This is a genomic window from Bordetella genomosp. 5, from assembly GCF_002261475.1.
Taxonomy (GTDB): domain Bacteria; phylum Pseudomonadota; class Gammaproteobacteria; order Burkholderiales; family Burkholderiaceae_B; genus Bordetella.
The window spans coordinates 453,293-510,478 of record NZ_NEVN01000013.1 but is presented as its reverse complement, the minus strand read 5'-3'; the positions used below and the strand labels follow the sequence as shown (position 1 = coordinate 510,478).

The following is a 57,186-nucleotide window of genomic DNA, read 5'->3' as shown; positions in this document are numbered from 1 at the left end:
CCGTCAGCCCGAATGCGCCGAGACCTTCTACAACTCGGTGTCGTGCCGCGTGCTGCATCGCGATTACTTTCACAACACCTTCCTGTTCGTGCGGCCGGCCGTCGCGACCGACTATCTCGACAGCCGGCTGCCGGCCTGGCGCGTGTACTACCCGCTCGCCGACGGCCTGCGGCCCAGCCTGACACGCCTGGTGGCCGACTTCGGGCTGGCCTTGCCTTTCGCCGATCTGCCGCGCGACGTGCGCCAGCTCGCGCGGGCGGCGATAGGCAAGTTGCGCGCGCAACTGCCCCGGCTCGGGCCGAACCGGCTCTCGGCCGACTGCCAAATCCAGGTGCTGTCCACGCTGTTCTTTCGCAACACGGCCGCCTACGTGGTGGGCCGGCTGGTGAATCAGGGCATGGTGTATCCGTTCGCGCTGGCGCTGGTGCGCAACGCGGCCGGTCAGGCCGAGATCGACGCGCTGCTCGCCGGGCCGGACGATCTTTCGGCGCTGTTTTCTTTCACGCGCGCCTATTTTCTGGTCGACACCGAGACCCCGTCGGCGGTGGTGGCGTTTCTGGCGAGCCTGGTGCCGCGCAAGCCACCCGCCGAGCTCTACACCATGATCGGCCTGCAGAAACAGGGCAAAACGCTGTTCTATCGCGACTTCCTGCAGCATCTGGCGCACTCGCACGATGTCTTCGATGTCGCGCCGGGCATCCGCGGCATGGTGATGTGCGTGTTCACCTTGCCGTCGTATCCCTATGTCTTCAAGCTGATCCGCGACCGCAGCGAAAAAGACGGCATGACGCCCGCCACCGTGCGGCGCAAATACCAGATGGTGAAGCTGCACGACCGCGTCGGACGGCTCGCGGACACCTGGGAGTACTCTCAGGTGGCGCTGCCGCGCGCGCGTTTCGCGCCGCGCCTGCTGGCCGAGCTGCGGGCCGCGGCACCCAGCCTGCTCGAAGAAACCGACGACACGCTGATCATCAGGCACGTCTACATCGAGCGCCGCATGACGCCGCTCAATCTGTACCTGCGCCATGCCAGCGATACGCACGTGGACCGCGCCGTGCGCGATTACGGCGACGCGATCCGGCAGCTGGCCAGCGCCAATATTTTTCCGGGCGACATGCTGTACAAGAACTTCGGCATGACCCGGCTGGGCCGCGTCGTTTTCTATGATTACGATGAAATCCAGCGCCTGACCGAGATGCAGTTTCGTGCCATTCCGCCCGCGCCGGACGAAGAAGCCGAGATGTCGGGCGAAGCCTGGTACCCGGTCGGCGCCAACGATGTCTTCCCGGAGGAGTTCGAGTCCTTCTTGCTGGGCGATCCGCGGGTGCGGCGCGCCTTCATGCGTCACCATGCCGAGCTGTTGCAGCCCGACTGGTGGCAGGCCTGCCAGGCGCGTGTCGCGCGTGGCCGGATCGACGATTTTTTCCCTTACGATACCGACAGGCGTCTGCGGTCCGTCGCGGCGCACGCCGCCTGATCCGCATCATCTGTCCACGTTTTCATGGAGCACGTCATGTCCGATCCCATTGTCATTGTTTCCGTTGCCCGTACCCCGATGGGCGGCATGCTGGGCAGCCTGTCCGGCCTGGCCGCGCACGAACTCGGCGCCATCGCCATCAAGGCCGCGGTCGAGCGCGCCGGCATCAAGCCCGAGCAGGTCGATGAAGTCATCATGGGCAACGTCCTGCAGGCCGGCCAGGGCCAGGCGCCGGCACGTCAGGCCGCGCTGGGCGCGGGCCTGCCGCGCGGCGTGTCGTGCACCACCATCCACAAGGTGTGCGGCTCCGGCCTGAAGGCCGCCATGTTCGGCGCCGACCTGCTCACCGCGGGTTCGGTCGATATCGTCGTGGCCGGTGGCCAGGAAAGCATGAGCAACGCGCCTTACCTGCTGCTCAAGGGCCGCCAGGGCTACCGCTACGGTCACAACACCGTGTACGACCACATGGCCCTCGACGGCCTCGAAGATGCCTACGATCGCGGCAAGGCCATGGGCGTGTTCGCCGAAGACTGCGCCGGCAAGTACAGCTTCACGCGCGAGCAGCAGGACGCCTTCTCGCTCGAGTCGCTGCGCCGTGCGCGTGCCGCCACCGAAGACGGCAGCTTCAAGTGGGAGATCGCCCCCGTCACGGTGGCCGGCCGCAAGGGCGACACCGTGATCGATACCGACGAGGCGCCCCAAAAAGCCATGCCGGAGAAGATCCCCACGCTCAAGCCCGCCTTCAAGAAAGACGGCACCGTCACCGCCGCCAATTCCTCGTCGATCTCCGACGGCGCCGCCGCGATGGTGCTGATGCGCGCCTCGACGGCCGAGAAGCTCGGCGTCAAGCCGCTGGCCCGCATCGTCGGCAAGACGCAGTTCTCGCACGATCCGCAATGGTTCACCACCGCACCGGTCGGCGCGCTCAAGAAGCTGTTCGAGCAGACCGGCTGGTCGGCGTCCGACGTGGATCTGTACGAGATCAACGAAGCCTTCGCGGTAGTCACGATGGCCGCCATGAAGGAATTCGATCTGCCGGCCGACAAGGTCAACGTGCACGGCGGCGCGACGGCGCTGGGCCATCCCATCGGCGCGTCGGGTGCCCGCCTGGTCGCCACGCTGGTCGGCGCGCTGCGCCAGAAGCAGGCCAAGCGCGGCGTCGCCACGCTGTGCATCGGCGGCGGCGAAGCGGTCGCGCTGGCCATCGAGATGGTGTAAGCGCCGGGCCGGCGCGGGCGCCTCGCCCGCGCCGGCGGTGTTCCAAGAATCCGCGCGGCGGCAGGCCCGCCAGCGCGGCAACGAGACAAGCCCGCCGGCAGGCCATTGCCGGCGCGGCACCGCAGTTCCACTACGCAGAAACGGCAGGCTCCATGCCCATCATCGAATCCCGCATCGACCCGAGATCGGCCGACTACGCCGACAACGCGCGCGCCATGCAGAGCGCGCTCGACGACCTCGACCGCCAGCTCGCGCAGACCGCGCAGGGCGGCAACGAGGCCGCGCGCGCCAAGCACGTGGCCCGCGGCAAATTGCTGCCGCGCGATCGCGTCGAGCAGCTGATCGACCCCGGCAGCCCGTTTCTGGAGCTTTCCCCGCTGGCCGCGCACGGCATGTACGACGGCGAGGCCCCGGGCGCCGGCATCATCACCGGCATCGGCCGCGTGTCGGGCACCGAATGCGTGATCGTCTGCAACGACGCGACGGTCAAGGGCGGCACCTACTACCCGGTAACGGTGAAAAAGCATCTGCGCGCGCAGGAGATCGCCGCCCAGAACAACCTGCCGTGCGTCTATCTCGTCGATTCGGGCGGCGCCAACCTGCCGCGCCAGGACGAAGTTTTTCCCGATCGCGATCACTTCGGCCGCATCTTCTATAACCAGGCGGTGATGTCCTCACGCGGCATCGCGCAGATCGCCGTGGTGATGGGCTCGTGCACGGCGGGCGGCGCCTACGTGCCCGCCATGAGCGACGAGTCCATCATCGTGAAGGACCAGGGCACGATCTTCCTGGGCGGTCCGCCGCTCGTGAAGGCGGCCACCGGCGAAGAAGTGAGTGCCGAAGACCTGGGCGGCGGCGACGTGCACACGCGCCTGTCCGGCGTGGCCGACCATCTGGCCGCCAACGACCTGCATGCGCTGCAGCTGGCACGCAACGCCGTGGCGCGGCTCAACCGCGTCAAGCCCGCGCAGCTGGCGCTGGCGCCGGTGCGCGAACCGCGCTACGACCCCGCGGAGCTCAACGGCGTGATCCCGGCCGATACCCGCAAGCCCTACGACGTGCGCGAGGTCATCGCCCGCATCGTCGACGGCTCCGAGTTCGACGAGTTCAAGGCCCGCTACGGCACCACGCTGGTCACGGGTTTCGCGCACATCCACGGCATGCCGGTCGGCATCGTCGCCAACAACGGCATCCTGTTTTCCGAGTCGGCCCAGAAGGGCGCACACTTCATCGAGCTCTGCGCGCAACGCAAGATCCCGCTGGTGTTCCTGCAGAACATCACCGGCTTCATGGTGGGCCGCAAGTACGAAAACGAAGGCATCGCGCGCCACGGCGCCAAGATGGTGACCGCCGTGGCCACCGCCAATGTGCCCAAGTTCACCGTGCTGATCGGCGGCTCGTTCGGCGCCGGCAACTACGGCATGTGCGGGCGCGCCTACTCGCCGCGCATGCTCTTCATGTGGCCCAACGCGCGCATTTCGGTGATGGGCGGCGAACAGGCCGCCAGCGTGCTCGCCACCGTGCGCCGCGATGGCATCGAATCTCGCGGCGGGCAATGGAGCAGCGAGGAAGAAGAAGGCTTCAAGGCGCCGATCCGCGAGCAGTACGAGCGCGAAGGGCATCCGTACTACGCGACCGCCAGGCTCTGGGACGACGGCATCATCGCGCCCGCACAGACCCGCCGCGTGCTCGCGCTGGCGCTGTCGGCCGCGCTGAACGCGCCCATCGAGGACACGCGATTCGGCGTGTTCCGCATGTAATTCCGCATTCCGTATCCCGCATCCCGAGCTTGTCGCGCGCGGCGCCCGAAGCGCCGCGCAGAAGGAGTCAATGTGTTCTCCACCCTGCTGATTGCCAATCGCGGCGAAATCGCCTGCCGCGTCGCCGCCACCGCCCACCGCCTCGGTCTGCGCACCGTGGCCGTGTATTCCGACGCCGACGCGCATGCGCGCCACGTCAGCGCCTGCGATACCGCCGTGCACATCGGCGGCCCGGAGCCGCGCGCGAGCTATCTGCGTGCCGACGTGATCCTGGCCGCCGCGCGCGCCACGGGCGCGCAGGCCATTCACCCCGGCTACGGATTCCTGTCCGAGAACGAGGCCTTTGCCCGCGCCGCCGCCGACGCCGGCATCGTGTTCGTGGGCCCGCCCGCCAGCGCGATTGCGGCCATGGGCAGCAAGTCGGCGGCCAAGGCGCTGATGGAAACCGCCGGCGTGCCGCTGGTGCCGGGTTACCACGGCGACAACCAGGACCCGGCCTTCCTCAAGGATCAGGCCGACGCCATCGGCTATCCTGTTCTGATCAAGGCCAGCGCCGGCGGCGGTGGCAAGGGCATGCGCGTGGTGGAATCCGGTGCGGCCTTTCTGGACGCGCTGACCTCCTGCCAGCGCGAGGCCGCCGCCAGCTTTGGCGATGACCGCGTGCTGATCGAACGCTATCTGCAGAAGCCGCGCCACATCGAGATCCAGGTGTTCGCCGACACCCACGGCAACTGCGTGTACCTGTTCGAGCGCGACTGCTCGGTACAGCGCCGCCACCAGAAGGTGATCGAAGAAGCGCCCGCCCCCGGCATGACCGAGGAGCGCCGCCGCGCGATGGGCGAGGCCGCCTGCGCCGCCGCACGGGCCGTGGGCTACGTGGGCGCGGGGACGGTGGAATTCATCGCCGAGCCCGATGGCCGCTTCTACTTCATGGAAATGAACACGCGGCTGCAGGTCGAGCACCCGGTGACCGAAATGATCACCGGCCACGACCTGGTCGAATGGCAGTTGCGCGTGGCGGCGGGCGAACCGCTGCCGGCGCGCCAGGAAGACCTGCGCATCCAGGGTCACGCCATCGAGGCGCGCATCTATGCCGAGAACCCCGAAAAGGGCTTTTTGCCCTCGATCGGCACGCTGAGCTACCTGGGCCTGCCCCCGCACACGGCGTTCGCCCGCGGCGACATCCGGGTCGACGGCGGCGTGCGCATGGGTGACACCATCACGCCGTACTACGATCCGATGATCGCCAAGCTCATCGTGCATGGCGCCGACCGCGATCAGGCGCGCGCCCGCATGATTCAGGCGCTGGCGCAGACGCAGGCGGTCGGCGTGCAGACCAACGTGGCGTTTCTCACGCGCCTCATGCGCGATGAGGCCTTCGCCGCGGCCGATCTCGACACCGGTCTCATCGAGCGCCGTCGCGCCACGCTGCTGCCCGAACCGCAACCCGTCGACGATGCCACGCTCGCCCTGGCGAGCGCGGCCGCGCTGGTGCGCCAGGGTCTGGCCGCGCCCGGCGATCGCGCGCCGCGCGATCAGGCCACCGATCCCTGGGGCGCGCGCGACGGCTGGCGGCTCGGCGACCACTATCGCCAGACGCTGCGCTGGATCGATCAGGGCGAAGCGCGCGACGTCGTGCTGACGCGCCACGGCACCACCTGGACACTGTCCATCGGCGAGCGCAGCCACACCCTGCGCTGGCAGGCCGTGCGCGGCGCCAATCCCGAGCTGTGCCATGGTCTGCGCGTGTCGCTCGACGAGCGCGAGATCACGGGCGACGTGGTGCTGCACGCGGATCGCGCGCATGTGTTCCGCGATGGCGCCACGTACGTGCTCGAACGCTACGATGCGCTGGCGCACGCCGACGACGCCGCGGACGGCCACGCGGGCGGCCTGACGGCGCCGATGCCGGGCAAGATCATTGCGGTGTCGGTGGCCGTGGGCGACACGGTCGAGAAGGGCCAGGCGCTGCTCGTGATGGAGGCCATGAAGATGGAGCACACCATCACGGCGCCGGCCGCCGGCCGCGTCGAGACGGTGCATTACGGCATCGGCGATCAGGTGGCCGAGGGCGCCGCGCTGATCGCGGTGAGCCCTCTCGAAAACTAGAAAGGCTGGGAGCCCCCACGCCGCAGGGGCGCGCCCCTCGGCGGGCGGGGGCCACGCTGCGCCATCCCGGCGTTTGTTCAGTGCGCCGGATCGAGCTTCAGGTCGGCGAACAGGTCGGCCAGGGTCGGTACCGAGCGGGCCGGCCAGATGGCGCTCAGGTCGAACGAGGGCAGGGCGGCGCCGTCGCTCACTTCGCAGAAACGCACCCCACGAAAATCCAGCGCGCGGATCCAGCTTGGCAGTAGCGCCACGCCGCAGCCGCCCGCCACGCACGACAGCACCGTCAGCGTGCGGTTGGCTTCCTGCGCCACCACCGGCTCCAGGCCGGCCTTGCGCATGGTGTCGAGAATGCCGGCATTGAGCACCGGCAGTTGGACCTGCGGAAACAGCACCAGTCCCGCCCGCGCGATCTGCGCCAGCGTCACGCTGCCGTCGGGCCCCACCGGGAAATCATCGGGCACCGCCGCCACCAGGTAATCGCGCTGCAACTGGCGTTCGCGCATGCGCCCGCCCATGGCGACCGGCGTGTGCATCAAGGCCAGATCGATCGACCCGCTGACCAGCGCCTCGGCGAGCTCTTCGTTGCTCATCTCGCGCAGCACCACGCGCACGCCCGGCGCCTCGCGTCGCAAGGCCCGCAACGCGCGCGGCAGGATATCGAACAGCGCCGACGACACCAGCCCGATGGTGAGCTGGCCGGCGCTGCCGCGCGCGATCTCCTGCGCGCGGCGCTGCGCCGCGTCGATGCGGGTCATGCTCACGCGCACATCTTCGAGGATCGCCAGCGCCGCGGTCGTGGGCTCGGCGCCCCGTCGGCTGCGCTCGAACAGTTTCACGCCGAGTTCGCGCTCCATGCGGGCCAGGGATTGCGACAAGGCAGGCTGGGCGATGCCCAGGCCATCGGCCGCGGCGCTGATGCTGCCGTAGTCGATCACGGCCAGGAAATGGCGCAGGTGGCGGGTTTGCATATCAAAACGATATATAAAAAGCGTTTTATCTGGATAGATCAATATACATTGGGTGCCTAGAATCCGGCCATCAAAAGAACCCCCGCCGCCGCGCGACGCGCCCCTCGAGGCCCCGCGGCAGGCATCGCCGGAGACATCGGTTTGGCTCAGCCCCGCCCGCACACCCTCGCCATCGACACCCACGCGCATATTTTTGTCCGCGGGCTGCCGCTGGCCGGCGTGCGCCGCTACACCCCCGATTACGACGCGACGCTGGCCGATTACCTGGCGCTGCTCGACGCCCATGGCCTGAGCCACGGCGTGCTGGTGCAGACCAGCTTTCTGGGCACGGACAACAGCTTCATGCTGGCCGCGCTTGCACAGGCCCGCGGCCGGTTGCGCGGCGTGGCCGTGATCGACACGGACACGACGCCCGCCGAGCTCTCGGACATGAATCTGGCCGGGGTGCGCGGCATCCGGCTGAACCTCATGGGCCGCGAGACGCCGGCGCTCGACAGCGCGCCGTGGCAGACGCTGCTGGAGGCGATCAACGCCCTGGGCTGGCATGTCGAGGTGTACATGCCGGCATCGCGCCTCCCCGAGGCCGTGACGCCGCTGCTGGCCGCGGGTTGCCGCGTGGTGGTGGATCACTTCGGCCGGCCCGATCCGGCACTGGGCATCGCCGACCCGGGTTTCACGTACCTGCTGGACCAGGCCGATACCCAACGCGTGTGGGTCAAGCTGTCCGCTCCCTATCGGATCTGGCAGCCGGCCGACTGCGCGCCCCTGGGCCGCCAGGCAACGCATAAACTGCTGACCGCATTCCCGGCCGAGCGCCTGCTCTGGGGCAGCGATTGGCCACATACCGAGAACCGAGACCGCGCCGACTACCGTCTGGCGTGCGACTGGCTGCGCGCCTGGATCGATGACGACGCCACGCGCCACATCATATTGGCCGACACGCCGTCGGCACTATTTGGCATAACAGGAGACCACCCATGACCATTCTGAACGCGTTCGCGCGTCGCGCCGCCGTTGCCCTCGGCGCGACCCTGCTCGCTTCGGCCAGCGCGATGGCCGCCTACCCCGACCGTCCCGTGACGCTGGTCGTCACCTATCCTCCCGGCGGTACCGTCGACGTGGTGGCCCGCCTCATCGGTCCCAAGCTGGCCGAGAAGCTCGGCAAGCCGGTCGTGATCGAGAACCGCGGTGGCGCGGGCGGGATGATCGGCGGCGCCGCCGTCGCGAAGGCCAAGCCCGACGGCTACACGCTGATGCTGGACGCCTCGAACCACGCCCAGAATCCCGCGATCCACAGCAAGATGCAGTTCGACACGCTGGCCGATTTCGCGCCGGTGTCGCTGCTGCTGCGCGTGCCGAACGTGCTGGTGGTCACGCCGAATTCGCCGATCAACAGCGTGGCCGACCTGATCAAGGCCGGTCAGGACAAGGACAAGCCGATCTACTTCGCCTCGGCCGGCCCCGGCTCGGCGCAGCATCTCGGCGGCGAGCTGTTCAACCTGCTGGCTCAGACGCATCTCGAACACGTGGCCTACAAGGGCGGCGGCCCCGCCATGATCGACGTGATGGCCGGCCAGGTGCCGGTGATGTTCGCCAGCATGGGCTCGGCCTGGCAGCACGTGAAGAACGGCAAGCTGCGCGCCGTGGCTGTCGGCGGCAGCCAGCGTTCGGCGACCGCGCCCGACCTGCCCACGCTCGCCGAAGCGGGCGTGCCGGGCTACGAATCGTATGAATGGAACGCCGTGTTCGCGCCGGCCGGCACGCCGCCCGAGATCATCGACCAGGTGTCGCAGGCCCTGGCCGAAGTGCTCAAGGACCCGGCCGTCGCCAACACGCTCGCCGGCATCGGCGCCGAGACCATCGGCTCGACCCCGGCCGACCTCGACACCTTCCGCCGCGCCGAGATCGACAAGTGGAAGAAGGTCGTGACCGAAGCGAACCTCAAGCTCGACTGATTAGTGCCGCCTCACCTGCATCACACGCCCGGTTCGCCGGGCGTTTTTTTGGTCCGCGCCGCCGACGCGCGGCGTACGGCGTACGGCGGGCGCGCGGACGCGTGGCGCGGCGCCGCCGCGGCGGCTCACGCCGGGCTCTGCGGGCCCACGTAGGCGAAGCGCGGCACGACGCCCGCATCCGTCTCCACCGTTTCGTTCCAGATGCGCAGCAGGCGCGTGTTCATCGGCATGCCGTCGCGCGGATAGAGCCGCACATAGACCACCACGGTCTCGTCGGTCTCGTCGGCGCGGGCCAGGCCCAGGGCCAGATATTGTTGGCCCTTGTAGTGGCGATAGACGCCGGGGCGGAAGCTGTCGATGGGATCGTTCGTCATAGGATTCTGCAAAAAGGTTGTGCGCGCAACCGGTGCGGCCGGGAATGCGCGGGTGAAAACGACAACGGCCGCTCGCGCGGCCGTTGTCTCGTGCCGTGCAGGCTTACTTGCGCACAGCCACGATCAGCGCGTCGAGCTGTTCCAGCATGCTGCTGATTTCGCCTTCGGAAACATTGAGCGCGGGCATGAAGCGCAGCAGGTTGCCGCGCGGGGCGTTGAGCAGCAGGCCCTGCGGCGATTGCTTGCGGGCGGCGTCGACGATGGCGGGGCCGTCGTCGCGGTCGAGCACGAGCGCGCGCAGCAGACCCAGGCCGCGTTCGCCGCCCATGCCATGCTTGGCCGACAGTGCCAGCAGGCCTTCGGAGAGCTGGCGGCCACGCGCCTGCACCGATTCCAGGAAGCCCGGCTTGGCCAGCGCGTCGAACACCGCCACGCCGACGGCCGTGCACAGCGGGTTGCCGTTGTAGGTGCCGCCTTGCTCGCCCGGCGAGAAGACGCTGACCGATTCGCGCGCCAGCAGGGCGGCCAGCGGCACGCCGCCGCCAATGCCCTTGCCCAGCGTCATGATGTCGGGGGTCACGTCGAACTGCTGGTAGGCGAACATCGTGCCGGTGCGGCCCATGCCGGTCTGCACTTCGTCGACGATGAACAGAATGCCGTGCTCGTCGGCCAGCTTGCGCAGGCCCTGCATGAACTCGCGCGTGGCGGGGATGACGCCGGCCTCGCCCTGCACCGGCTCGAGCATGATGGCGACGGTCTGCGCGTCGATCAGCGCGCGCACCGAATCCAGATCATTGATTTCGGCCTTCGGGAAACCCTCGACCTGCGGCGCGAACATCGTGTCCCAGCCCGGCTTACCCGATGCCGACATCGTGGCCAGGGTGCGGCCGTGGAAGCCGTGGTTCATCGTGATGATCTTGTAGGCGCCATTGCGATTCACGCGGCCCCACTTGCGCGCCAGCTTGATCGCGCCTTCGTTGGCTTCGGCGCCGCTGTTGGCGAAGAACACGCGATCGAACACCGAGGCGTCGGTCAGACGCTGCGCGAGCTCGAGCGAGGGCACGTTGTAGAAGGCGGGCGACGGATTCATCAGCTTGCCGGCCTGCTCCTGCAGGGCGCGCACCATCTCGGGCGCGCTGTGGCCCAGCGAATTGACCGCCCAGCCCTGCACGAAGTCGAGATATCGCTTGCCCGACTGATCCTCCAGCCAGGATCCCTCGCCGCGCACGAACACGAGGTCCGGACGGGAGGTGATCTCCATGAGGGTGTTGACGTTGAACTGGCTGAATTCCATGGCGGTTCCTGCGAGGGAAAGAAACAGGGGAGGGGAAACCTGAAATTTAGCACCCTCGGGGCAATGCTATCGTGACGGCATCCCTTCCTGCATTCCCGCAAGCGGCCCACAAGGCGCGTCACGGATCGCAAAGGCGGCCTCCTATCCCGGCGTGGCCGCGCTTTTTCCTTGCCATCATTCCATCCTACGCACCATGAACCGTCTTCTTCCCAGCCTTCTGGCCGGCGTCGCCCTGACCCTCGCCGCCACCGCCCACGCCGATTTTCCGGAGCGCCCGCTGCGCCTGATCGTGCCGTTCCCGCCGGGACAGGCCACCGACATCTTCGCGCGCGCGCTGGCTGAAAAGCTAGGCGCCGACACCGGCCAGCCCGTGATCGTCGAGAACCGCGCCGGCGCCGGCAGCAACATCGGCATGGAGCAGGCCGCGCGCGCCACGCCCGACGGCTACACGCTCGTGGTGGCCGGCAGCGCCGCCGCCGTCAACCAGACGCTCTACAAAAACATCAACTACAGCCTGACGAAGGACTTCGCGCCGGTCTCGGGCGTGTTCTCCGTGCCGCTGGTGTTTCTCGCCACGCCCACCTCCGGCATCGACAGCCTCGACAAGCTGGTCAAGCAGGCCCGCGCCAAGCCCGGCGACCTCGCGTATGCCAGCGCGGGCATCGGCGGCACCCAGCACCTCTCGGCCGAGATGTTCCGCGCGGCCGCCAACATCGACATCCGCCACATCCCCTACAAGGGCAGCGGCCCCGCCCAGGCCGACTTCTTGGGCCACCAGGTGCCGCTGATGGTCGACTCGGTGACGGCCGCGCTGCCGCACATCCAGACGGGCAAGGCCGTGCCGCTCGCGGTCACGACCTCGAAGCGCCTGACCCAGCTGCCCAAGGTGCCGACCGTCGCCGAGTCCGGCTACCCCGGCTTCGAGGCCATCGGCTGGGCCGCCGTGATGGCGCCGCGCGACACGCCGGCCGATCGCATCACCTACTGGAGCGAGCACATCGGCCGCGTGCTGCGCAACCCGGATATGGCGCGCTTCCTGCGTGACCGCGGCGCCGAGCCGATGCCCACCACGCCCGAAGCCACGGCCACGTTCGTCGCCAGCGAAGTGACCAAGTGGGGTGACACGGTCCGCCGCTCGGGCGCGCAGGTCGACTGATACCCGACCGGCCCAGGATGGTGCGGCACGCCTTCTCGTGGGGCGCGCCGCACCGCCACGGCGCACAAACTAAGGCCGCTCCGGCAAGTGTGCCGGGGCAACGCGATTGGCATGGATGTTGCTTTGCTCTGTTTTGTATACCGATCTGGTGTGCAACATCGCGCCGCTCAGGCGCCGGAGACCTCCATGAATCGCAGACATGTGTTGTTGACCCTGATCGCCGGCGCGCTGACGCTGTCGGCGGGCGCAAGCCACGCCGACGCCCTGGCCGACATCCAGAAGCGCGGCGTCCTCAAGGTGGCGGTGCCGCAGGACTTTCCCCCGTTCGGATCGGTCGGCGCCGACATGAAGCCGCTCGGCTATGACGTCGATACCGCCGCCCTGATCGCCAAGAAAATGGGCGTCAAGCTCGAGCTCGTGCCGGTCACGAGCGCCAATCGCGTGCCTTACCTGCAAACGGGCAAGGTGGACCTCGTGATCTCCAGCCTGGGCAAGAATCCCGAGCGCGAGAAGGCGATCGACTTCTCGGTGGCCTACGCGCCGTTCTTCAACGGCGTGTTCGGCCCGGCCGATCAGGCGGTGAAGGCGGCGGCGGATCTGTCCGGCAAGACCGTGGGCGTCACGCGCGGCGCCGTCGAAGACATCGAACTCTCGAAGATCGCGCCGGCCGACGCCACCATCAAACGCTACGAAGACAACAACGGCACCATCACCGCCTTCCTGTCGGGTCAGGTGCAGCTGGTGGCGACCGGCAACGTCGTCGCCGCGGCCATCCTGGCCAGGAATCCGCCCAAGAAGCCGGAGACCAAGTTCCTCATCAAGGACTCACCGTGCTTCATCGGCCTGGCCAAGAACGAGCCGGCGCTGCTCGCCAAGGTCAACGAGATCATCACGCAGTCCAAGCAGGATGGCTCGCTGAACGCCGTCGCGCAGCGCTGGCTGGGCGCGCCGTTGCCCGCCGGTCTCTGAGCCAGCGCACGTCATGGGCTACGCGTTCGAATTCGGCGCGCTCGCCGGCTACACCCCCGTGCTCATAAAGGGCGTGGGGGTGACGTGCACGCTGATCGGCGTGGGCGGGGTGGCGGGGGTGGCCCTGGGCATCGCCTGCGCCTGGGTGCGCACGCAGGGGCCGCGCTGGGCGCGCCTGCCGGTGGTGGCGTACATCGAGACGATGCGCAACACCCCCTTCCTGATCCAGCTGTTCTTCATCTTCTTCGGCCTGCCGTCGCTGGGCGTGCAGATGGGCGAAATGACCGCGGCCTGCCTCGCCATGGCACTCAACCTGGGCGCCTACAGCGCCGAGATCGTGCGGGCCGGCGTGGCCACCACGCCGCGAGGGCAGTTCGAAGCCGGCGCCAGCCTGGCGCTCACACGCCTGCAGGTGTTCCGTCACATCGTGCTGGCACCGGCGCTCAAGCGCGTCTGGCCTGCGTTGTCGTCGCAGATCGTGGTGGTGATGCTGGGCTCGGCGGTGTGTTCGCAGATCGCCGTCGAAGACCTGAGCTTCGCCGCCAACTTCATCCAGTCGCGCAACTTCCGCGCCTTCGAGGTGTACTTCGTGACGACGGCGATCTACCTGGCGCTGGCCATCGTGTTGCGCCAGCTGCTGCGGCTGGCCGGCGCGCGGCTGTTCCGGAGCCCGGGATCATGATCGAGTTCAGCCTCTGGGACATCGTTCGCAATCTGCTGCTCGCCACGCGCTGGACCGTGGTGATGTCGCTCGCGGCCTTCATCGGCGGTGCGCTGCTGGGCCTGGCGCTGCTCTTCGCGCGCACCTCCCGCGCCCCCTTGCTGCGCCGCGCGAGCTGGGCCTACATCGAGCTGTTCCAGGGCACACCGTTGCTGATGCAACTGTTTCTCGCGTTCTTCGGGCTTTCGCTGGTGGGCATCGAGGTGCCGGCCTGGGTCGCGGCGGGCGCGGCGCTGGTGCTGTGGTCGGCCGCCTACCTGGCCGAGATCTGGCGCGGCTGCGTGGAGTCGATCGCGCGCGGTCAGTGGGAAGCCTCGGCCAGCCTGGCGCTCGACCGCATGCAGCAGATGCGTTACGTCATCCTGCCGCAGGCCGCGCGCGTGGCGGTCGCGCCCACCGTGGGCTTCGCGGTGCAGATCGTCAAGAGCACCGCGCTCACCTCCATCATCGGCTTCACCGAGCTGTCCAAGGCCAGCACGATCATCACCAATGCCACCTTCAGTCCCTTCACCGTCTATGCCTGCACCGCGCTGATCTATTTCGCGCTGTGCTGGCCCCTGTCACGTCTCAGCCTGCGGCTGGAAAGGAAGTTGCATGCCTCTCATCGCTCTTGAAGACGTACGCAAAAGCTACGGCGCGAATACGGTTCTCAAAGGGGTGACCCTGCGGGTCGAGCCCGGCGAAGTGATCGCGATCATCGGCAAGAGCGGCTCGGGCAAGAGCACGCTGCTGCGGTGTATCAACGGGCTGGAAGACATCGACAGCGGCGCGGTCATGGTGGCCGACGCCAAGCTCGTGCCCGACGATCTGCACCTGCGCGCGCTGCGGCTGAAGGTGGGCATGGTGTTCCAGCAGTTCAACCTCTTCCCGCATCTGAGCGCGGGGCGCAACGTCATGCTCGCGCCCATCGTGGCGCGCAGGATGCCTGAGGCCGAGGCCGCCAGCCTGGCGCGCGACATGCTCGAGCGGGTGGGCCTGGCCCATCGCTTCGATGCCTGGCCCAGCGAGCTCTCGGGCGGCCAGCAGCAACGCGTGGCGATCGCCCGCGCGCTCGCGATGCAGCCGCTGGCGTTGCTGTGCGACGAGATCACGTCGGCGCTCGATCCCGAACTCGTCAACGAGGTGCTGGGCGTGGTGCGCAAGCTTGCCGCCGACGGCATGACGCTCTTGATGGTGACGCACGAAATGCGGTTCGCGCGCGAGGTGTGCGACCGCGTGGTGTTCATGCACGAAGGCCGCATCCACGAGCAGGGCGCGCCCGAACGCGTGTTCGGCGCACCGGTCACGCCCGAACTGCGGCAGTTCCTGGGCGTGACCGGCGCCTGACGCCGCGGCGCCCGTGCGGTCGGACCGGCGGCCCGGCGACCCGGCGACCCGGCGACCCGGTCGTGCGCGTGCGCGTCAGCGGCTCAGGCCGCGCGCGGCCACCGGCCAGATGGCCTCGACCACGCCGTCGCGCACGGCCACGAGCCTGTCGTGCAGATTGAAGGTGGGATCCACGTGCGAGGCCACCAGCTTGACCACCTCGCCCAACGCCGGCGCACGCGCGCCGGCATCCACCTTGACCACGCCGTGCTCGTCGTTGGTGGCCACGTACGTGAGGCCGTCGCGTTGCCACACGCGCGGCGGGCCGCATTCGATGGTGGTGGACTTCAGGCCGGCGTCGAGCACCACGCGCTCGGGCGTGGGCGTGCTCATGACGGTGGAAAGCAGGAACAGGCTGTTGTCGAAGCGCAGCGTGTCGGACCACTGATTGGCGCCGTAGTCGCCGTCCATGAAGGCGTACGAGCCGGCCTGCAGCTCGGTGTAGACGCCGCTGGCCGCGTCGAACTCCGCGCTGCCCGTTCCGGCGCCGGTGATGCGATCCACGGCGATGCCGTGGCCGCGCAGCAGCTCCGCGTAACCGGCCGCGGTGGCCGCGGCCGATGCGCAGATGCGGGCGCGGGCTTCGCGCGTGCGCTCGTGCTGCACCGAGCCGTGGTAAGCCTGCAGACCGCCGAAGCGCAGATGCGGATCGGCCTGGGCGGCTCGCGCCAGGGCCACGACGGTCTCGGCATCGCTCGCGCCGCAGCGGCCCTGGCCCACGTCCACCTCGACCAGCACGGTGATGTGCGCGCCGGCCTGCGCCATGGCGCGCGCGATCGCGGCCAGGTTGTCGGGATGGTCGACGCACACGCTCAGCTCGGCCCGCAGCGCCAGTTGCGCCAGCAGGGCCAGCTTGGCCGGGCCCACCACTTCGTTGCTGATGTGGATGTCGCGAATGCCGGCCTGCAGGAACGGCAGAGCCTCGCTGACCTTCTGGCAGCAGATGCCGCGCGCGCCCAACGCGATCTGCCGCAGCGCGACCTCGGGGCACTTGTGCGCCTTGGCGTGTGGCCGCAGCGCCACACCGTGCGCATCGGCCCAGCGTTGCATCGCGGCCAGATTGCGCTCGAATGCGGCCAGATCGAGCATCAGCGACGGCGTATCGATGGTGTCCCAGGCATCGCCCGGCCGCGCGGGCGGCGGCAGCGGCATGTCATCGGCGGAAGAAACAGAGGCGTGCACGGAAAACTCCTAGAACAGAAGGGGGGCGATGACCATAACCAGGACGGGGGCAACCATAACTTTGCGGGGTAGGTAGCCTCGCGTAAACGATAGCTTCGCACGAGCGGCCATCATGACAAAATTTTGCGCGTTGAAAGGCCTCCTATGGGGAGAGCCTTTGTCCCCTCCTGGAGAAGCCCTCATGCACCTCAAGACCTGGATCAAAAGCCTGACCCTCGCCGTCGCCCTCGCTGGCGCCGCCACCTCGGTACAAGCCCAGCAATTCTTCCGCATCGGCACCGGCGGCACGGCCGGCACCTATTACCCGGTGGGCGGCATGATCGCCAACGCCGTGTCCCAGCCGGGCAAGCTGATCGCCACCGCCGTCGCCTCGAACGGCTCCGTGGCCAACATCAACGGCATCGTGGGCGGCTCGCTCGAAGCGGGCTTCACGCAATCCGACGTGGCCTACTGGGCCTATACCGGCACGGGCACCTTCGAGGGCAAGCCCAAGGCTCAGGACCTGCGCCTGATCGCCACGCTGTATCCCGAAAGCATCCACCTGGTCACGCGCAAGGGCGCCGGCATCAAGTCGGTGGCCGACCTGAAGGGCAAGCGCGTGTCGATGGACGAACCCGGCTCGGGCACCCTGGTCGACGTGCGCCTGATCCTCGGCGCCTATGGCATGTCCGACAAGGACGTGAAGGCCGAATACCTCAAGCCGAACCAGGCCGGCGAAAAGCTCAAGGACGGCGGCCTGGACGCGTTCTTCTTCGTGGGCGGCGCACCGGCCGGCGCGATCTCCGAGCTCGCCTCGGGCGGCGCGGGTATCGAGCTGGTGCCGCTGGTGGGTGCCGAGATCGACGCGCTGCGCGCCAAGCAGGATTTCTTCACGCCCGACACGATTGCCGCCAACACCTATCAGGGCGTGGGCGAGATCAAGACGATCTCGGTCAATGCGCAGATGGTGACCTCGGCCAAGCAGACCGAACAGACCATCTACGACATCACCAAGGCCCTGTATAGCGACGCCACCCGCAAGACGCTCGACAGCGGTCACGCCAAGGGCAAGCTCATCACCAAGGAAAACGCGGTGAAGGGCGCCGGCATCCCGTTCCATCCGGGCGCCGAGAAGTTCTACAAGGAAATCGGCCTGCTGAAGTAAGCCGCGCGGGCGCTCGATCGCCCCCACGGTAGTCGCGCGGCTCGCCCGCGCCCCCGACGTCCGCTGCCTGGCAGCGGACGTCGCATTGCGCGGCCCCGCCGCGCGAACGGCGCAAGCTGTTCTCCTGAAGATTCCGCCATGGAAATTGATCACGAAAAGACCCAGCGGCTCGCCGAGAAATACGACGCCGAGATCCGCTTTCGCCCGCTCGACAAGACCGCGACCTGGATCATCTCGATCCTGCTCGTCACGCTGTCGATCTTCCATTACTACACCGCGGGCTTCGGCCTGCTGCGCGAGTCCACGCATCGCGGCGTGCACCTCGCCTTCGTGCTCTCGCTGATCTTCCTGGTCTTCGGCTTCTCCAAGGCGCACTACCAGCGCGAGCCGCGGTCGACCTGGTATGCGCCCGGCGGCGTGCCGCTCTACGACTGGATCATCGCCGTCGCGCTCGCGCTGAGCGTGTTGTACATCCCCTACATCTTCGATGACCTGGCGTTCCGCGTCGGCAACCCCATGCCGATGGACGTGGCGATGGGCACGATCCTGATCGTCGGCCTGCTCGAGGCCACGCGCCGTGCGATGGGCTGGCCGCTGCCCATCATCGCGCTGGTGTTCGTGGCCTACGCGGCGTTCGGCCCCTGGTTCCCCGGTTTGCTGCAGCACGCGGGCAACAGCTGGCCGCAGATCGTCAACCACATGTACCTCACCAGCCAGGGCATCTACGGCGTGGCGGTGGGTGTGGTGGCGACCTACGTGTTCCACTTCGTGCTGTTCGGCGTGCTGGCCACCCGCATCGGCCTGGGCCAGCTGTTCCTCGACGTGGCGTCCACGGTCGCGGGGCGCTATGCCGGCGGCCCGGCCAAGGTGTCGGTGTTCGGCTCGGCCATGTTCGGCATGCTGTCGGGCTCGTCGGTGGCCAACGCCGTGACCGTGGGCTCGCTGACCATCCCCGCGATGATCCGCATCGGCTACCCGCGCCACTTCGCGGCGGGCGTCGAGGCGGCCTCGAGCACGGGCGGTCAGATCACGCCGCCCATCATGGGCGCGGCCGCGTTCCTGATGATCGAGTTCCTGGGCATCCCGTATCAGCAGATCGCGATCGCCGGCATCTTCCCGGCCTTCCTGTACTTCTTCGGCATGTTCGTGCAGGTGCACTTCGAGGCCAAGCGCGAGGGCCTGCGCGGCCTGACCGAAGCCGAAATGCCGCGACTGAAGGAATCGTTCAAGAAGCGCTGGCCGACGCTGATTCCGCTCGTGTTGCTGGTCGGCGTGCTGGCCAGCGGCCGCACGCCGTATCTCGCGGCGTTCGCCGGCATCACGGGCTGCATCGTGGTGGGCCTGCTCAATCCGTTCCAGCGCCTGAAATGGCGTGACCTCTACGAAGCCTTCGAAACCGGCGCGAAGTACGCGCTGGCGGTCGGTGCGGCGGCCGGCACGGTGGGGTTGGTCATCGGCGTCGTCACGCTCACCGGGGTGGGCTTCAAGATCTCGTTCATCGTGATCAGCGCGGCCCAGGCGATCTCCGGTGGCCTCGGGGCCGTCATCCCGGATGTCGTGGCCAACGCGCAGACGCTCACGCTCATCGCCGCGCTGGTCATGACCGGCATCGTTTGCGTGCTGATGGGCTGCGGTGTGCCCACGACCGCCAACTACCTGATCATGGTGACGGTGGCCGCGCCGATCCTCGTGCAGCTCGGCGTACAGCCCATCGCCGCGCACTTCTTCGTGTTCTATTTCGGCATCCTGGCCGACATCACGCCTCCGGTGGCGCTTGCCGCCTATGCGGCGGCGGGCATGGCCGGCAGCGACCCGTTCAAGACCGGCAACACCGCGTTCAGGCTGGGTATCACCAAGCTGATCGTGCCGTTTGTGTTCGTGTTCTCGCCGTCGCTCCTGATCTCCGTGCAGGGCTTCACCTGGTACGACTTCTTCGTGACGTTGTTCGGCTGCATGGTGGGCCTGGTGTTGCTGTCGGCGGCCTTCTCGCGCTACTTCCTGGTGCTGATGAAATCGTGGGAACGCTGGGTGTTCACGCTGGGCGCGTTGCTCACCATCATGCCCGGGGTGACCAGCGGGTTGGTGGGGCTGCTCATCAGCACGCCGGTGTTCATCAACCAGTATCGCCAGCTGCGCCTGGCGCGCGTCGCGCCCGCCTGACGCCCGCGCCGGCCCCGCCCCGGCCGCCGGGCTGCCGCGCGATTGAGCGGTGGGCCGTGGCCGGTGGACGGTTGGGCGACAGGCGGCCACGGACCGGCCCTCCGCAGCGCAGCCCGGCAATCGGGGCCGCAGCCCAAAAGCTGCGGCCCTTTTTATCGCGGGGAGGGGTCGCGCATGACCAATAACACCGTGCCGCGGGCGCAACGTTCAGGGGAAATCCCCTCGGGGGACGCGGTTGCCGCGGTCCGGGTTTCGGCGTACAGTAAAATCACGTTTGCTGGTCTGCCGATATGCGGGCCGACTGTGCAAACAGGCACCCTGAAGCGCCATATGTTCGATATCCTGGTTTATCTGTTCGAGAATTACTACACGCCGCAAGCCTGTCCTGCGGCCGACGTGCTGGCAAAGCGCCTCGCCGCTGCCGGCTTCGAGCACGAAGACATCGACGACGCGCTGGGCTGGCTCTACGGGCTGGCCGAAACCACCGAGCGTTGCGTCGAGCTCGCTCAGGCGCCCGTCACCGGTACCCGCATCTACACCGATGCCGAGTACCAGCAGCTCGGGACCGATTCGATCGGCTTCATCACCTTCCTCGAGACCGCCGGCGTGCTGCCCGCACCGCTGCGCGAGATCGTGATCGACCGCGCCCTGGCCTCGCCCGAAGCGCCGGTGTCCCTCTCCAAGATCAAGATCATCGCGCTGATGGTCCTCTGGAGCCAGGAAGCCGAGATCGACAACCTGGTGCTCGAAGAGCTGCTCGACGACGAAGCCGGCCGCCGCCTGCATTGAGCAGGGCGTCCACGCCCGCCCGCGCCGTCCGTGATCGTCACGTCATCCGCCGCCACGCGCGGTTCCGCTGTCCCCTATGTCGGGCGCTTCGCGCCCAGCCCGAGCGGCCCCTTGCACGAGGGGTCGCTCGTGGCCGCTCTCGCGAGCTGGCTCGACGCCCGCGCGCACGCGGGCCGCTGGTTGCTGCGCATCGAAGACGTGGACACGCCGCGCACCGTCCCGGGCGCCGATCAGGTCATCATGGATCAGTTGCGCGCGCTGGGGCTGCACTGGGACGGTGAGGTCTGGTGGCAATCGCAGCGTTTCGACGCCTATCAGGCCGCCTTCGACGCGCTTGCCGAGCGCGGCCTGATCTATGGCTGCGGCTGCACCCGTCGCGAAATCGCCGACTCGGCCCTGCGCGGGCCGGCCTCGGCCGATGGCGAGCGCCCCTATGCCGGCACCTGCCGCCACGGCCTGTCGCCCGGCCGCAGCGCGCGGGCGTACCGTGTGCGCGTGCCCGACGGCGTGGAAGCCTTCGAGGATCGCTGGCTCGGTCCGCAGACGCAGGATGTCGCGCGCGCCGTCGGCGACTTCGTGTTGCGGCGGGCCGATGGCCTGTGGGCCTACCAGCTCGCGGTGGTGGTGGACGACGCCGCGCAGGGCGTCACCGATGTGGTCCGCGGGGCCGACCTGCTGTCATCGACCGCGCGTCAGCGCGTGCTGTGCCGGCTGCTGGAGGTGCCCATGCCGCGCATGATGCACGTGCCGCTCGTGACCGATCCGGCATCCGGGCTGAAGCTCTCGAAACAGAACAACGCGCCCGCGCTCGACCTGGCCGATCCCCTGGCCACGCTGCAGCGCGCCTGGCAGCGCCTGGGTTTCGAGGCCATCTCGGCCACCAGCGCCGCGGATTTTCTTGCGCGTGCCCAGGCGCCCTGGCGCACGCGCTTCCCGCGCTGATCAGAGCGGCTTCAGGTCCTTGTCGAGCATGCGCACCAGCAATGCGGTGCCGCTGCCGTCGTAGCGCACTTCACCGAAGCGCGCGGCCTCGTAGCGGGGCGCCTCGCCCTCGGGGAAGAAATACGCGTCGGTCACGATGCGCACCCCCATCGGCCGCACGCGATATCGCAGCACGATCTCGTCCTGGGCCGACGGCGCCTTGCCGTCCTGCACGCGCAGCACCTGCGCCACGCCGCGATCGTCGGCCTTGAGCACCACATAGCCGTCGGTGCGCAGCAGCCCGCCCGGCGCCTGCGTCTCGGAGGCGGGCAGATCCCCGCGCAGACGGTACACGTCGTCACCGGCGGCAAAACGCAGTGCCATGTAATCGCCCTGCATGATCGAACGCGGGTCGACCGGCGCCAGCGCCAGGATGGCCACGCGACCCTGCGCCAGCAGCTGTTCCCGCTGCCAGATGCCGTAGTTGGTCAGGCCGAGCACCAGCACCAGGCCGCCCAGGATCACGGCGCTGCGCCAGCGCAGCCCGCCGGGAATGGGCCCGCGCGGCGCGAGCGGCGCGGGGGCCGTGCGCATCCAGCGCGGCAGCAGCCACACCAGCAGCCGCATCACCAGCAGCAGGCCGGCCGCGCCTGCCAGCCAGATCGCCTTGTCCAGCAGCGGCACGTCGAGCTGGTAGTAATAGAACATCAGGTAGCTCAGCATGGCGAGCACGCCGAACACCGTCAGACGCGGTTTGTTCAGGCCGAAGCCCAGCAGGAGCCACGTGAGGGCGAAGGCGATACCGGGACTGGGCAGCCAGAACAACGCCAGCACCAGCAGGCCCAGCGGCACGCCGAACACCAGCGCGCGCGTCAGCACGCGCCGACGCGGCCACAACACCCACAGCGCCGCGATCACGGGCAACAGCGCGCCCGCGAGGCTCAGGAGGGCCGTCTGCGGATGCAGGCTCCAGAGCGACGGAAACTGCCGCAACGCCACGCCGCCGGCCTGCCAGACCACCGCCTGCACGGCGATAACGAGCGCCCAGCCCATGGGGTCGAGCACATGCGAGCGCCGCTTGAAATGCCGGTCGGCGCAGAAGGCGACAGCGGCCCACCACGCGCCGATCACCGTGACCGGCAGCCAGATGAACGTGGCGCGCAGCATGTCGAACGCGAAAAACAGTTCGATCATGCCGTCGCCCATCACGTTCGGGCGCAGCGCCTCCCACAGCAGACCGGTGCCGCCGAACGCCATGATCCAGGTGCTCAGGAAGCGCAGCAGATGATCGGGGGCGGCCACGTAGATCACGGCGCCCAGCACCAGCAGCGCCAGGCAGGCGCCCGAGAACGAGGTGCTCTCGCTCAGGCCGTACATGATCATGATCTGGCCGGCGAAGGCGGAGGCGATCGCGCATTGGCGCCAGAAGGGGCCCGCGTCGGTGCGCAGCACCGCCACGCCGCCCGCGCACAACACCAGGCCCACGACCAGGGCGCCCTCGGCGCTCATGACGATGCCCGACAGCGCAAGGAAAGCCAACAGCAGCAGGGTGGAAATCCAGGCCGACAAGCCGAGCAGGCCCTGGATGTACCACGGGGAACCGGCATGGGCGTCGTCCGGGCTGTCCGAGAGCGCGATGACCGGGGCATCGGCCGCGGCCGGTTCGACGGCCAGGCCGGCCGATTCGCCGGCGGGCTCCGCGTCGGCGGCGGTCGCCAGCGCGGCATCCGCGGCGACGGCGGGATCACGCACCACGCCGCCGGAAAGCGGCGCGGGCGTGCGCTGGGCCAGCCGGCGCAGCCAGCGCGCCGCCCAGACCGCCTCGGCCATCAGCAGGCCGGCCAACGGCAGCAGGGCCCACACGCCGGGCTCCAGCCGCACCAGCCACTCGCCCACCATGCGCAGCGACACACCGATCACGCCAGCCGCCAGGACGGCCAGAATGACCAGGTCCAGGCGCACCCGCTGATAGTAGTAGCCGAGGCCGCCGGTGATGGCGAGCCAGGCCAGCAGGATGTACATCGTGTGGCGCGAGCGCAGGCCCAGGAACAGATCGCCCAGGATCAGGCCCGACACCAGCACGCCCACGGCCAGCAGGACCAGCACGCGCGGCCCGACCTTGGTGCTAAGGTGATGGCGGCGCGCGGCGAGCTCCCAGCCCGCCAGCAGCACCAGATTGAGCAGGGCCATGACCAGGCTGGGGAAGCCGGCGCCGTCGAACGTGGTCCACCAGGAAAACACCTGTTCGCCCAGCCAGAGTGCCACCGCCAGGTTGAGCACCAGCACCCACAAGAGCCACAGCACCTGGCTGGCGGCGGCGAGGCACCACGGAATCAGCAGGGCCGCCCAGAGGGCGAAGAGTTCCCACGTGTCGGCCCCGGTCTGGTAGGTTTGACCCACGAGGGCGAGCAGGGCGCCCAAAAACAGCCCTGAGAGTGTCAGGACGGCGCCGGCGACCCGGCGCCGGGTATCGGGGACGGCTCGAAGCCGTAGCCGCAGCCAGAGGGCCGCCAGCGTCGAGACGATCAGCAGGCCCTGCGCCAGCGCGAAACGCTGGGTCGTCGAGAGGCCCTGCCAGTTTGCTGCAACGCCACAAACCACGGCGCTGCCCAGGAGCAAAACGCCCAGCCAGAGGGTGGTTCGCGCAAGAAATCCGCGCCAGGCGTGCAACTCCGATCCCGCGTGTCCATTGGTGCCGACTTGCATCTCGCGAATCTCCCCTCTTATCATCCGCGCTACTACGGCGGGACTGCCGCCACTGGAAACACATGAACAAAACGCTGATTATTGCCGAGAAGCCCTCGGTAGCCCTCGATATATCACGCGCCCTGGGAGGCTTTGCGCGCGAGGGCGACTATTTTGAAAGCGAACGTTACGTGCTCGCGTCCAGCATCGGGCATTTGCTCGGTCTCGTCGCGCCTAACGATCCGGTCAAGGGAAAGTGGAGCTTTACGCACCTGCCCGTGATTCCGCCCGCTTTCGAACTGGGTCCGACCGACAAGCGATCGGCCGAACGGCTCAAGCTGCTCGTCAAGCTCGTCAAGCGCAAGGACGTCGATGCGATCATCAACGCCTGTGACGCGGGACGAGAGGGCGAGCTGATCTTCCGCTACATCGTCCAGTACGCGGGCGTGAACAAGCCGATCCAGCGCCTGTGGCTGCAATCCATGACCCAGGCGGCCATCCGCGAGGCCTTCGCCAACCTGCGCGACGACAGCCAGCTCAAGCCGCTGGAGGCCGCCGCACGTTCGCGCGCCGAAGCCGACTGGCTGGTGGGCATCAACGGCACGCGCGCCATGACGGCCTTCAACAGCAAGGACGGCGGCTTCTTCAAGACGCCGGTGGGCCGGGTGCAGACCCCGACGCTGGCGATCGTGGCCGAACGCGAAAGCCGCATCCGTGCCTTCGTGCCGCGCGACTACTGGGAAGTGCATGGCACCTTCGTGGCCGCCGCGGGCCTGTACCAGGGCCGCTGGATCGACCCCGACTTCAAGAAAGACGAGCGCGACCCCGAGAAGCGCGAATCGCGCCTGTGGTCGCTCGCGGCCGCGCAGAGCGTGGTCGCGGCCTGCCGCGATCAGCCGGGCGCCGTCTCCGAAGAATCCAAGCCGTCCACGCAGATGTCGCCGGCGCTGTACGACCTAACGTCGTTGCAGCGCGAGGCCAACGGCCGCTTCGGCTTCTCGGCCAAGACGACCCTGGCGCTGGCGCAAACGCTGTACGAGCGCCACAAGGCCCTGACCTACCCGCGTACCGATTCGCGCTACCTGCCCGAGGACTACATCGCCACGGTGCGCGAAACCATGCAGGTGCTGGCCAAGGGCGGCTCCAATGCCGTGGGCGGGCTGGCGCGTCACGCCTCCACCGTGGTGGAGCAGCAGTGGGTCAAGCCGAACCGCCGCATCTTCGACAACAAGAAGGTCTCGGATCACTTTGCCATCATTCCCACGCTGCAGGTGCCGCACGACCTGAGCGAAGCCGAAGGCAAGCTCTACGACCTGGTCCTCAAGCGTTTCCTGGCGGTGTTCTTCCCGCCGGCCGAGTTCCGCGTCACCACCCGCATCACCGAAGTTCAGGGCCATCGCTTCAAGACCGAAGGCAAGGTGCTGGTATCGCCGGGCTGGCTGTCGGTCTACGGCAAAGAAGCCCAGGGCGAAGACGCCAATCTGGTGCCGGTGGCGCAAGACGAGCGCGTGCGCACCGAAGATGTCGAGGCCGTCGGCCTGAGCACCAAGCCGCCGGCGCGCTACAACGAAGCCACGCTGCTGTCCGCCATGGAAGGCGCCGGCAAGCTGGTCGACGACGAAGAATTGCGTGAGGCGATGTCCGAGCGCGGCCTGGGCACGCCTGCCACGCGCGCGGCGATCATCGAAGGCCTGCTCAACGAAAGCTATCTGCGCCGCGAAGGCCGCGACCTGGTGCCCACCGCCAAAGCGCGCCAGCTCATGACGCTGCTGTCGGGCCTGGACGTGACCGAACTCACCTCGCCCGAACTCACCGGCGAGTGGGAACACAAGCTCAAGCAGATCGAGCAGGGCGCGCTCGACCGCGAGGCCTTCATGCGCGAGATCGCGCAAATGACGCAGGTGATCGTCAAGCGCGCGAAGGAATACGAGCGCGACACGGTGCCCGGCGACTACGCCACCCTCAAGACGCCGTGCCCGAAGTGCGGCGGCGTCGTGAAAGAAAACTACCGCCGTTACGCCTGCACCAACTGCGATTTTTCGATCGGCAAGCATCCTGGCGGCCGCACCTTCGAGATCCCCGAGGTCGAAGAGCTGCTGGCCAAGCGCGAGATCGGTCCGCTGCAAGGCTTCATCAGCAAGATGGGCCGTCCGTTCGCGGCCATTCTGCGCATCAGCGGTGAAGACAAGCTCGAGTTCGACTTCGGCCAGAACGACGAAGAAGACAACGAGCCCGTCGACTTCAGCGGCCACACCACCGTGGGCCCCTGCCCCAAGTGCCAGGCGCGCGTGTTCGAACACGGCATGAGCTACGTCTGCGAGAAATCGGTCGGTCCCGAAAAGACCTGCGACTTCCGCTCGGGCAAGGTCATCCTGCAACAGGAGATCTCGCGCGAACAGATGAGCAAGCTGCTCGAGGCCGGTCGCACCGACCTGCTCGATGGCTTCGTGTCGAGCCGCACCAACCGCAAATTCAAGGCGTTCCTGGTGCGCCAGCCGGATGGCAAGGTGGGCTTCGAGTTCGAGCCGCGCGGCGACAAGCCGGCGCGTCCGGGCAAGACGGCCGGCAAGACCGCGACCAAGACCGCGACTAAAACCGCCACCAAGACCGCCGCGAAGAAGGCGCCGGCCAAGAAGGCGGCCGCCAAGAAAACGACCAAGACGGCGGCCAAGAAAACCGCGACCAAGACGGCCACCAAGGCAGCCACCAAGACCGCGGCCAAAACCGCGGTCAAGAAGGCAGCAGCCAAGAAAACCGTCTGATTGCTGTGCACGCGCATCGGCGCGCCGGGCCTTCGGGCCGGGCGCGCCGATTTTTTTGCGCCGCGCGCACGACCGATGCCGCCGCGGCACCGGCCGCCGCGGCTCCGGCCGCCGCGACATCGACCCATTGGCATCGGCCGCCGCGACATCGAACGCGGCTGCGTGTGAGGTCGCGGCCGACGCCGCGGCCACCGTCATGCGAGGCGGTCGCTGTCCTATTTTTGGCAAGGGATCCGTGCGCCCCGACGCGCGGCGCGTGCGCCGGCCCGTGGACAGCGGGGCGAAGATTTTGGCCCTCGCGCCCGGCCTGCGGTATCGTTGCCGTCAAACGGCTTCTCTACAACGACACTCGTCGAGGATGACATGACTTTTCGCTTGCCCCCGCATGGCGCCCAGCGGCGCCGCCTGCTGGCCATGGGCGCCGGTGCCGCCGGCCTCATCCTCGCCCCCGCGCTCCGCGCCCAACCCCGTCTCACCCGCGTGGCCTATGGCCAGGGCAGCATCGACCCCTTCTTCGCCGCCGGCTATGTCGCGCTGAAGAAGGGCCTCTTCGAAGCCGGTGGCCTCGACGTCGAATACCTCAACTCGCAAAGCGGCCCCCGCACCAATCAGCTGCTGGCCGCCGGCCAGATCGTGTTCGGCGCGACCGCCGCCACCGCCGCGCCCGCGCTCACGCTGGCGGGCAAGCCGGCCGCGCTGGTGTTCGGCTTCGATCGCAAGCTCACGTATGCCAACGTCATCGTGCGGCGCGAAGACTACGAGAGCGGCAAGGTGCGCGAGATCAAGGATCTCGCGGGCAAACGCATGGGCGCGACGCAACCGCAGTCCAGCACGTGGCTGATGGCCAAATACCTCACCGAGAAGGCGGGCGTGGGCGATCGCGTCGACATCCGCCCGCTGGGCGATCTCGCGACCATGCTGGGCGCGCTCAAGACCGGCTCGGTGTCCGCCAGCATGGCCACGATGTCCATGATGGAACAAGCCCAGGCCGAGGGCTGGGGCGTGCCGATCTTCGACGCCACCGCCGACGCCACGTGGCAGTCGTTCATGGGTGGCGATGTGCCCGGCATTGCGGCCCTGGCGCTGCGCGACACCATCGAAAAGCGGCCCGAGATCGTGCAGGGCTTCGTGAGCGGGCTGGTCACGGCCCAGGCGTTCATCAACGCCCATAGCGCGGCCGAGGTCACCGAGCTGATCTACGCCGACTACCTCTCTGCCTTCGCGCGTCCCGCCGTCGAGAAGACGATCGGCGTGTATCAGCAGTCGGTGTTCCTCAAAGACAACATCATCACGCCCGAGGCCTACGGCCGCATGACCGGCATCATGGGCGACGGCCGCCAGTTCTCCAACGAAGAGCTGAAAAAGGCGCCGTACGAGACCTGCGTCGACATGCGCTTCGTGCGCCAGGCCCGTGGCGGCTGACCCCGTGCCGGCCATGATCACGCTGGAACACGTCGGCAAGGTCTATCACAGCCGGCAGGGCACGACGCATGCCGTGGGCGATGTCAGCCTCGACATCGCCCACGGCGAATTCGTGTCCATCGTCGGCCCCTCGGGCTGCGGCAAGAGCACGCTGCTCAATATGATCGCGGGCTTTTTCGCGCCCAGCGCCGGCAGCATCCGCGTCGACGGCAAACCCGTCAGCGGCCAGGTGCCGCCCGCGCTGGGATACATCTTCCAGAAAGACACGCTGCTGCCCTGGTACACCGTCGCGAAGAACGTCGCGCTGGGCCTGCGCTTCCAGGGCGTGCCGGAAGCGCGCATCGCCCCGCGCGTGCGCGAGCTCCTCGAACTCGGCCATCTGAGCGACTTCGCGCAGGCGTATCCGCATCAATTGTCGGGCGGCATGCGCCGGCGCGTGGCGCTGCTCATGAGCCTGGCCGTGGAACCGCGCATCCTGCTGCTCGACGAGCCCTTCGGTGCGCTCGACACCCACACCAAGACCCACCTGCACCGCGAGCTCTCCGAGATCTGGCGCAAGCTTGGCCAGACCGTGGTCATGGTGACCCATGATCTGGACGAGGCCATCACGCTGTCGGATCGCGTGATCGTGCTGTCGGGCACGCCCAGCCAGGTGCTGCTCGACGAGCGCATCACGATCCCGCATCCCCGCGATGTGTTCACGCTGCGCGAGACGGCGCAGTTCACTGCCCACGTGCAGAGTCTCTGGGCCGTGCTGGGCCAGCAGTTCCGCGCGGCGGCCTGAGCCTTATGTCCAATCCCGATCTCTCGCATTCCGCCACGATGTCGTTGCAGGCGCAACTGCGTGCCGACCGCCAGCAGGCGGCCCGACGCCGCCTGCGCGTGACCTTCTGGCAGCTCGCCATCCTCGCCTGTCTGCTCGGCGCCTGGGAAGGCCTCACGCGCATTCCGTGGTTCGTCCAGAACACGCTGTTCGATCCCTTCTTCATCAGCCAGCCCTCGCGCGTGGCCGTGCGGCTCTGGCAGTGGGTTCAGCCCGGACCGCAGTCGGTCTGGCCGCACCTGTGGCTCACCCTGCAGGCCACCATGGTGGGCCTGGTCGTGGGCGTGGGTAGCGGTTTCGCGGTGGGCCTGGCCCTGTCGCGCAATCAGTTTCTGGCCGACGTCTTCAATCCCTACATCGTGGCCTTCAACTCGATGCCGCGCATCGCCTTCGTGCCGCTCATCACGATGTTCTTCGGCCTGGGCCTGGCGTCCAAGGTCGTGACCTCGTGGTTCGTCGTGTTTTTCCTGGTGTTCTTCAACACCTACAAGGGCGGGCGCAGCGTGGAGCGCGAGCTGGTGGACTTCTGCCGCACGCTCGGCGGCTCGCCGCGCCAGATTCTGTGGCGTGTGCGCATTCCGACCGCGGCCGCCTGGACCTTCGCGGCGCTGCCCAACGCGATCAGCTTCGCGCTCATCGGGGTGGTGCTCGCCGAGTTCGTGGGGTCCACCACCGGCATGGGCTACCTGATGATCACAGCCCTGGCCACCCTCAATGCCACCGACATGTTCGCGGCCGTCACGCTGCTGTCCATCGTGGGCATCGTGCTGGTTTATGGTGTCACCTGGTTAGAGCGTAGACTCTTGCATTGGGCTCCCGAGTTCCGCCAATAGTCTGCCTCGGCCCGCACCCGTCCGTCCCCGCCTTTCTTCGTCTCGATCCGTCATGTCCGCAGCCGCCACCGACTCGTCCTTCCTGCAACAGTTTTCGCTCGCGGGGAGGGTGGCGCTCGTCACCGGCTCGGCGCGCGGATTGGGCTGGTGCATCGCGCAGGCGCTGGCCGAGTCGGGCGCGCACGTGCTGATCAACGGCCGCAACGGCGCGGCCGTCGAGGCGGCTGTCGCAGCGTTGCGTGAGCGGGGTCTGGCCGCGGGCCCGGCCGTGTTCGATGTGGCCAACGACGACGCCGTCGAGGCTGCCTTCGCCGCGATCGACCGCGACCATGGCCGGCTCGACATCCTCGTCAACAACGTCGGCGCGCGCAACCGCAAGAGCCTGGCGGACGCCAGCCCCGCGGAAGTGCGCGAGCTGATCGAGACCGATCTGGTGGCGGGCATTCTGATCGCACGCCAGGCCGCCGCCCGCATGACGCGTCACGGCTACGGCCGCCTGATCGCCATTACGTCGGTGGTGGGCGAGCTGGCCCGCCGCGGCGATGCGATCTACCCCGCGGCCAAGCAGGGCCTGACCGGCATCATGCGCGCGCTGGCCCTCGAGCACGGCGCGCAGGGCATCACCAGCAACGCGATCGCCCCCGGCACCTTCGCCACCGAAACCAACGCCGCCATGGTGGCCGACCCGAACATCGGGCCGGTCGTGGCGGCACGCAATCCCACGGGCCGCTGGGGCCGTCCGGAAGAGATCGCCGGCGCGGCGGTCTTCCTGGCGTCGCCCGCGGCCTCGTATGTCAATGGTCACGTGCTCGTCGTCGACGGAGGTCTGTCCGTTCAGTTCTGAGCCCGTACCGCGCCGGCCTCGCCGGCATCACGGTCTGCATGCCGGCCCGAGGAGACAAAGCCCGTTGCCGCGCCAAGACCGGGCCATGCATGCATGGCCGCGTTTGTTTCGCTGTCGCTTTGTCCAATTATTCTCATAGAGGTGGTCCAGCATGAAGCAGCACTTTATCGACAACCGGTCCGTGGCCGGATCCTCCGGTGAATCGATCCCGGTGATCGATCCGTCCACCGGCGAGACCTTCGATCAACTGGCGCGTGGCACGGCCGCCGACATCGACGTCGCGGTGCAGGCTGCGCGCCGCGCCTACGACGGCGCCTGGGGCAAGCTGAGCGCGGCCGAGCGCGGCCGCCTGATGCTCAAGCTGTCGCTCAAGATCCTCGACCACCACGACGAGCTCACGCAGATCGAGTCGCGCGATTGCGGCAAACCGGTGAAGCAGGCCCGCGCCGACGTCACCGCCGTAGCGCGCTATTTCGAGTTCTACGGCGGCGCGGCCGACAAGCTGATGGGCGAGACCATCCCGTATCAGGCGGGCTATACCGTGCTGACGCTGCGCGAGCCGCACGGCGTGACCGGCCACATCGTGCCCTGGAACTACCCGCTGCAGATCTTCGGCCGCAGCATCGGCGGCGCGCTGGCCGCCGGCAATGCCTGCGTGGTCAAGCCCGCCGAAGACGCCTGCCTTTCGATCCTGCGCGTGGCCGAGCTGGCCGCCGAGGTCGGCTTCCCGGCCGGCGCGCTCAACATCGTGACCGGCTATGGCCATGAGGCGGGCGACGCGCTCACGCGCCACCCGGGCATCGATCACATCTCTTTCACGGGCTCGCCGCGCATCGGGGTGCTGGTCACCCAGACCGCCGCCGCACGGCACGTGCCCGTCACGCTCGAGCTCGGCGGCAAATCGCCGCAGATCGTCTTTGCCGATGCGGATCTCGATGCGCTGGTGCCGGTGGCCGTGAACGCGATCGTGCAGAACGCCGGCCAGACCTGCTCGGCGGGCAGCCGCCTGCTCATCGAACGCAGCATCTACGACAAGCTCATGGATCGCCTCGCCACGGCGTTCTCCGCCCTGCGCACGGGTGCCGGCTCGGCCGACCTGGATTGCGGTCCGCTGATCCGCCATACGCAGCTCGAACGCGTGCAGCGCTTCCTGCGCGACGCCGAGGCCGAAGGTATCGCCAAGGTCGCGCAGGGTCAGGTCGCCGACGACGCGCCCAAGGGTGGCTTCTATCAGCCGCCCACGCTGCTGGGCAACGTGCCGGTCGATCATCGTCTGGCACAGGAAGAAATCTTCGGGCCGGTGCTCGTGACGATCCCGTTCGACGACGAGGCCGATGCCGTGCGCATCGCCAATGCCACCGAATACGGCCTCGCGGCCAGCGTCTGGACGCGCGACGGCGCGCGCCAGCTGCGGGTCGCGCGCAAGGTGCGCAGCGGCCAGGTGTTCATCAACAACTACGGCGCGGGCGGCGGTGTCGAGCTGCCCTTCGGCGGCGTGAAGGCCAGCGGCCACGGGCGCGAGAAGGGCTTCGAGGCGCTGTACGCGTTCACGGTGCTCAAGACGGTCGCGATCAAACACGACTGAGCGACGCCAGCCACACAGCCCCGCCCCCCGCGGGGCTGTTTCATTCGGGCGGGCGGTCTCAAGGGCATAATGCGTCCCCATGACCTTGCCACGCCCCTCGTCCGTCCGCACCCGCCTCGCCGCCTGGCGCACCGCGCTGGCCGCCATGTTGCTCGCCACCGGTCTCGGCCTGCTCGGACCCCAGGCGCGGGCCTTCGACATCGGCGAGGTGGTCAACCACGCCCGCCTCTCGTCGTATCCGATGCGCGCGCCCGAGGTGCTCGTGAGCGGCAGCGCGGGGCGCGACGGCGCCGAGCTGGTCACGCGGTTCGGCAATCTGCTGTATGTCTACAACTACCGCGGGCCGGGCGCCAGCGCCACGCTGCAGTCGCGCTCGCAGGCCCTGGTCATTCCTCCCGAACAACTGCACGGCGCCGCCGGCGAGTCGCTCGATGTCGGCCTGCTCGGCCCGTTTCCCGATCGCAGCCACTGGCTCAGCTACCGGCCGCGCGGCTCGAGCCAGGACCTGGAATATGCGTTCTATGTGGCGCCCGACGGCACGGCCGCGCGCGTGGAACGGCGGCCGGCCGACCTGACGCTGTACGTGCCCGCGGCCTGGGACGACGCCGCGCGCGGGCAGGCACTCGCCGCGGCGCGCACCCGTCTGTACGGGGCAGGCTCCCTGGCAACGCGTGTCGTGGCGGTGCCCGCCGTCGATGCCGAAGCGACCTTCGCGCGCCTGCACGAGGCCGCTGCCAGAACGCCGCGGCGCGACCGCGCGGCCTTCGCTCCGCGCCTGGCCGAACTCTCGGCGTTCGCCGCCACCATCGACCTGCGCGATCTCGACCCGCAGCAGCGCGATCCCGCCACCCTGACGCGCATCAACGATCTGGGCTTCTGGCTGGGCGAAGCGAGCCAGCTGTCGTCGGCACCCAGCGCGCAGGCGGCGGCCGATGCGGCGGCCGCCGATGCGGTGCTAGGCGAAGTCCTGCGGCGCGACCCCGCGCGTGAACCCGCCTACCTGAACCGGGCCGATGCCCGCATGCAGCGTTCGCGCGGCATGCGCGACGCGGCGCTGCGCGACTACTACGCCAGCGAGGCGCGCGAAGACTACCGCCGCTATTGCAGCCGGCGCCTGGCCGCGGGCCAGACCGTGCCCTCCAATATCGCCGAGCGCATCACCCGCGCGCTCGACGTGAAAGCCGTGGACGCCGCTGCCTGCCGGCCGCGCCACGTGCTGCACGCCGCCATCGCGGCGGGCGACCGTGCCGAAGTGCAGCGACAGCTGCAACGGGGTCAGGATCCCGCCGAACCCGATTCTCACGGCCGTGTCCCGCTGCTGCTCGCCGTGCGTCAGAACCACCCCGACATCGTGCGCGACCTGCTCGCGGCCGGTGCGAAGCCGGTGTCCCTCCAAGGCACGTCGCTGCTGCCCTCCGCGCTGCCGCCCGCCGGCCCCGCGGGACTCTCCGACGCGCACTACGACATCGCCCGGCAGCTGCTCGCGGCCGGCGCCGAGATCGACAGCCGTGATAACGACGGCAACACGCTGCTCATGCAACGCGTGCGCTACAGCGCGCGCAATCGCGGCACGATCGAATTCCTGGTGGAGCAGGGCGCCGACCTCGGCGCACGCAACAAGCGCGGCGAAAGCGCGCTGCAGGCCGCGCTGCTTTCGGCCGAGACCCGCTGGCTGGTCGACCTGATGTTCGCGCGCGGCGTCAGCCCCGACACCGCCTACATCCAGCTGTATTACGGAGCCCGGCCCGTGTGGCTCACGCCGCTCCAGGCCCATCTGCGCGAATACCCGGGCCCGCTCGCACCCGGCAAGACGCCGCGCGTGCCGCCGGCCGTGACGCTGCTGCTGGACCACGGCGCCGACGTCTCGCTGGGCGGGCTGGGCGCGGCGGACAAACAGGTGCCCCGCAACGGCCTGCAGGCCGCGCTCGAGTCCGCAGCGATGCATGCCTCGCCGGCATTGATCGCCCAACTGCGCGAGCGTGCGCAGGCACCCTTCGAAGCGCTGGATTCGCAGCCGCTGCAACGCGTGCTGCGCAACTGGAACGATGCGCGCCGCGAGGCGGCACGGGACGGCAACGCCCCTGAGTGGGATGCCGTCTACGCACAGTGGCGCGCCACGGCGCTGGCGCTGCGCGAGGCCGGCGTGCCGCTGCAGGACACGCGCACGTCCGTCGAGGCCATGCGCTACCGCCTGCCGCCGCTGGCCGTGCCGTGGCTGCCCGACGAGCTCTATGCCCACTGGCTGAACGAAGGCGCGGACCCGGCCGAACGCGCGGGAGTGGAAGTCTCGAACCTGGGCCTCCCCTGGCCGGCGGCATTGCCGCTGCTCAACATGATGCAGCTCGGCCAGGATGCCAAAGTGGATCTGCTCCTGGCGCAGGCGGCGCGGATGGTGCGCGATCCGGTGCGCTGCGGCGCGACGGTGGCCGACATGATGGCGTGGCAGGTGGCGCAGGACGGACCGCTCGGCCCCGCGCAGGCGCGTGCGCAGACGCGCGTGCTGGACGCGGCGCGTGCCGCGCCCTCGTGCGATCTGGAGCAACGCGCCGCGCTGCGCGGCTACGAAAAGGAAACCGCCCGCACGCTGCTGGCGCGGGCGGGTGTGACGTGGCGTTGAACGAAGCCTGTCACGGGCGCCAGCGCCTCGTGGCCGCTGCGTGGCGCGCCGTTAGTTACGCGCCGTTAGTTACGCGGCGTTCCGCACGCTGCTGCCCGCGCGCGTTTCACGCGGTGTCGTCTTCGTACCAGTTATCGGCCGACAACATCATGCGGTGATGGCCCATGCCCGCCGGCATCATCGGGAAGCAGTTTTCCTGGGCCGTGACGGTCACGTCGAGGAAGTACGGGCCGTCGTAGGCCAGGCAAGCCTCGAGCGCCGCATCGAGTTCGTCGGGATGCTCGACGCGCGCCGCGCCCCAGCCGAAGGCCTTGGCGAGCGCAACGAAATCCGGCAGCGAGGCGTTGTAGCTATGGCTGTAGCGCCCGCCATGGATGAGTTCCTGCCACTGGCGCACCATGCCCATGTAGCCGTTGTTGCACAACACCACCTTGACCGGCACGTCGTGCTGCATGGCGGTGGAGAGCTCCTGGATGTTCATCAGCACCGACGCATCGCCGCTCACGCACACCACGGTGCGATCCGGATGCGCGACCTGCGCGCCGATCGCGGCCGGCACGCCATACCCCATCGTGCCCGCGCCACCCGAGGTGAGCCACCGGCCCGGCGCATCGAAACGCAGGTATTGCGCGGCCCACATCTGATGCTGGCCCACGTCGGTGGACACGATCGCGTCGCGATCGGCCAGCGCGGCGTTCAGGCGCGACATCAGGTGTTGAGGCAGGATGGCATCGGCAGCGGGCTCGTAGGCCAGGCAATCGCGAGCGCGCCAGGCATCCACGCGGCGCCACCAGTCGGCGAGACGCTCGGCAGGCAGCGGCACGTCGCGCAGCTCATCCTGCAGCGCCTGCACCAGCGTGAGGCAGTCGCCCACCAGCGCGGCGTCCACGCGCACCACCTTGTTGATGGACGCCGGATCGATGTCGAGATGCACCTTGCGCGCATGCGGGCAGAACTCGGCCAATTTGCCGGTGATGCGGTCGTCGAAGCGCGCGCCCACGCAGACCACCAGATCGGCGTTGTGCATGGCCAGGTTGGCTTCGAGCGTGCCGTGCATGCCCAGCATGCCGACGAACTGCGGGTCGGAGGCGGGGAACGCGCCCAGGCCCATCAGCGTGAGCGTGCACGGCGCGCCCGTGGCGCGCACGAGTTCGGTAAACGCGGCACATGCGGCCGGACCAGAGTTGATCAGGCCGCCCCCGCCATAAAACACGGGCCGGCGGGCCTGCGCGATCAGCGCGGCCGCGCGGCGCACGGCCCCGGCCGGCACGCGGGCGGCGGCCTTGCCGCTCTGACGCCGCGCCCGCAGCGCCGCCAGTTGGCCACGGGCGAGCGCGCCGGCTTCGTCCTGCGGATCCACGGCAGGGGAGGCGAGCTGCACATCCTTGGGGAAGTCGATCAGCACGGGCCCCGGACGGCCCTGGCGCGTCAGCCCGAAGGCGCGGCCCACCACGGTCGCCACGTCGTCGACGCTGCGGATCTGCGTATTCCACTTCGTGACCGAGCGCGAGATCCCGATGGCGTCGCACTCCTGGAAGGCGTCGGTGCCGATGGCGGCGGTGGCCACCTGACCGCTCACGCACAACACCGGGATCGAATCGCACATGGCGTCGAGCAGGCCCGAAGTGGTGTTGGCCATGCCCGGGCCCGAGGTGACGAACACCACGCCGGGCCGGCCGGTGGTGCGCGCATAGCCCTCGGCGGCGTGCACGGCGGCCTGCTCGTGGCGCACCAGCACGTGCCGCAGCCGCGGCTCGGCATACAGTGCGTCGTAGAGCGGCAGCACTGCGCCGCCGGGATAGCCGAATACGGTATCGACACCCAGCTCGATCAGGGTATCGAGCAGAATGCGGGCGCCATTGAGCGGGCGCTCGACCGCCGTGGCGGGGGAGTCAGAGGCCTCGGCGGGGTCGAGGGCGGCAAGGGCGTGGCTGTGCAGACGATCATTCATGTTGACCATCTTAGGGGGATATTAGAAGAATTTTTATCTTCTTTTCCATGAAATCCCCCGATCCGCAGTAAATTGACCTTTTGATTCGCGGATTCAAAGAAAAATGCACCTCGACAAGTTCGACCTCGCCATTTTGCGTGCCCTGCAAGACAACGCGCGGGCCAGCCTGAACGAGATCGGCGCGGCCGTGGGCCTCTCGTCCACGCCGTGCTGGAACCGCATCAAACGCATGGAAAGCGCGGGCGTGATCCGCGGCTACACGGTGGACCTCGATCCGGCCAAGCTCGGTTACACCGATACGGTCATCGTGCATGTCACGCTGGAGAGCCACAGCGAAGAAACGCTGTACGAATTCGGCCGCGCGCTCGCCGACATTCCCGAGGTGCTCGAAGCCTTCCTGGTGTCGGGCGATTACGACTACTACATCCGCATCGCGGTGCGCGACACGCGCGACTACGAACGCCTGTTGCGCCAGCGGCTCTATCGCATTCCCGGCATCCGCCACAGCAAATCCTGCTTCGTGCTGCGCAGTCTGAAGGAAACCCGCCTGCCGCTGCTCGAGCCGCCCACCGCACCGGCGGCCTGAACGCGCCGGCTGCGGCAAACGACAGCGCGACGGCAGCGATCGAGGGGCGCTTATCTGCGGCGCCGATTATGACAACGCGTGACGCGGACGCGCCGATATAATGGCGCGCTTGTGCGGTCGCCACGAGCGATCGCGACCTGCGCCACACACGCGCCCCATGCGCGGCGCGCCCCTCGAGTCCATCGCCCATGACCACCGAGAGCATCAAACCCTGGCACGTCGTGCGCCGCTCGAAACTGCACGGCAACGGCGTGTTCGCCGCCCGCAAGATCCCCGCCGGCACCCGCATCATCGAGTACGGTGGCAAGCGCATCAGCGCGGCGGAGGCCGATCGGCGCCACCCCACCAATCCCGACGATCCTTTCCACACGTTCTTCTTCTCGTTGAGCTCCGGCAAGGTGATCGATGGCGGCGACGAAGGCAACGATGCCCGCTGGATCAATCACTCCTGCGAGCCCAACTGCGAGTCGCAGGAGGGCACGCACGGCAAGCGCGTCTATATCGTCGCGACGCGTGACATCCCGCGCGGCCAGGAGCTCTTCTACGACTACGGGCTGGTGCTCGACGGCAAGATCACCAAGTCCCTCAAGGAAGGCTACAAGTGCCTGTGCGGCGCGCCGTCGTGCCGTCACACCATGCTGGCCCTGCCCAAGAAAAAGAAAAAGAAAAAGCAGGCCGAGGCCGCGGCGGACGCCGCCGAGTAAGCACGCCCCCGCCCCTCGCGCCGACGCGGTTATTGCAGCCGCGGCGCGGCAGCGGCGTACAATGGCCCCAGCCGCGACACATCGCGGTCATGCAGTACGTCTTCAGGGCGGGGCGAAACTCCCCACCGGCGGTAGGCCGCGCAATGCGGCGAGCCCGCGAGCGCCCGGCACGATTCTCACGGATCGCGCCGGGGTCAGCAGATCTGGTCAGATGCCAGAGCCGACGGTCACAGTCCGGATGAGAGAAGATGTGCCGGCACAAGAATCCCTTGCGGACGGCGGCTTGCCGTGCGCGAGCCATTGCGTCGGCTGTCATGTAGCCCTGAAACGTTTTTCGCCCTTTTCCTTTTAGCGAGAGCGTTTCAATGTCCCACCCCCAAGGTAATACCCCCAGCCCCCTGTACGCGCAGCCGTTTTCCATCCGGCTCGAACGCGCGCTGCAGCATCTGCGCATCGGCCGTCCCGTGATTCTCATGGACGACTTCGACCGCGAAAACGAAGCCGATCTGATCGTCGCCGCCGACAAGCTCACCGTGCCGGTGATGGCGCAGCTCATCCGCGACGGCAGCGGCATCGTCTGCCTCTGCCTGCCCGGCGAAACGCTCGATGCCCTCGAGCTGCCCGCCATGGTCACGCGCAACCAGAGCCGCTACAGCACGGCATTCACGGTCTCGATCGAGGCGCGCGAAGGCGTGAGCACCGGCGTCTCTGCGCTCGACCGCGTCACCACGATTCGCGCCGCCATCGCGCCCGACGCGCAGCCGACGGATATCGTGAGCCCTGGCCATGTGTTTCCGTTGCGCGCGCAACCGGGCGGCGTGCTGTCGCGCCGTGGTCATACCGAAGGCTCGGTGGACCTCGCGGTGCTGGCGGGTCTGCGCCCGGCCGGCGTACTGTGCGAACTGATGAATCCGGACGGCACGATGATGCGTGGCGCCGCGCTCGAACGCTACGCGGCCGCACAGGGCCTGGTGGCGCTGACCATCGCCGAGCTCGTCGAGTACCTGGGCGCACGGGCCGAGCAGGGCGCCGACGCCCGGCAGGCTCTGGCGGTCTGATCCGAGCGATTCGTATGAACCTGCCGGCGCGGCGCGCCGGCAGGAGCCTCAGGCGGCGGCCGCGATGCGGCGCAGGCAGGCCCGCGCGTCGCCCACCACCACGCGTGCGCTCTGCGCCAGCATGAGATTGAGCGAGTGGCCGAAGTCCTCGACCGTATAGCCCTCGGTATCGATATGCTGGTCGCCCACGCGGCGCACGCTCACCTGTTCGATCAGCGTGGCCTCGCGCGATGTATAGGCCCAGACGGGCTTGCCCAGCGCAACCGCGTACCCCACTTCGAATACCGTGCCCGAGTCCGGCTCGTGACCCCGGAACGGGTTGAGGTTGGCCATCACGAGGTCGGCGCGCCGGATGAGCGTGACGTTCTGACGATAGATCCACGCCGCCGCGGCGGCGCCTTCCAGCCCTTGCGGCAGCGTGTTGTCGAGGGGGTACAGCCCTTCGAAGCCATACTCCCGACACAGGGCCTTCAGGCGTTCGCCATACGATTGGGCGTCGGGCCGGAACACATCGAATCCAGCAAGATAGATACGGCGCATATACATCACTCGGTGTCGGTCGGAGGCGGGTCGGAATCCTGAGAAGTGAGCGTCACGGGGCGCATGTGGTCGGGAAACGTCGTATCCATCGCGCCCCCTCAGAACACGCCGTTGCGATTCGCAGCCACGTCGGGGATGTCCTGACTCACGTCCCAGTGTTCGACGATCTTGCCGTTTGCCACGCGGAAGATATCGATGACCGCGGTGCCGCGCTCTTCGGGCGTGGGCTTCCAGTGGTTGTGCACCACCACGAGGTCACCCTCGGCGATCACGCGCTTGATATCGGCGGTCGCCTCCGGATGCTGCTCGAAAAACGGCACCAGAAACTCGGTCAGCGGCCCGACGCCTGCGGCGAGATAGGGATTGTGATGGACGTAGCGGGGGTCGACATAACGCGCCATCGCCTCTTCCACCTTGTGCTCCTGGAACAATAGGCGGAAGTACGCGAGCACGGTTTCCTTGTTCTGCTGCGGGCTTTGCGCAAAGCCCGGGGCCGCGGCCGCCAGGCTGGCGGCGGCGAGCACGGAAAGGATCAGCGATTTGAACTTCATTCGGACAGAGCGCCACCAAGAGGGATGGCAGCCCAGTGTACCGAGAATCGGCCGGCGCCACGCACCGGCCGTATGCGGTATTGCCGCGCTGGCGATCAGTACGCCACGGTGAAGCGCTGGCGCGAGTGGCGCGGCTGTTCGAGCTCGTCGACCAGCGCGATGGCGTAGTCTTCCATCGAGATCGCGCTGTGGCCCTCGGCGTCGACCAGGAGCTGATCGCCGCCCACGCGGAACGTGCCCGTGCGCGTGCCCGGCTCGAAGTGCGCGCCCGGCGACAGGAACGTCCAGTCGATGTCCGACTCGCCGCGCAGCACCTGCAGGAAATCGGCGCCGGCGCCGGCCTCGGCCTTGTACTCGGCCGGGAAATCCGGCGAATCGATCAACCGCTTGCCCGGGGCGATCTCGAGGCTGCCCGCGCCGCCCACGACCAGCAGGCGCGGCACGCCAGCCTGGCGCACGGCGGCCAGCACCGGCTCCGCGCCCAGCGTAATGAAACGGCCGCTGCTGATGACGGCGTCGGCGCCGCGTATGAGGGCCGCCAGGGCGGCCGGATCGCTGGCGTCGCCGGTCGCGAGCTCGAGACCGGAGCGCGCGGGCAGGTCGGCCGGCTTGCGCGAAATACCCACGACTTGATGATTACGACGCAACAATTCGTCTGCCAGGCGGCTGCCGACGCGTCCGCTGATACCGATGACCGCAACTTTCATGAAGGAACTCCGTTCGTGCTGGCGCCGCAGGGAAGAGGGCGCCGAGGAGTTCCATGCTATGCCCGGCCGCGGGGCCGGCCTAGCCCCGCGCGACAGACAAACTATTGCATGAAATGGCCGAATCGACGCTCAGGCGGCAGTGCGTTGTGCCTGGTAGACCTGCAGATGCGCGTAGGCCACGCGCAGCAGCGGCGTCGCCACGCCGAGCAGGCCGGCGCGATGGATCATGTCGCCCACGATGTGGTCGGCCTCGACCCGCAGGCCCTGGCGCAGATCGCGGAACATCGACGCGGTCATGGGCTGCTGGGTGTCGGTCAGGACCGACAGTGCCTGCTCGTCGGCCGCCGGGCGCACCGGGTGGCCGGACGCCGCCGCCACCTGCTGCGATTCGCGCAGCAGTTCGCGCAGGAACACCGCGCCATCGGGCTGCGAGCAGATCTGGCCCACGCTGCCGCGCATCAGGCAGGTGGAGGCGGCCAGCGTCGTGAGGAACACGTATTTTTCCCAGATGTCCTGGTAGATCTCGCTGCTCAGGCGGCAGTTGAAATCCGCCTTCGACAGCACGGCGTCGAGCGCCAGCGCGCGCTCGCTGCGCGGCTCGCCGGCCCGCTCGCCGAACACGAGGTTGGCGTGCTGACCCATGTGGATCACTTCGCCGTCTTTGCCCAGCGTGGCGTTGATCTGGCACAGGCCGCCATACACGCGATGCGCGCCGAACTCGCCGTCGAGCACGTCGTATTGCAGTACGCCGTTCATGATGGGCAGGATGGCCGTGTGCTCGCCCACGGCGGGGCGGATCGCGTCGACCGCGCTCTGGAGGTCGTAGGCCTTGCAGCTGAGGATGATCGCGTCGTAGCCGGGCTGCAGCTCGCTCGCGGTCACGGTCTGGACCGGCACCACGGCATCGCCGCGCGGGCTCTGGATGCGCAGGCCTTCGGCACGCAGGCGCGCCGCGCGCGCGTCGCGCACCAGAAACGTGACGTCGGCGCCCGCTTGAGCCGCACGACCGCCGAAGTAACCGCCGGTGCCGCCGGCGCCCAGAACCAGAATACGCATGTCTACCACCTTATGAAGTCCGCGACGGATGCGCGGATGAAACGCGGATTATGCCGCCACAAGCTGTCAACGCGCTTGAGGGCGGGTCGTGTCGTCATCGCCGGGCAGCTCAGCCACACTGACCACGACCGCCGCGTCGGCGCCCGCAGCAGTGGTGAGGGTGCTCCAGGCATCGTAGCCACCGCGCAGCGCCCAGATGCGCGTATAGCCCGCCGCACGCAGCCGCGCGGCCAGCCGGGCCGCCGAGATCTCGTTGGGGCAGGCGCAGTACACGACGACGGGCGTGTCGGCGGGCGCGGAATCCGCGGCCAGCGTCAGGCCGTCGAGCGGGGCCCGCAGGTCGAGCGAGATCGCGCCCGGGATGCGCGGCACGGCGTCACCGCTGGCCTCGGGGCGCACATCGATGATGACCGGCGTACGCCCGTCGGCACGCCACTGCAGCAGGTCTTCGACCGACAGGCGCGGAATCACGCGCAGCGCGCGCAGCAGCACCCAGCGGCGCAGCGTTTTCCAGATCAGGTAGAGCGCCAGCAGGGCGGCCAGCACGCCCAGGCCCCATGCACCGTAACGATCCAGGCCGTCGAGGATATCGCTGACGATGCTCGAAAACAGTGCGCCCACGAGCAGCGCCGATCCCGACCAGATCAGCGAACCGGCCAGATCGAACATCAGGAATCGGCGATAGGGCGTGCCCGTCAGGCCGGCCATCACGGTGGCCAGCGCGCCGGCGCCGGGCAGAAACTTCGACACCAGCAGCACCCGCGGCCCCACGCGCACATACAGGCCCTGTGTCTGGCGGATGCAGGAGTCCTGCGACAGCGAGAGCTTGCAGACCAGGCCCAGCAGACGGCCGCCATAACGGCGGCCGGCGAAGTACCAGGCCGAATCCGCGAGCAGACAGGCCAGGGCGGCGGCCAGCCAGGCCGTGATCCATCCGCCCGCGCCCCCGGCGACCGCGCCGGCCGCGATCAGCATGGGATAGGCGGGCACGGGCAGGCCGGCCTGCTCGACCAGCACATTGAAGAATACGAGCCAGCTGCCGTACTCCTGCAGCAGCGTCAGGATGTCTTGCATGGGAAAACACCGGGGTTCTGGGCAAGAGGCATTCTAGGCCGCGCGGGGCCCGGGAGCGGTAACAGCCCTGATCGCGTGTCGGGCCCGCGCCAGTGGTCAAGGCACCGTGCCGGTGCGTACAATTCCCCCTTGTGGTGCCCGGACGGGTGCCCGCGCCCCCCGATGCAGCACGGCTCGCGCCCCGCCGCCGGGCGTGGCGATGGCATACATATTGCTTTTAAGAACGCAGGCAGCCGCCGGCCATTTTCCGGCCCGGATCCGGCCCACCTGCTTCTCTCTCTCCCATAGGAAATCCTTCGATGACTCTCTCGTCTCTTTCCCGCGCGCCGGGCATGGCGCGCCGTGGCCTGCTCAAGCTGGGCATGGCCGTCGGCCTCGTGCTGCTGGGCGCCACCGCGCAGGCCCAGGCCCCCGCCAAGACCAAGGTCGCGGCGATCTATACGGTGCCGGTCGAGCAACAGTGGGTGTCGCGCATTCACAAGGCCCTGACGGCCGCGAAGGACAAGGGCGAGATCGATTACGTCTTCTCCGAAAACGTCACCAACGCCGACTACGAGCGCGTGCTGCGCCAGTACGCCGAGCAGGGCAACAACCTGATCGTCGGTGAAGCCTTCGCCGTCGAGGCCGCCGCGCGCAAGGTCGCCAAGGACTACCCCAAGACCGCCTTCCTGATGGGCTCGTCGGGCAAGCCCGCGCAGCCGAATTTTTCGGTGTTCGACAACTACATCCAGGAACCCGCCTACCTGACCGGCATGATCGCCGGCGGCCTGAGCAAGTCGAACCAGATCGGCCTGGTCGGTGGCTATCCCATTCCGGAAGTGAACCGCCTGATGCAGGCCTTCATGGAAGGCGCCAAGGAGACCAATCCCAACGTCACCTTCACCGTGACCTTCATCGGCTCGTGGTTCGATCCCCCGAAGGCCAAGGAAGCCGCCTTCGCCATGATCGACAAGGGCGCCGACGTGCTCTACGCCGAGCGCTTCGGCGTGTCCGATGCCGCCAAGGAACGCGGCAAGCTCGCCATCGGCAACGTGGTCAACACGCAGGCGCAGTACCCCGAAACCGTGGTCGCCTCGGCGCTCTGGAACATGGAGCCCACCATCGAGAAGGCGCTCGCCAAGGTCAAGGCCGGTGATTTCAAGGCTGAAGACTACGGCCAGTATTCGATGATGAAGTACAAGGGTTCGGAACTCGCCCCGCTCGGCACGTTCGCCGGCAAGGTGCCCGCCGAGCTGATGGCCAAGGTCGAAGCCAAGCAGAAGGCCATTCTCGACGGCAGCTTCACCGTGAAGGTCGTCGACAGCGAACCCAAGTCGACCGCCAAATGAATGACGCTGCATTCGCCCTCCGCCTTACGGGGGTGACCAAGCGCTTCGGCAGCCTGACGGCCAACGACGACATCTCGCTCTCGCTGCGCGCGGGCGAGGTGCTGGCCCTGCTGGGCGAGAACGGCGCCGGCAAGTCCACGCTGGTCTCGATCCTGTTCGGTCATTACGTGGCCGACGCCGGACGCATCGATGTCTTCGGCCAGCCGCTGCCGCCGGGCCGCCCCGACGCGGCGCTGGCGGCCGGCATCGGCATGGTGCATCAGCACTTCACGCTGGCCGACAACATGACGGTGCTCGACAACGTCATGGTCGGCACCGAATCGCTCTGGAAATTGGCGTCGGCCCGCAAGACCGCGCGCGCCAAGCTCGTCGCGCTGGGTCAGCGTTTCGGGCTGGCCGTCGATCCCGACGCCCGCGTCGGCGCGCTGTCGGTCGGCGAAAAGCAGCGCGTCGAGATTCTCAAGGCGCTCTATCGCGGCGCGCGCGTGCTGATCCTCGACGAGCCGACCGCCGTGCTCACGCCGCAGGAATCGCAGGCGCTGTTCGACACGCTGCGCGGTTTCGTCGCCGACGGCCTGGCCGTGATCTTCATTTCGCACAAGCTCGACGAAGTCATGGCCGTGTCGCAGCGCGTGGCCGTGCTGCGTCAGGGCAAGCTCGTGGCGGAACGCGACACCGCGTCCACCTCGGCCGCCGAGCTGGCCGAACTGATGGTCGGCCGCAAGGTCGTCATGCCGCACGCGCAGGCCGTGCCTGCCACCGAGCAGGCGACGCCGGTGCTGCGCCTGGCCCAGGTCACGGTCCGCGACAACGCCGCCGCCGTGCCGCAGCTCGATGCCCTCGACCTCACCGTGCACCAGCACGAGATCGTCGCCATCGCGGGCGTGGCCGGCAACGGCCAGCAGGCCCTGGTGTCGGTGCTCACCGGCCTGCGCCAGCCGGCCGATGGCACGATCCGCCTCGGCCCCGAAAGCGCGCCCGCGCCCGCCACGCCGGGCGGCTGGACCGCCGCCGGTGTCGGCCGCATTCCCGAAGACCGCCACCACGAAGGCGTGCTGGGCGACAGCCCGCTCTGGGAGAACGCCATCGTCGAAGATCTCGACGACCCGCGCTTCGCCCGCTTCGGCGTCATCCGCGCCGGCGCCGCGCAGGCCTATGCCCGCGATCTGGCGCAGCGCTACGACGTGCGCGCGGCCTCGTTGTCGGTGCGCACGCGCAGCCTGTCGGGCGGCAACATGCAAAAACTGATCCTCGGGCGCGCGCTCACGCGCGAGCCCCGCCTGATCGTCGCGGACCAGCCCACCTGGGGTCTGGACATCGGCGCGGTCGCCTACGTGCGCGAGCAGCTGCTGGCCGCACGCGCACGCGGCGCCGGCATCCTGCTGGTCTCCGAAGACCTCGAAGAGATCTTCGCGCTCGCCGACCGCATCGCGGTCCTGTGCGGCGGGCGGCTGGTGGCCGACAAACCGGTGGATCAATGGACGCCCGCCACCGTCGGGCTGGCCATGACTGGAGCTTCAACATGAGTTTTATCCTGGAGCGGCGTAGCGAACCCAGCCGCTTCGCGCTCGCGGTCGCGCCCCTGGCCGCGATCGCCTTCACGCTGCTCGTCTGCACGCTGCTGGTGGCCTGGGCCGGCGCGCCGGTCGGACGCACCTACGCGCTGCTGTTCGACGGCGCGTTCGGCTCGCGCTTCGCCTTCTCCGAGACGCTCACGCGCGCCACGCCGCTGATGCTCACGGGCCTGGCCTGTGCGGTGGCGTTCCGTGCGCGGCTGTTCAATATCGGCGCCGAGGGCCAGCTCTACATGGGCGCGCTCGCCGCGGTCGCCGTCGGCGGCCTGCATGGCGGCGTCGGCCTCGACCTGCCGGTGCCCGTGCTGTTCGCGGGCATGCTGCTCGCGGCCGCGCTGGCCGGCGCCGTGCTGCTGCTGATCCCCGCCATCCTCAAGTCGCGCCTGGGCGTCGACGAAGTGGTCACCACGCTGCTGGGCAACTTCATCGTGCTGCTGTTCGTGTCGATGATGCTCGACGGGCCCATGAAGGATCCGATGGCGATGGGCTGGCCGCAGTCGGTGGCGCTCAACAGCGATCTCGAACTCGGCAAGCTGATCGAGCGCACCCGCGCGCATACCGGCCTGCTGTGGGCCGCGGGTCTCGCGATCGCGCTGTGGCTGATCAATCGCTACACCGTGTTCGGATTTCAGATGCGCGCCGTGGGCTCCAACGCCCATGCCGCCCGTTTTCTGGGCCTGCCGGTGAGCCGCGTAATGCTCTGCACCGCGATGCTGTCCGGCGCGCTCGCGGGCCTGGCCGGTGCCATCGAAGTGGCCGGCCGCACCAGCTACGTCACGCTGGATATGTCGCCGGGCTATGGCTACACCGGCGTCGTGGTCGCCATGCTGGCCGGCCTGCACCCGTTGGGCGTGATCGCGGCCAGCGTGTTCGTCGCCGGCATGCTGGTGGGCGCCGACAGCATGAGCCGCGCCATCGCCGTGCCCAATTACATCGCCGACGTCATCGTGGCGACTTCGCTGTTGTCCATGTTGGTGGCAACGCTGTTTGCGCAGTATCGCGTGCGCCGCAACCCCGCTTGAGGACCGAGTCATGGAATGGATGGATCTACTCGGCTCGGCGGCGTTCTGGATCGCGGCGCTGCGCCTGGCCACGCCGCTGATTCTGGGCACGCTGGGCGTGCTGCTGTGCGAGCGCGCCGGGGTGCTGAACCTCGGCATCGAAGGCATCATGGTGGCCGGCGCCTTCACCGGCTGGCTCGCCGTCTACCTGGGCGCGCCCCTCTATGTAGGCGTGCTGGCGGCCGCGCTGGCCGGCGCGGTGTTCGGGCTGCTGCATGCGGTGCTTACCGTGCCGCTCGGCCTGTCGCAACACGTCTCGGGCCTGGGCGTGACCATGCTGGCCACCAGCCTGAGCTACTTCGCCTATCGCGTCACGTTCCCCAGCGTGACCACGCCGCCCACCATCGTGCCGTTCGCGGAGATGAAGGCGCTCGCCGGGATCCCGTTGATCGGGCCCGTGCTGGCGGGGCTCACGCCGATGACGCTGCTCGCGCTGATCGCGGTGCCGCTCGTCGCCTGGCTGCTCAATCGCACGCCGGCCGGTCTGGCGCTGCGCATGGTGGGCGAGAACCCGGCGGCTGCCGAAGGGCAGGGCCTGTCGGTCACGCGGCTGCGCATGAGCGCGATCGTGGCCGGCTCGGCGCTGATGGGCGTGGCGGGCAGCTTCCTGACGCTCTCCGCGTTCAACGCTTTCTTCTTCAACATGGTCAACGGCCGCGGCTGGATCTGCGTGGCCCTCGTGGTGTTCGCCTCGTGGCGGCCGGGCAAGGCGCTCATCGGCGCACTCGTGTTCGCCTTCTTCGACGCCATTCAGTTGCGCCTGCAACAAGCCGGCGCGGCCCTGCCCGGCCTGCCCGAGCTGCCATATCAGGTCTACCTGATGCTGCCCTACATTCTGTCGATCCTCGCCCTGGTGATCGTGGCGCGCCGCGCTGCCTATCCCCAGGCGCTGATGAAGCCCTATCGCAAGGGCGAACGCTGACTCACCGGAATTTCTCATGTTCGATCTCATCATCAAACAGGCCGTGCTTCCCGACGGCCGTGGCCCGCTGGACATCGGCGTGCGCGCCGGCCGCATCGCCGCCATCGAACCGCAGCTCACGGCCGACGCCGCCGAAGTGCTCGACGCGCGCGGCCAGCTGGTGTCCACGCCGTTCGTCGACGCGCACTTCCACATGGACTCGACGCTGTCGTACGGCCTGCCGCGCGTGAACCAGTCGGGCACGCTGCTCGAAGGCATCGCGCTGTGGGGCGAGCTCAAGCCCATGCTGACCCAGGAAGCGCTGGTGGAGCGCGCGCTCGCCTATTGCGACTGGGCCGTCGGTCGCGGCCTGCTGGCGATCCGCAGCCACGTCGACGTCTGTGATCCGCGCCTGCTCGCGGTCGAGGCGCTGCTGCACGTGCGCGAACAGGTCAAGCCCTACCTCGACCTGCAATTGGTGGCCTTCCCGCAGGACGGCGTGCTGCGCGCGCCCGGCGCACTCGACAACCTCAAGCGCGCACTCGACATGGGCGTGGACGTGGTGGGCGGCATTCCGCACTTCGAGCGCACCATGCAGGACGGCGCCGAGTCGGTGCGCATCCTGTGCGAGCTCGCCGCCGAGCGGGGGCTGCGCGTCGACATGCATTGCGACGAAAGCGACGATCCGCTCTCGCGCCACATCGAATCGCTGGCGTATCAGTCACAGCGCCTGGGTCTGCAGGGCCGCGTCACGGGCTCGCACCTGACCTCGATGCATTCGATGGACAACTACTACGTCTCCAAGCTGATCCCGCTGATCCGCGAAGCCGGCGTGGCGGCCATTGCCAATCCGCTCATCAACATCACGCTGCAAGGCCGTCACGACAGCTATCCCAAGCGCCGCGGCATGACGCGCGTGCCCGAGCTGCTGGCGGCCGGCGTGCCGGTGGCATTCGGCCATGACTGCGTGATGGACCCCTGGTACAGCCTCGGCGGTGGCGACATGCTGGAGGTCGCGCACATGGGCCTGCACGTGGCACAGATGACGGGCCGCGAAGGCATGCTGGCCGCATTCGACGCCGTGACCCGCACGCCGGCCGCGATTCTGGGTCTGGACGACGTGGGCCTCGAAGTGGGCAAGCGCGCGGATCTCGTGCTGCTTCAGGCGGGCGACCCGGTGGAGGCCATCCGGCTGCGCGCCGCGCGCCTGGCCGTCATCCGCGCCGGCCGCATCATCGCGCGCACGGCGCCGGTGCAAGCCGAGCTGGCGCTGCCCGGCCGCCCGGCCTCGGTCGACTTCCGTCTGCGCCGCTAAGAGAGGGGCACTAGGGCTAGGCCCCCACGCTGCGCCTTCGGCTTGCTGCCCCCCGAGGGGGCGCGCCCGCCTTGAGGCGGCTCGGCGGCGGGCGGACCCCCACGCTATCCGAAGATCGTCTTGCGGGCGGCCCAGGGGGCTGCCGCTTCGAGCTGGGCCGACAGGCGCAGGACCAGGTCTTCGCGGCCGAAGCGGCCGATGATCTGCGTCGCGACCGGCACGTTGTCGTCGGTCCATGACAGCGGCAGCGTGGCGGCGGGCTGGCCGGACGCGTTGATGGCCGCCAGGAACGTCGCGTAGCGCGAAATCTTGCGCCGGTAGTCCATCAGCGTGCCCACCAGCATCAGCTCGCCCAGACGCTCGGGCAGACGCGTGAGCGCCGGCGTCAGGATCAGGTCCACGCCGTCGAACGCGGATTCCAGCGCGCGGCCCATGGCGTGAAAGCGATTGATCGAGTCGACGTAACGCGCCGCGCTCAGCGTCTTGCCCAACTCATAACCATCGCGCAGCGCGGGCTCGAGATCGTCATCGCGCAGCGCGCGGCCCAAGGCGCCCAGCTTCGTGTCGGTGGCCAGCACGATGTTGGCGGCCAGGATGGTCGCGTGCGCGCCCACGAAGCCCGCGTAGTCGACCTGCGGCGGCGCCGCGTCGATGATCTCGTGACCCAGATCGCGGCACAGGCCGGCCGCGTGCTCGACGGCCGCCAGACTGATCGGATCGATCTCGATATCGTCGAAGGCGGAACGCCACACCGCGATGCGCAGCGGCCGGTCGAAGGGCTGTGCCAGCGCATCCAGATACGAGCCGTCCTTGGGCGGCGCCGCATACGGATTGCCCGCCTGGTAACCGCTGATGGCGTCCATGGCGGCCGCCGTGTCGCGCACGCTGCGGCTGATCACCCCGTCAGCGGCCAGCCCGCCCCAACCCTCGCCGCGCAGCGGGCCCATAGGCACCCGGCCGCGCGTCGGCTTGAGCCCATATACGCCGCAGCAGGCAGCCGGAATGCGGATCGAACCGCCACCGTCACTGCCATGCGCGATCGGCACGATGCCCGCCGCCACGGCGGCTGCGGCGCCGCCGCTGCTGCCGCCCGCCGAGCGCTCGCGATTGCGCGGATTCAGCGTCGGCCCGCCATTGCGCAGCGCCTCGGTCGTGGGCGCCATGCACAGCTCGGGCACGGTCGACCGCGCAAAGGGAAGAAGGCCCGCGGCATCGAAGCGCTCGGTCAGGGTGGCATCGACCGAGTACTGCGTGTCATTGAAGAGGCGCGACCCGATCGACGACGGAAACCGGCGCGACGCCAGACCCGAGTCCTTCAGCAGGAAGGGCAGGCCGCGAAACACACCGCGCGGCTGCCAGTCGCGTGCCAGCGCACGTGATTCGTCGTAGCGCTCGTAGCAGATGGCGTTGAGCTCCGCGCCGCGTGTCTGCGCCAGCGTGATGGCGCACTCCAGCAATTCGGCCGGCGTCACCTCGCCCTGGTCGAGCAGACGCGCCAGCGCCAGGCCATCGTGTGATTCGTACTCATTGCTATGCATACTCTGGACTCCCGGCCATCGCGGCCTGCGTGACAGGCGCGCCCGACGCGTCGAACACCGGTTTGGACCAATCCTGGCCGGGAATCGACGCGATCAGACGACGCGTGTAATCGTGCTGCGGTTGATAGAAGATGTCCTGCGCGCGGTTGAGCTCGACGAGCTCGCCCTGCCGCATCACCGCGATGCGGTCGCAGATCTGCGCGGCCACGCGCAGGTCATGGGTGATGAACAGCACCGACAGATCGAGCTGGTCGCTGATGCGGGCCAGCAGGGCCAGCACCTGCGCCTGGATCGACACGTCCAGGGCCGATACCGCCTCGTCGGCCACCAGCAGGCGCGGCTTGAGAGCGAGCGCGCGTGCGATGCCGATACGCTGGCGCTGACCGCCCGAGAACTGATGCGGGAAGCGATCGCCGGCGTCTCCGCCGAGCCCCACGAGCTCGAGCAGTTCGCGCGCCTGCTTCATTGCGCTGCGGCGATCCTCGCCGTAGGCGATCGGCCCCTGCGAGATCGCGTCCGCGATGCGGTGGCGTGGGTTGAGCGACGCGTACGGATCCTGGAACACCATCTGAATCTGGCGACGAAACGGCCGGAACCCCTTGGCCGAGAGACCGACGAGCTCGGTGCCGTCCATCTTCACGCTGCCGCCGTCCGGGTGGATCAGACCGATCAGAGTGCGGCCCAGGGTGGACTTGCCCGACCCCGACTCTCCGACCAGCCCGAGCGTCTCGCCCTGGTGGATCGTGAGGCTGATGTCCTTGAGCGCGGCGACCTTGCGCTGACCGTCGCCGAAGGTTTTGCGCAGGCGCTCCACCACCATCAGGGGTGCGGCCGCCGGCACCTCCGCCTTGCCGTCGGGCTTGTGCGGCACCGCCTCGATGAGCTGCCGCGTGTAGGGATGCTGCGGCCGGTTCAGAATTTCCTCGGCCGTGCCGGACTCCACCACTTCACCCTTGCGCATCACCACGATGCGATCGGCGATCTCGGCCACCACACCGAAGTCGTGCGTGATGAAGATCACGCCAATGCCCATGCGACGCTGGATGTCCTTGATCAGCGTGAGGATCTGCGCCTGCGTGGTCACGTCCAGCGCGGTGGTGGGCTCGTCGGCGATCAGCACGTCGGGTTCGAGCGCCAGCGCCATGGCGATCACCACGCGTTGTCGCTGCCCGCCCGACAACTGAAACGGATAGGCCTCGTAGATCATCTCCGGGTCGGGCAGCAGGACATCGCGAAACAGCTCCAGCACGCGGGCGCGACGCTGCGCGGGCTTCATGTCGGTGTGACGCTCCAGCACTTCGTCGACCTGGCGGCCGACGCGCATGATGGGATTGAGCGCCGTCATGGGCTCCTGAAACACCATGCCGAAGGACTTTCCGCGCAGCGTGTACCACTCGTGCGGCGCCAGGCCGACCAGGTCGCGGTCGCGATAGCGGATGTGGCCGCCCGTGACCGACAGCTGATCCGGCGGCAGCAGGCCCATGACCGCATGCGCCGTGACCGACTTGCCCGAACCCGACTCGCCCACCACGCACAGCACTTCGTTGCTATCGAGCGTATAGCTGACGCCGCGCACGACTTGCGCGTCGGGCCCGGCGTGCGCGACCGACACGCACAGGCCGCTGATTTCAAGGATGGCCGCCATCAGGTGCTCCTTTTGCGGGCAAGCTTCGGATTGAGCGCGTCGTTGAGCGCCTCGCCGATGAGATTGAGCGCCAGCACGGTGACAAGGATCGCCACCCCCGGAAAGACGCTCATCCACCAGGCATCGCGCAAGACCGTGCGCGAGGCGCCGATGATGTAGCCCCACGTCATGGAGTTGGGGTCGCCCAGGCCGAGAAAGCTCAGCGCCGATTCCAGCAGGATGGCGCTCGCGATCATCAGCGATCCCGACACGATCACGGGCGACAGGCTGTTGGGCAGGATCTGCGTGAGGATGATGCGCAGGTTCGACTGACCGCTCAGGACCGCGGCCTGCACGAATTCGCGATTCTTCAGGCTCATGAACTCCGCCCGCACCAGCCGCGCCAAGGGCGGCCACGACACCACCGCGATGGCGAAGATCACCGTGCCCATGCTGGGCGTCAGGATGGCGACCAGCACCACGGCCAGGAAGAAGCTCGGGATCGTCTGGAACAACTCGATGAAGCCCACCACGGCCTGGTCGACCTTGCCGCCGTAAAAGCCGGCCGCCGCGCCCATGCTGATGCCGAAGAGGATCGACACGGCGGTCGACACGCCCGCGAGCAACAGGGTCACGCGGGCGCCATAGGCGATGCCGCTCGCGATGTCGCGGCCCAGCATGTCGGTGCCGAGCGGCGCGTCTTCGGAGAGGGGCGGCATGAAGGGACCGTTGGCGATGTCCCAGGGGCTGCCCGGGAACACCATGCCGGCCACGAGCGCCATCAGGCAGACCGCGGCCAGCACCACCAGGCCGATGAGGCCGCCCTTGTTGCGGCAGAAGGAGGCGAAGAAGGAGGTCATTTCAACTCAATCCGAGGATCGGCCACCGTGTACAGGATATCGGTCACCAGGTTGACGATCACCACGATCAGCGAGGCCACGAAGAAGACGCCGAGCAGGATGCTGTAGTCGCGTTGCAGCAGGGCATCGAAGGCCAGGCGGCCAATGCCGGGCCAGGCGAACACCGTTTCGACCAGCAGCGCACCGCCGATCAGCCCGCCTGCCTGGATCCCGGCATAGGTGATGACCGGCAAGAGCGCATTGCGCAGCACATGCCGCGTGATCACCGTGCGTTCCGAGAGGCCTTTGGCGCGCGCCGTCTTTACGAAATCGAGTTGGCTGACCTCCAGGATCGAAGCACGCGTCAGGCGCGTGTACACCGCCATGTAGAACATGCCCAGCGTGAGCGCGGGCAACAGCAGATGCTTCGCGATGTCGAAAAATCGCGCCAGCCCGGTGAGGTTGGCGCCGACCGTCTCGAAGCCGAAGGCGGGCAGCCATTCGAGATGCACCGAGAAGATCAGCACCAGCATCAGCCCGACCCAGAACAGCGGTGTGGCGTACGCCAGCATCGACAGCACGGTGATCGCCGTGTCGCCCCACTTGCCCACCCGCAGCGCCGCCTGAGTACCCAGGCTGACCCCGGCCAGCACCGCGAACGCAAACGCCGTGAGCGTGAGCGCCAGCGTGGCGGGCAAGTGCTCCATGATCAACGCGGACACCGAGGTCTGCTGCCGGTACGAGTAGCCGAGATCGAACGTCGCGACGTTCTTCAGATACTCGCCCAGCTGCACCACCATGGGTTTGTCCAGGCCGAAGTCCTTGCGCAGCTGCTCGATGAACTGCGCGTCGGCCGCGCCGGACTGGCCGGCCAGGATCTCGGCCGGATCGCCCGGTGCCGCGCGAACGAGGAAGAAGTTGAACAGGGCGATGGCCAGCAGCACGAGGATGCTCTTGACCACCCGCCGGCCGAGGAACGCGCCGATCTTCTTCATTGCTTGGACAGCCAGGCATCCGCATACGTGTCCACCGCGCCCAGGCCGGTCGTGATGGCGTTATGCACACGCTTGTTCAGGAAGGTCGTGTAGTTGGTGTCGGCGATCCACACCACCGGCACGTCCTCCACCAGGATCTGCTGCACCTCGGTGTAGAGCTTCTGACGCTCTTCGTCCGTAGGCGCGACCGCGGCCTTGTTGAACAGCTCGTCGACCTTGGGATTGTTGTATTGCGAGGTGTTGGTGAACATCAGACCTTTCTTGATGTTCGAAGCCAGATAGGTGCGCGCCACGCCGATCGCGGGGTCGCCGTACTGGAACACGCCATTGAGGCCCATGTCGTAATCCCAGTTACCCACTCGGGTGGTCCAGCCGCCGACGTCCGTATTCTCGATATTCACCGCGATGCCGATCTTGGACAGATTCTGCTTGATGTACTCGGCCAGCCGGCGATGCATTTCGCCGTAGGGCAGCGGGATCAGCCCGATGGTTGCGCGCACCCCCTTGCCGTCGGGCTTGAGGCCCATCTCGTCGAGCAGCGCGGCCGCCTTCTTGGGATCGTAGGGATACTTCTTGACGTTGGGGTCGTAGAAGCGCGTCTTGTGATGAATCGGACCCGTCGCAAGCGTGGACGATCCGAACATGATCTTGTCCACGATGAACTGGCGATCGATGCCGTACATCAGGGCCTGGCGGAACCGCTTGTCGTCGAACGGCTTGCGGCCCTGATTGAGTTCGATCCAGTTCAACGTCGACCAGTATTCATAGCCGGCGCGCACGGCATTGACGTGCGGCAGCTTGGCGAGGCGCTGCAGATCGAATGGCTCGATGTCGTTGAGCCAGGCCTGCATCACGGTGCCTTGCTCGATCGCCAAGCGGCGCGACGCGGCGTCGGGAATCACGCGATACGTGATGCCGTCCAGGTAGGGCCGGCCTTCCTTCCAGTACTTCTCGTTCTTCACGAGCTCGATGTACGAGCCGCGCTGCCATTGCTTGAACTTGAAGGGCCCGGTGCCGATGGGCGCGTTGTTGTGCGGGTTCTGCGTGAGCTCTCCGGTCGAGTACAGATGCTTGGGCAGAATGGCGCCGCCACCAATGTCGAACGAATACAGGAACGCCGAATAGGGCGATTTGAGCTTGAACACCACGGTGTCCTTGTCGGGCGCCGTAATGTCTTCGATGAAGCTCATGAGCGTGCGCGTACGCGGCGTCTTCGACAGGATCTCTTTGTACGAGAACACCACGTCTTCCGAACTGAAAGGCTTGCCGTCATGCCAGGTCACGTTCGGCTGCAGATGGAAGGTGTAGGTCAGCTTGTCGGCCGACACATCCCACGACTTCGCCAGGCTCGGCATCGGCTCGAGCTTGCTCGAATAGGTGAGCAGGCTTTCGTAGATCTTGCCCGCCACCAGCTGCGTGACGGCGACCTGCTGGATCGCCACGTTGAGGTTGGGCGGCTCGGGGCTGAGGATGGCAGTGAGCACGCCGCCGTACTGCGGCTGCTCGTCGGCAGCCATGGCGGCGGGCGCGAGCGTCAGGACGGCAGCGGCGACGGCGCCCTGCAACAGGGCACGGCGAACGGAATCGAAGGTCATGTCGGATCTCTCGGTGGGTCGTGCCGGGCGTGCACGGCGCCCGGCAGGGGAAGGCGGACGCGTATCAGGCCTGGGCGGGCTCGACCCCGCACCAGTCGTGCAGGAACAGCGCGAGCGCACTGGCAACGCGAATCATGCTGTCGATCGACACACGCTCATCGAAGCCGTGCACACTCTCGGCGATCGGGCCGTAGCAGGTGACGGGCACGTCCATCAACATGCGGAAGTGACGACCATCCGTGGTGCCCGTGATGGCCTGGCGCTTGGGCGCTTCGCCGGTCACGCGCCTGTGCGCATCGGCCAGCAGCTGCATCGGCGCCACGTCGAGGTCGTACTCGCAGCCGGGCGCATGAAAGCCCTCGAAGCGGATCGAGACCTTGATGTCCGGCTCGTTGAACGCCGCGACGGTCGCATCGATGCGTTCCGTGGCGATGCGCTTGGCCTCTTCGATCGTCATGTCGGGATAGCACGCAAGGCGCAGGCCGAGCGTGCACACGCTGGGCACCGATGAGTTCCAGTCGCCCGCGTGAATCTGGCCGAGATTGAAGTTGATCGGATGGGCGTGCTCGCGATAGGCAGGATGGCGATTCCGGGGCTCGTTCCATTCGGCTTCGAGTGCCTTGACGGCATCGACGATGCGCAACGCGGCGTCCACCGGGTTGACGCCGGTGTTCATGTAGGCCGCATGGGCAGGCTTGCCCTTTACGTCGACGTACATCCAGAACACGCCCAGCTGCGCGGCCATCATTTTTTCCTGCAGCGGCTCGGGGATGATCACGGCGTCGAAGGCCGTCAGCTTGGCCGCGCCGATCGCGCTCTGCAGCGCGCTGACGGAGGCGAGCGTACCGTTGCCGGTGTTTTCTTCTTCGAGCACGCCGTTGAAGCCGACCGCGCCGGCGGGTTGCAGGCCCAGCGTCTGCAAGGCCTTGAACGCCGCGAGCGCGCACACGATGCCTGCCTTCATGTCGCCCGCGCCGCGGCCGTAGAGCCATCCGTCGCGCACCTCGCCCGAGAAGGGCGGCATGGTCCACATTTCATGGGGTCCGGTGGGCACGA

Annotated in this window: 47 protein-coding genes and 1 riboswitch (2 of these 48 only partly in view); of the genes, 30 read left to right on the top strand and 17 right to left on the bottom strand. The window is 68.2% G+C overall.

Annotation, left to right across the window (positions count from 1 at the left end; all coding sequences use genetic code 11):
* From aceK to CEK29_RS23250, 4 genes are all read left to right on the top strand, one after another.
* Positions 1-1,477, top strand: partial view of a bifunctional isocitrate dehydrogenase kinase/phosphatase gene (aceK, locus tag CEK29_RS23265; protein WP_094798150.1) — the 3' portion only. 338 nt of this gene lie to the left of the window's left edge; the window shows 1,477 of its 1,815 coding nt (coding positions 339-1,815); the start codon falls outside the window, past its left edge; the stop codon is at positions 1,475-1,477.
* Between the two features lie 36 nt (positions 1,478-1,513).
* Positions 1,514-2,695 (top strand): acetyl-CoA C-acetyltransferase, encoded by a 1,182-nt coding sequence (locus tag CEK29_RS23260; RefSeq protein ID WP_094859448.1) that lies wholly within the window; start codon positions 1,514-1,516, stop codon positions 2,693-2,695.
* Between the two features lie 152 nt (positions 2,696-2,847).
* On the top strand, positions 2,848-4,455 hold the full coding sequence (locus CEK29_RS23255; protein ID WP_094859447.1) for a carboxyl transferase domain-containing protein: 1,608 nt from the start codon (positions 2,848-2,850) through the stop codon (positions 4,453-4,455).
* Positions 4,456-4,527: 72 nt separating this feature from the next.
* On the top strand, positions 4,528-6,564 hold the full coding sequence (locus CEK29_RS23250; RefSeq protein ID WP_094859446.1) for an acetyl/propionyl/methylcrotonyl-CoA carboxylase subunit alpha: 2,037 nt from the start codon (positions 4,528-4,530) through the stop codon (positions 6,562-6,564).
* A gap of 77 nt (positions 6,565-6,641) precedes the next feature.
* On the opposite strand, the gene CEK29_RS23245 is transcribed toward CEK29_RS23250, so the two are convergent.
* Entirely contained in the window at positions 6,642-7,532 is an 891-nt protein-coding gene (locus tag CEK29_RS23245) for a LysR family transcriptional regulator (RefSeq protein WP_094798146.1), read from the bottom strand.
* Positions 7,533-7,667: 135 nt separating this feature from the next.
* On the opposite strand from CEK29_RS23245, the gene CEK29_RS23240 reads away from it, so the two are divergent.
* Both CEK29_RS23240 and CEK29_RS23235 read left to right on the top strand, forming a co-directional pair.
* Positions 7,668-8,513 (top strand): amidohydrolase family protein, encoded by an 846-nt coding sequence (locus CEK29_RS23240; RefSeq protein WP_094859445.1) that lies wholly within the window; start codon positions 7,668-7,670, stop codon positions 8,511-8,513.
* Entirely contained in the window at positions 8,510-9,487 is a 978-nt protein-coding gene (locus CEK29_RS23235; protein ID WP_094798144.1) for a tripartite tricarboxylate transporter substrate binding protein, read from the top strand. The genes CEK29_RS23240 and CEK29_RS23235 overlap by 4 nt, the downstream gene beginning before the upstream one ends.
* Before the next feature lie 125 nt (positions 9,488-9,612).
* Here the strand turns inward: CEK29_RS23235 and CEK29_RS23230 are convergent, their stop codons facing one another.
* Both CEK29_RS23230 and CEK29_RS23225 read right to left on the bottom strand, forming a co-directional pair.
* Positions 9,613-9,861: a DUF1653 domain-containing protein gene (locus CEK29_RS23230; protein WP_094798143.1), complete on the bottom strand. Its 249-nt coding sequence runs from the start codon at positions 9,859-9,861 to the stop codon at positions 9,613-9,615.
* Positions 9,862-9,964: 103 nt separating this feature from the next.
* Complete coding sequence (locus tag CEK29_RS23225) at positions 9,965-11,155, bottom strand: acetylornithine transaminase (protein ID WP_094798142.1); 1,191 nt, start codon at positions 11,153-11,155, stop codon at positions 9,965-9,967.
* Positions 11,156-11,348: 193 nt separating this feature from the next.
* On the opposite strand from CEK29_RS23225, the gene CEK29_RS23220 reads away from it, so the two are divergent.
* The 5 genes from CEK29_RS23220 (at position 11,349) to CEK29_RS23200 (ending at position 15,327) form a co-directional block, all read left to right on the top strand.
* Positions 11,349-12,311 carry a Bug family tripartite tricarboxylate transporter substrate binding protein gene (locus tag CEK29_RS23220; protein ID WP_094798141.1) on the top strand — a complete coding sequence of 321 codons (963 nt, stop codon included), beginning with the start codon at positions 11,349-11,351 and terminating at the stop codon, positions 12,309-12,311.
* A gap of 186 nt (positions 12,312-12,497) precedes the next feature.
* On the top strand, positions 12,498-13,280 hold the full coding sequence (locus CEK29_RS23215) for a transporter substrate-binding domain-containing protein (RefSeq protein ID WP_094798140.1): 783 nt from the start codon (positions 12,498-12,500) through the stop codon (positions 13,278-13,280).
* Between the two features lie 13 nt (positions 13,281-13,293).
* Entirely contained in the window at positions 13,294-13,962 is a 669-nt protein-coding gene (locus CEK29_RS23210) for an amino acid ABC transporter permease (RefSeq protein ID WP_094859444.1), read from the top strand.
* Positions 13,959-14,615 (top strand): amino acid ABC transporter permease, encoded by a 657-nt coding sequence (locus CEK29_RS23205; RefSeq protein ID WP_094859443.1) that lies wholly within the window; start codon positions 13,959-13,961, stop codon positions 14,613-14,615. The genes CEK29_RS23210 and CEK29_RS23205 overlap by 4 nt, the downstream gene beginning before the upstream one ends.
* Positions 14,596-15,327, top strand: coding sequence for an amino acid ABC transporter ATP-binding protein (locus CEK29_RS23200; protein ID WP_094798137.1), 732 nt, complete (start codon positions 14,596-14,598; stop codon positions 15,325-15,327). Before CEK29_RS23205 ends, CEK29_RS23200 begins: the two co-directional genes overlap by 20 nt.
* Positions 15,328-15,402: 75 nt before the next feature.
* On the opposite strand, the gene CEK29_RS23195 is transcribed toward CEK29_RS23200, so the two are convergent.
* Positions 15,403-16,518, bottom strand: coding sequence for a DSD1 family PLP-dependent enzyme (locus CEK29_RS23195; protein WP_094859442.1), 1,116 nt, complete (start codon positions 16,516-16,518; stop codon positions 15,403-15,405).
* 211 nt (positions 16,519-16,729) lie between these two features.
* On the opposite strand from CEK29_RS23195, the gene CEK29_RS23190 reads away from it, so the two are divergent.
* The 4 genes from CEK29_RS23190 (at position 16,730) to gluQRS (ending at position 21,583) form a co-directional block, all read left to right on the top strand.
* Entirely contained in the window at positions 16,730-17,692 is a 963-nt protein-coding gene (locus CEK29_RS23190) for a TAXI family TRAP transporter solute-binding subunit (RefSeq protein WP_094798136.1), read from the top strand.
* 138 nt (positions 17,693-17,830) lie between these two features.
* Complete coding sequence (locus tag CEK29_RS23185) at positions 17,831-19,852, top strand: TRAP transporter permease (protein WP_094798135.1); 2,022 nt, start codon at positions 17,831-17,833, stop codon at positions 19,850-19,852.
* Positions 19,853-20,182: 330 nt separating this feature from the next.
* The gene (locus CEK29_RS23180; protein ID WP_094798134.1) at positions 20,183-20,641 is read left to right on the top strand and encodes a DUF494 family protein; all 459 of its coding nucleotides are present in this window, start codon (positions 20,183-20,185) and stop codon (positions 20,639-20,641) included.
* A gap of 30 nt (positions 20,642-20,671) precedes the next feature.
* Entirely contained in the window at positions 20,672-21,583 is a 912-nt protein-coding gene (gluQRS, locus tag CEK29_RS23175; RefSeq protein ID WP_094859441.1) for a tRNA glutamyl-Q(34) synthetase GluQRS, read from the top strand.
* Here gluQRS and CEK29_RS23170 read toward each other — a convergent pair whose 3' ends face one another.
* Complete coding sequence (locus CEK29_RS23170) at positions 21,584-24,268, bottom strand: GDYXXLXY domain-containing protein (protein WP_094859440.1); 2,685 nt, start codon at positions 24,266-24,268, stop codon at positions 21,584-21,586.
* Between the two features lie 62 nt (positions 24,269-24,330).
* Here CEK29_RS23170 and CEK29_RS23165 point away from each other — a divergent pair, with 62 nt between their 5' ends.
* The 7 genes from CEK29_RS23165 to CEK29_RS23135 all read left to right on the top strand — a co-directional run bounded on the left by CEK29_RS23165 (position 24,331) and on the right by CEK29_RS23135 (position 35,133).
* Positions 24,331-27,009: a DNA topoisomerase III gene (locus tag CEK29_RS23165; RefSeq protein WP_094859439.1), complete on the top strand. Its 2,679-nt coding sequence runs from the start codon at positions 24,331-24,333 to the stop codon at positions 27,007-27,009.
* Positions 27,010-27,372: 363 nt separating this feature from the next.
* Complete coding sequence (locus CEK29_RS23160; RefSeq protein ID WP_094859438.1) at positions 27,373-28,431, top strand: ABC transporter substrate-binding protein; 1,059 nt, start codon at positions 27,373-27,375, stop codon at positions 28,429-28,431.
* 13 nt (positions 28,432-28,444) lie between these two features.
* Complete coding sequence (locus tag CEK29_RS23155) at positions 28,445-29,215, top strand: ABC transporter ATP-binding protein (RefSeq protein WP_094859468.1); 771 nt, start codon at positions 28,445-28,447, stop codon at positions 29,213-29,215.
* Between the two features lie 38 nt (positions 29,216-29,253).
* Entirely contained in the window at positions 29,254-30,087 is an 834-nt protein-coding gene (locus CEK29_RS23150) for an ABC transporter permease (RefSeq protein WP_094798706.1), read from the top strand.
* A 52-nt stretch (positions 30,088-30,139) separates the two neighbouring features.
* A complete protein-coding gene (locus tag CEK29_RS23145; RefSeq protein ID WP_094859437.1) occupies positions 30,140-30,931 on the top strand; it encodes an SDR family oxidoreductase in 792 nt (263 codons plus the stop codon).
* 151 nt (positions 30,932-31,082) lie between these two features.
* Positions 31,083-32,516, top strand: a complete 1,434-nt coding sequence (locus CEK29_RS23140) for an aldehyde dehydrogenase family protein (protein WP_094859436.1) — start codon at positions 31,083-31,085, stop codon at positions 32,514-32,516.
* Positions 32,517-32,595: 79 nt separating this feature from the next.
* Positions 32,596-35,133: an ankyrin repeat domain-containing protein gene (locus CEK29_RS23135; protein WP_094859435.1), complete on the top strand. Its 2,538-nt coding sequence runs from the start codon at positions 32,596-32,598 to the stop codon at positions 35,131-35,133.
* A gap of 106 nt (positions 35,134-35,239) precedes the next feature.
* Here the strand turns inward: CEK29_RS23135 and ilvB are convergent, their stop codons facing one another.
* A complete protein-coding gene (gene ilvB / locus CEK29_RS23130; protein ID WP_094859434.1) occupies positions 35,240-37,093 on the bottom strand; it encodes a biosynthetic-type acetolactate synthase large subunit in 1,854 nt (617 codons plus the stop codon).
* Between the two features lie 94 nt (positions 37,094-37,187).
* Here ilvB and CEK29_RS23125 point away from each other — a divergent pair, with 94 nt between their 5' ends.
* The 3 genes from CEK29_RS23125 (at position 37,188) to ribB (ending at position 39,432) form a co-directional block, all read left to right on the top strand.
* Entirely contained in the window at positions 37,188-37,670 is a 483-nt protein-coding gene (locus CEK29_RS23125) for an Lrp/AsnC family transcriptional regulator (RefSeq protein ID WP_094798125.1), read from the top strand.
* Positions 37,671-37,858: 188 nt separating this feature from the next.
* Positions 37,859-38,374, top strand: coding sequence for an SET domain-containing protein (locus CEK29_RS23120; protein WP_094798124.1), 516 nt, complete (start codon positions 37,859-37,861; stop codon positions 38,372-38,374).
* 94 nt (positions 38,375-38,468) lie between these two features.
* A riboswitch (FMN riboswitch) is annotated at positions 38,469-38,628 on the top strand.
* Between the two features lie 111 nt (positions 38,629-38,739).
* The gene (ribB, locus tag CEK29_RS23115) at positions 38,740-39,432 is read left to right on the top strand and encodes a 3,4-dihydroxy-2-butanone-4-phosphate synthase (RefSeq protein ID WP_094859433.1); all 693 of its coding nucleotides are present in this window, start codon (positions 38,740-38,742) and stop codon (positions 39,430-39,432) included.
* A gap of 48 nt (positions 39,433-39,480) precedes the next feature.
* On the opposite strand, the gene CEK29_RS23110 is transcribed toward ribB, so the two are convergent.
* From CEK29_RS23110 to CEK29_RS23090, 5 genes are all read right to left on the bottom strand, one after another.
* Positions 39,481-39,972 (bottom strand): nucleoside 2-deoxyribosyltransferase, encoded by a 492-nt coding sequence (locus CEK29_RS23110; RefSeq protein WP_094798705.1) that lies wholly within the window; start codon positions 39,970-39,972, stop codon positions 39,481-39,483.
* Between the two features lie 98 nt (positions 39,973-40,070).
* Positions 40,071-40,523: a nuclear transport factor 2 family protein gene (locus tag CEK29_RS23105; RefSeq protein WP_094859432.1), complete on the bottom strand. Its 453-nt coding sequence runs from the start codon at positions 40,521-40,523 to the stop codon at positions 40,071-40,073.
* 95 nt (positions 40,524-40,618) lie between these two features.
* Positions 40,619-41,230, bottom strand: a complete 612-nt coding sequence (locus CEK29_RS23100) for an NAD(P)-dependent oxidoreductase (RefSeq protein WP_094859431.1) — start codon at positions 41,228-41,230, stop codon at positions 40,619-40,621.
* Positions 41,231-41,359: 129 nt separating this feature from the next.
* Positions 41,360-42,286, bottom strand: coding sequence for a 2-dehydropantoate 2-reductase (panE, locus tag CEK29_RS23095; RefSeq protein ID WP_094859430.1), 927 nt, complete (start codon positions 42,284-42,286; stop codon positions 41,360-41,362).
* 66 nt (positions 42,287-42,352) lie between these two features.
* Positions 42,353-43,360, bottom strand: a complete 1,008-nt coding sequence (locus CEK29_RS23090) for a DedA family protein/thiosulfate sulfurtransferase GlpE (RefSeq protein WP_094859429.1) — start codon at positions 43,358-43,360, stop codon at positions 42,353-42,355.
* A 299-nt stretch (positions 43,361-43,659) separates the two neighbouring features.
* On the opposite strand from CEK29_RS23090, the gene CEK29_RS23085 reads away from it, so the two are divergent.
* The 5 genes from CEK29_RS23085 to CEK29_RS23065 are packed head-to-tail and all read left to right on the top strand — an operon-like array spanning position 43,660 to position 49,539.
* The gene (locus CEK29_RS23085) at positions 43,660-44,688 is read left to right on the top strand and encodes a BMP family protein (RefSeq protein ID WP_094798118.1); all 1,029 of its coding nucleotides are present in this window, start codon (positions 43,660-43,662) and stop codon (positions 44,686-44,688) included.
* Positions 44,685-46,214 (top strand): ABC transporter ATP-binding protein, encoded by a 1,530-nt coding sequence (locus tag CEK29_RS23080; protein ID WP_094859428.1) that lies wholly within the window; start codon positions 44,685-44,687, stop codon positions 46,212-46,214. Before CEK29_RS23085 ends, CEK29_RS23080 begins: the two co-directional genes overlap by 4 nt.
* Positions 46,211-47,284 carry an ABC transporter permease gene (locus tag CEK29_RS23075; protein WP_094798116.1) on the top strand — a complete coding sequence of 358 codons (1,074 nt, stop codon included), beginning with the start codon at positions 46,211-46,213 and terminating at the stop codon, positions 47,282-47,284. Before CEK29_RS23080 ends, CEK29_RS23075 begins: the two co-directional genes overlap by 4 nt.
* A 10-nt stretch (positions 47,285-47,294) precedes the next feature.
* Positions 47,295-48,245, top strand: a complete 951-nt coding sequence (locus CEK29_RS23070) for an ABC transporter permease (protein WP_094798115.1) — start codon at positions 47,295-47,297, stop codon at positions 48,243-48,245.
* A 16-nt stretch (positions 48,246-48,261) separates the two neighbouring features.
* Positions 48,262-49,539, top strand: coding sequence for an amidohydrolase family protein (locus CEK29_RS23065; RefSeq protein ID WP_094859427.1), 1,278 nt, complete (start codon positions 48,262-48,264; stop codon positions 49,537-49,539).
* A 104-nt stretch (positions 49,540-49,643) separates the two neighbouring features.
* Here CEK29_RS23065 and CEK29_RS23060 read toward each other — a convergent pair whose 3' ends face one another.
* The 6 genes from CEK29_RS23060 to CEK29_RS23035 form a co-directional block, all read right to left on the bottom strand.
* On the bottom strand, positions 49,644-51,077 hold the full coding sequence (locus tag CEK29_RS23060; RefSeq protein WP_094859426.1) for an amidase: 1,434 nt from the start codon (positions 51,075-51,077) through the stop codon (positions 49,644-49,646).
* Positions 51,070-52,722 (bottom strand): ABC transporter ATP-binding protein, encoded by a 1,653-nt coding sequence (locus tag CEK29_RS23055; protein WP_094859425.1) that lies wholly within the window; start codon positions 52,720-52,722, stop codon positions 51,070-51,072. Before CEK29_RS23055 ends, CEK29_RS23060 begins: the two co-directional genes overlap by 8 nt.
* Positions 52,722-53,561, bottom strand: a complete 840-nt coding sequence (locus tag CEK29_RS23050; protein WP_094798111.1) for an ABC transporter permease — start codon at positions 53,559-53,561, stop codon at positions 52,722-52,724. Before CEK29_RS23050 ends, CEK29_RS23055 begins: the two co-directional genes overlap by 1 nt.
* Positions 53,558-54,535: an ABC transporter permease gene (locus CEK29_RS23045; RefSeq protein WP_094798110.1), complete on the bottom strand. Its 978-nt coding sequence runs from the start codon at positions 54,533-54,535 to the stop codon at positions 53,558-53,560. Before CEK29_RS23045 ends, CEK29_RS23050 begins: the two co-directional genes overlap by 4 nt.
* Positions 54,532-56,130, bottom strand: coding sequence for an ABC transporter substrate-binding protein (locus CEK29_RS23040; RefSeq protein ID WP_094859424.1), 1,599 nt, complete (start codon positions 56,128-56,130; stop codon positions 54,532-54,534). The genes CEK29_RS23045 and CEK29_RS23040 overlap by 4 nt, the downstream gene beginning before the upstream one ends.
* Positions 56,131-56,194: 64 nt before the next feature.
* Positions 56,195-57,186: the 3' portion of an ArgE/DapE family deacylase gene (locus CEK29_RS23035; RefSeq protein ID WP_094859423.1), read on the bottom strand. Its footprint extends 328 nt past the window's final position; the window shows 992 of its 1,320 coding nt (coding positions 329-1,320); its start codon lies off the right edge, out of view; the stop codon is at positions 56,195-56,197.

What these genes read in the sequence shown, in the direction of transcription:
- CEK29_RS23260 (WP_094859448.1), top strand. Translation starts at nt 1,514, where the DNA reads ATGTCCGATCCCATTGTCATTGTTTCCGTTGCCCGTACCCCGATGGGC.
- CEK29_RS23255 (WP_094859447.1), top strand. Translation starts at nt 2,848, where the DNA reads ATGCCCATCATCGAATCCCGCATCGACCCGAGATCGGCCGACTACGCC.
- CEK29_RS23245 (WP_094798146.1), bottom strand. Translation starts at nt 7,532, where the DNA reads ATGCAAACCCGCCACCTGCGCCATTTCCTGGCCGTGATCGACTACGGC.
- CEK29_RS23235 (WP_094798144.1), top strand. Translation starts at nt 8,510, where the DNA reads ATGACCATTCTGAACGCGTTCGCGCGTCGCGCCGCCGTTGCCCTCGGC.
- CEK29_RS23230 (WP_094798143.1), bottom strand. Translation starts at nt 9,861, where the DNA reads ATGACGAACGATCCCATCGACAGCTTCCGCCCCGGCGTCTATCGCCAC.
- CEK29_RS23225 (WP_094798142.1), bottom strand. Translation starts at nt 11,155, where the DNA reads ATGGAATTCAGCCAGTTCAACGTCAACACCCTCATGGAGATCACCTCC.
- CEK29_RS23220 (WP_094798141.1), top strand. Translation starts at nt 11,349, where the DNA reads ATGAACCGTCTTCTTCCCAGCCTTCTGGCCGGCGTCGCCCTGACCCTC.
- CEK29_RS23215 (WP_094798140.1), top strand. Translation starts at nt 12,498, where the DNA reads ATGAATCGCAGACATGTGTTGTTGACCCTGATCGCCGGCGCGCTGACG.
- CEK29_RS23210 (WP_094859444.1), top strand. Translation starts at nt 13,294, where the DNA reads ATGGGCTACGCGTTCGAATTCGGCGCGCTCGCCGGCTACACCCCCGTG.
- CEK29_RS23205 (WP_094859443.1), top strand. Translation starts at nt 13,959, where the DNA reads ATGATCGAGTTCAGCCTCTGGGACATCGTTCGCAATCTGCTGCTCGCC.
- CEK29_RS23200 (WP_094798137.1), top strand. Translation starts at nt 14,596, where the DNA reads ATGCCTCTCATCGCTCTTGAAGACGTACGCAAAAGCTACGGCGCGAAT.
- CEK29_RS23195 (WP_094859442.1), bottom strand. Translation starts at nt 16,518, where the DNA reads ATGCCGCTGCCGCCGCCCGCGCGGCCGGGCGATGCCTGGGACACCATC.
- CEK29_RS23190 (WP_094798136.1), top strand. Translation starts at nt 16,730, where the DNA reads ATGCACCTCAAGACCTGGATCAAAAGCCTGACCCTCGCCGTCGCCCTC.
- CEK29_RS23185 (WP_094798135.1), top strand. Translation starts at nt 17,831, where the DNA reads ATGGAAATTGATCACGAAAAGACCCAGCGGCTCGCCGAGAAATACGAC.
- CEK29_RS23180 (WP_094798134.1), top strand. Translation starts at nt 20,183, where the DNA reads ATGTTCGATATCCTGGTTTATCTGTTCGAGAATTACTACACGCCGCAA.
- CEK29_RS23170 (WP_094859440.1), bottom strand. Translation starts at nt 24,268, where the DNA reads ATGCAAGTCGGCACCAATGGACACGCGGGATCGGAGTTGCACGCCTGG.
- CEK29_RS23165 (WP_094859439.1), top strand. Translation starts at nt 24,331, where the DNA reads ATGAACAAAACGCTGATTATTGCCGAGAAGCCCTCGGTAGCCCTCGAT.
- CEK29_RS23160 (WP_094859438.1), top strand. Translation starts at nt 27,373, where the DNA reads ATGACTTTTCGCTTGCCCCCGCATGGCGCCCAGCGGCGCCGCCTGCTG.
- CEK29_RS23155 (WP_094859468.1), top strand. Translation starts at nt 28,445, where the DNA reads ATGATCACGCTGGAACACGTCGGCAAGGTCTATCACAGCCGGCAGGGC.
- CEK29_RS23150 (WP_094798706.1), top strand. Translation starts at nt 29,254, where the DNA reads ATGTCGTTGCAGGCGCAACTGCGTGCCGACCGCCAGCAGGCGGCCCGA.
- CEK29_RS23145 (WP_094859437.1), top strand. Translation starts at nt 30,140, where the DNA reads ATGTCCGCAGCCGCCACCGACTCGTCCTTCCTGCAACAGTTTTCGCTC.
- CEK29_RS23140 (WP_094859436.1), top strand. Translation starts at nt 31,083, where the DNA reads ATGAAGCAGCACTTTATCGACAACCGGTCCGTGGCCGGATCCTCCGGT.
- CEK29_RS23135 (WP_094859435.1), top strand. Translation starts at nt 32,596, where the DNA reads ATGACCTTGCCACGCCCCTCGTCCGTCCGCACCCGCCTCGCCGCCTGG.
- ilvB (WP_094859434.1), bottom strand. Translation starts at nt 37,093, where the DNA reads ATGGTCAACATGAATGATCGTCTGCACAGCCACGCCCTTGCCGCCCTC.
- CEK29_RS23125 (WP_094798125.1), top strand. Translation starts at nt 37,188, where the DNA reads ATGCACCTCGACAAGTTCGACCTCGCCATTTTGCGTGCCCTGCAAGAC.
- CEK29_RS23120 (WP_094798124.1), top strand. Translation starts at nt 37,859, where the DNA reads ATGACCACCGAGAGCATCAAACCCTGGCACGTCGTGCGCCGCTCGAAA.
- ribB (WP_094859433.1), top strand. Translation starts at nt 38,740, where the DNA reads ATGTCCCACCCCCAAGGTAATACCCCCAGCCCCCTGTACGCGCAGCCG.
- CEK29_RS23110 (WP_094798705.1), bottom strand. Translation starts at nt 39,972, where the DNA reads ATGCGCCGTATCTATCTTGCTGGATTCGATGTGTTCCGGCCCGACGCC.
- CEK29_RS23105 (WP_094859432.1), bottom strand. Translation starts at nt 40,523, where the DNA reads ATGAAGTTCAAATCGCTGATCCTTTCCGTGCTCGCCGCCGCCAGCCTG.
- CEK29_RS23100 (WP_094859431.1), bottom strand. Translation starts at nt 41,230, where the DNA reads ATGAAAGTTGCGGTCATCGGTATCAGCGGACGCGTCGGCAGCCGCCTG.
- panE (WP_094859430.1), bottom strand. Translation starts at nt 42,286, where the DNA reads ATGCGTATTCTGGTTCTGGGCGCCGGCGGCACCGGCGGTTACTTCGGC.
- CEK29_RS23090 (WP_094859429.1), bottom strand. Translation starts at nt 43,360, where the DNA reads ATGCAAGACATCCTGACGCTGCTGCAGGAGTACGGCAGCTGGCTCGTA.
- CEK29_RS23085 (WP_094798118.1), top strand. Translation starts at nt 43,660, where the DNA reads ATGACTCTCTCGTCTCTTTCCCGCGCGCCGGGCATGGCGCGCCGTGGC.
- CEK29_RS23080 (WP_094859428.1), top strand. Translation starts at nt 44,685, where the DNA reads ATGAATGACGCTGCATTCGCCCTCCGCCTTACGGGGGTGACCAAGCGC.
- CEK29_RS23075 (WP_094798116.1), top strand. Translation starts at nt 46,211, where the DNA reads ATGAGTTTTATCCTGGAGCGGCGTAGCGAACCCAGCCGCTTCGCGCTC.
- CEK29_RS23070 (WP_094798115.1), top strand. Translation starts at nt 47,295, where the DNA reads ATGGAATGGATGGATCTACTCGGCTCGGCGGCGTTCTGGATCGCGGCG.
- CEK29_RS23065 (WP_094859427.1), top strand. Translation starts at nt 48,262, where the DNA reads ATGTTCGATCTCATCATCAAACAGGCCGTGCTTCCCGACGGCCGTGGC.
- CEK29_RS23060 (WP_094859426.1), bottom strand. Translation starts at nt 51,077, where the DNA reads ATGCATAGCAATGAGTACGAATCACACGATGGCCTGGCGCTGGCGCGT.
- CEK29_RS23055 (WP_094859425.1), bottom strand. Translation starts at nt 52,722, where the DNA reads ATGGCGGCCATCCTTGAAATCAGCGGCCTGTGCGTGTCGGTCGCGCAC.
- CEK29_RS23050 (WP_094798111.1), bottom strand. Translation starts at nt 53,561, where the DNA reads ATGACCTCCTTCTTCGCCTCCTTCTGCCGCAACAAGGGCGGCCTCATC.
- CEK29_RS23045 (WP_094798110.1), bottom strand. Translation starts at nt 54,535, where the DNA reads ATGAAGAAGATCGGCGCGTTCCTCGGCCGGCGGGTGGTCAAGAGCATC.
- CEK29_RS23040 (WP_094859424.1), bottom strand. Translation starts at nt 56,130, where the DNA reads ATGACCTTCGATTCCGTTCGCCGTGCCCTGTTGCAGGGCGCCGTCGCC.